57 protein-coding genes (2 of these 57 running past the window's edge) are annotated in these 57,671 nt (G+C 39.3%); 27 read left to right on the top strand and 30 right to left on the bottom strand.

The features are described from left to right. The 9 genes from porV to RM549_RS05460 all read left to right on the top strand — a co-directional run. Positions 1-493, top strand: the 3' end of a protein-coding gene (porV, locus tag RM549_RS05500; protein ID WP_311682605.1) for a type IX secretion system outer membrane channel protein PorV. Its footprint begins 659 nt before the window's first position; the window shows 493 of its 1,152 coding nt (coding positions 660-1,152); its start codon lies off the left edge, out of view; its stop codon occupies positions 491-493. Between the two features lie 90 nt (positions 494-583). Further along, on the top strand, positions 584-1,066 hold the full coding sequence (gene cdd / locus RM549_RS05495) for a cytidine deaminase (RefSeq protein ID WP_311682604.1): 483 nt from the start codon (positions 584-586) through the stop codon (positions 1,064-1,066). A gap of 108 nt (positions 1,067-1,174) precedes the next feature. Then, on the top strand, positions 1,175-2,176 hold the full coding sequence (gene pdhA, locus RM549_RS05490; protein WP_311682602.1) for a pyruvate dehydrogenase (acetyl-transferring) E1 component subunit alpha: 1,002 nt from the start codon (positions 1,175-1,177) through the stop codon (positions 2,174-2,176). 3 nt (positions 2,177-2,179) lie between these two features. Further along, positions 2,180-3,859: a pyruvate dehydrogenase complex dihydrolipoamide acetyltransferase gene (locus RM549_RS05485; protein ID WP_311682600.1), complete on the top strand. Its 1,680-nt coding sequence runs from the start codon at positions 2,180-2,182 to the stop codon at positions 3,857-3,859. A gap of 147 nt (positions 3,860-4,006) precedes the next feature. Further along, positions 4,007-4,963: a M20/M25/M40 family metallo-hydrolase gene (locus RM549_RS05480; RefSeq protein WP_311682599.1), complete on the top strand. Its 957-nt coding sequence runs from the start codon at positions 4,007-4,009 to the stop codon at positions 4,961-4,963. A gap of 1 nt (position 4,964) precedes the next feature. After that, complete coding sequence (locus tag RM549_RS05475; protein WP_311682597.1) at positions 4,965-5,645, top strand: SDR family NAD(P)-dependent oxidoreductase; 681 nt, start codon at positions 4,965-4,967, stop codon at positions 5,643-5,645. Positions 5,646-5,650: 5 nt separating this feature from the next. Beyond that, a complete protein-coding gene (locus RM549_RS05470) occupies positions 5,651-6,250 on the top strand; it encodes a SprT-like domain-containing protein (protein ID WP_311682595.1) in 600 nt (199 codons plus the stop codon). A 12-nt stretch (positions 6,251-6,262) separates the two neighbouring features. After that, positions 6,263-7,342: a mannose-1-phosphate guanylyltransferase gene (locus RM549_RS05465; RefSeq protein WP_311682592.1), complete on the top strand. Its 1,080-nt coding sequence runs from the start codon at positions 6,263-6,265 to the stop codon at positions 7,340-7,342. A gap of 3 nt (positions 7,343-7,345) precedes the next feature. Continuing rightward, entirely contained in the window at positions 7,346-8,785 is a 1,440-nt protein-coding gene (locus RM549_RS05460) for a DUF389 domain-containing protein (RefSeq protein ID WP_311682590.1), read from the top strand. A gap of 1 nt (position 8,786) precedes the next feature. On the opposite strand, the gene RM549_RS05455 is transcribed toward RM549_RS05460, so the two are convergent. Continuing rightward, positions 8,787-9,551 (bottom strand): ABC transporter ATP-binding protein, encoded by a 765-nt coding sequence (locus RM549_RS05455; RefSeq protein ID WP_311682588.1) that lies wholly within the window; start codon positions 9,549-9,551, stop codon positions 8,787-8,789. Between the two features lies 1 nt (position 9,552). Then, a complete protein-coding gene (locus RM549_RS05450) occupies positions 9,553-10,290 on the bottom strand; it encodes an MlaE family ABC transporter permease (protein ID WP_311682586.1) in 738 nt (245 codons plus the stop codon). Positions 10,291-10,401: 111 nt separating this feature from the next. On the opposite strand from RM549_RS05450, the gene pafA reads away from it, so the two are divergent. Further along, entirely contained in the window at positions 10,402-12,051 is a 1,650-nt protein-coding gene (gene pafA, locus RM549_RS05445; protein ID WP_311682584.1) for an alkaline phosphatase PafA, read from the top strand. Here the strand turns inward: pafA and RM549_RS05440 are convergent. Then, complete coding sequence (locus RM549_RS05440) at positions 12,043-12,894, bottom strand: glycosyltransferase family 2 protein (protein WP_311682582.1); 852 nt, start codon at positions 12,892-12,894, stop codon at positions 12,043-12,045. The two genes, pafA and RM549_RS05440, sit on opposite strands and share 9 nt — an antisense overlap. Positions 12,895-12,924: 30 nt before the next feature. Here RM549_RS05440 and RM549_RS05435 point away from each other — a divergent pair, with 30 nt between their 5' ends. Further along, entirely contained in the window at positions 12,925-15,582 is a 2,658-nt protein-coding gene (locus RM549_RS05435; RefSeq protein WP_311682580.1) for a T9SS type B sorting domain-containing protein, read from the top strand. Position 15,583: 1 nt separating this feature from the next. Here RM549_RS05435 and RM549_RS05430 read toward each other — a convergent pair whose 3' ends face one another. The 3 genes from RM549_RS05430 to gcvP form a co-directional block, all read right to left on the bottom strand. Next, positions 15,584-16,105 (bottom strand): class I SAM-dependent methyltransferase, encoded by a 522-nt coding sequence (locus RM549_RS05430; RefSeq protein WP_311682578.1) that lies wholly within the window; start codon positions 16,103-16,105, stop codon positions 15,584-15,586. Positions 16,106-16,110: 5 nt separating this feature from the next. Beyond that, complete coding sequence (locus RM549_RS05425) at positions 16,111-17,169, bottom strand: 3-oxoacyl-ACP synthase III family protein (protein WP_311682648.1); 1,059 nt, start codon at positions 17,167-17,169, stop codon at positions 16,111-16,113. 250 nt (positions 17,170-17,419) lie between these two features. After that, positions 17,420-20,263 carry an aminomethyl-transferring glycine dehydrogenase gene (gcvP, locus tag RM549_RS05420; RefSeq protein ID WP_311682576.1) on the bottom strand — a complete coding sequence of 948 codons (2,844 nt, stop codon included), beginning with the start codon at positions 20,261-20,263 and terminating at the stop codon, positions 17,420-17,422. A gap of 126 nt (positions 20,264-20,389) precedes the next feature. Here gcvP and RM549_RS05415 point away from each other — a divergent pair, with 126 nt between their 5' ends. After that, a complete protein-coding gene (locus RM549_RS05415) occupies positions 20,390-21,214 on the top strand; it encodes a UbiA prenyltransferase family protein (RefSeq protein WP_311682575.1) in 825 nt (274 codons plus the stop codon). 247 nt (positions 21,215-21,461) lie between these two features. On the opposite strand, the gene RM549_RS05410 is transcribed toward RM549_RS05415, so the two are convergent. The 4 genes from RM549_RS05410 to RM549_RS05395 form a co-directional block, all read right to left on the bottom strand. After that, positions 21,462-22,013 carry a sigma-70 family RNA polymerase sigma factor gene (locus RM549_RS05410; RefSeq protein ID WP_311682574.1) on the bottom strand — a complete coding sequence of 184 codons (552 nt, stop codon included), beginning with the start codon at positions 22,011-22,013 and terminating at the stop codon, positions 21,462-21,464. A gap of 123 nt (positions 22,014-22,136) precedes the next feature. After that, a complete protein-coding gene (locus RM549_RS05405) occupies positions 22,137-24,170 on the bottom strand; it encodes a M3 family metallopeptidase (RefSeq protein WP_311682573.1) in 2,034 nt (677 codons plus the stop codon). A 212-nt stretch (positions 24,171-24,382) separates the two neighbouring features. After that, entirely contained in the window at positions 24,383-24,868 is a 486-nt protein-coding gene (gene purE / locus RM549_RS05400; RefSeq protein ID WP_311682572.1) for a 5-(carboxyamino)imidazole ribonucleotide mutase, read from the bottom strand. 43 nt (positions 24,869-24,911) lie between these two features. Continuing rightward, entirely contained in the window at positions 24,912-26,072 is a 1,161-nt protein-coding gene (locus RM549_RS05395) for a 5-(carboxyamino)imidazole ribonucleotide synthase (protein ID WP_311682570.1), read from the bottom strand. Between the two features lie 120 nt (positions 26,073-26,192). On the opposite strand from RM549_RS05395, the gene hpt reads away from it, so the two are divergent. From hpt to RM549_RS05375, 4 genes are all read left to right on the top strand, one after another. Beyond that, complete coding sequence (gene hpt, locus RM549_RS05390) at positions 26,193-26,723, top strand: hypoxanthine phosphoribosyltransferase (protein WP_311682569.1); 531 nt, start codon at positions 26,193-26,195, stop codon at positions 26,721-26,723. A gap of 3 nt (positions 26,724-26,726) precedes the next feature. Then, positions 26,727-27,302, top strand: a complete 576-nt coding sequence (locus RM549_RS05385; protein ID WP_311682568.1) for an adenylate kinase — start codon at positions 26,727-26,729, stop codon at positions 27,300-27,302. Between the two features lie 101 nt (positions 27,303-27,403). After that, positions 27,404-28,411, top strand: coding sequence for a GTPase ObgE (gene obgE, locus RM549_RS05380; RefSeq protein ID WP_311682566.1), 1,008 nt, complete (start codon positions 27,404-27,406; stop codon positions 28,409-28,411). A gap of 105 nt (positions 28,412-28,516) precedes the next feature. Next, on the top strand, positions 28,517-29,038 hold the full coding sequence (locus tag RM549_RS05375; protein ID WP_311682565.1) for a DUF4136 domain-containing protein: 522 nt from the start codon (positions 28,517-28,519) through the stop codon (positions 29,036-29,038). Positions 29,039-29,152: 114 nt separating this feature from the next. On the opposite strand, the gene RM549_RS05370 is transcribed toward RM549_RS05375, so the two are convergent. The 3 genes from RM549_RS05370 to RM549_RS05360 form a co-directional block, all read right to left on the bottom strand. Beyond that, positions 29,153-29,305, bottom strand: coding sequence for a hypothetical protein (locus RM549_RS05370; protein WP_311682563.1), 153 nt, complete (start codon positions 29,303-29,305; stop codon positions 29,153-29,155). Between the two features lie 111 nt (positions 29,306-29,416). Then, the gene (locus tag RM549_RS05365; RefSeq protein WP_311682561.1) at positions 29,417-29,656 is read right to left on the bottom strand and encodes a hypothetical protein; all 240 of its coding nucleotides are present in this window, start codon (positions 29,654-29,656) and stop codon (positions 29,417-29,419) included. Positions 29,657-29,783: 127 nt separating this feature from the next. Continuing rightward, positions 29,784-31,022, bottom strand: a complete 1,239-nt coding sequence (locus RM549_RS05360; protein ID WP_311682559.1) for a 3-deoxy-D-manno-octulosonic acid transferase — start codon at positions 31,020-31,022, stop codon at positions 29,784-29,786. Between the two features lie 97 nt (positions 31,023-31,119). Here RM549_RS05360 and RM549_RS05355 point away from each other — a divergent pair, with 97 nt between their 5' ends. After that, on the top strand, positions 31,120-32,256 hold the full coding sequence (locus tag RM549_RS05355; protein WP_311682647.1) for a DegT/DnrJ/EryC1/StrS family aminotransferase: 1,137 nt from the start codon (positions 31,120-31,122) through the stop codon (positions 32,254-32,256). A 444-nt stretch (positions 32,257-32,700) separates the two neighbouring features. On the opposite strand, the gene fabD is transcribed toward RM549_RS05355, so the two are convergent. The 5 genes from fabD to RM549_RS05330 form a co-directional block, all read right to left on the bottom strand. After that, entirely contained in the window at positions 32,701-33,582 is an 882-nt protein-coding gene (gene fabD, locus RM549_RS05350; protein ID WP_311682557.1) for an ACP S-malonyltransferase, read from the bottom strand. A 101-nt stretch (positions 33,583-33,683) separates the two neighbouring features. Beyond that, complete coding sequence (locus RM549_RS05345; RefSeq protein ID WP_311682556.1) at positions 33,684-34,184, bottom strand: pyridoxamine 5'-phosphate oxidase family protein; 501 nt, start codon at positions 34,182-34,184, stop codon at positions 33,684-33,686. Positions 34,185-34,285: 101 nt separating this feature from the next. Further along, the gene (locus RM549_RS05340) at positions 34,286-35,152 is read right to left on the bottom strand and encodes a fructosamine kinase family protein (protein ID WP_311682554.1); all 867 of its coding nucleotides are present in this window, start codon (positions 35,150-35,152) and stop codon (positions 34,286-34,288) included. Next, positions 35,136-35,621 carry a dihydrofolate reductase gene (locus tag RM549_RS05335; RefSeq protein WP_311682552.1) on the bottom strand — a complete coding sequence of 162 codons (486 nt, stop codon included), beginning with the start codon at positions 35,619-35,621 and terminating at the stop codon, positions 35,136-35,138. Before RM549_RS05335 ends, RM549_RS05340 begins: the two co-directional genes overlap by 17 nt. Before the next feature lie 5 nt (positions 35,622-35,626). Then, positions 35,627-36,097, bottom strand: a complete 471-nt coding sequence (locus RM549_RS05330) for a 2TM domain-containing protein (protein WP_311682551.1) — start codon at positions 36,095-36,097, stop codon at positions 35,627-35,629. A 35-nt stretch (positions 36,098-36,132) separates the two neighbouring features. Here RM549_RS05330 and RM549_RS05325 point away from each other — a divergent pair, with 35 nt between their 5' ends. Continuing rightward, complete coding sequence (locus tag RM549_RS05325; RefSeq protein WP_311682549.1) at positions 36,133-37,215, top strand: aminotransferase class V-fold PLP-dependent enzyme; 1,083 nt, start codon at positions 36,133-36,135, stop codon at positions 37,213-37,215. A 169-nt stretch (positions 37,216-37,384) separates the two neighbouring features. Then, the gene (locus tag RM549_RS05320) at positions 37,385-37,675 is read left to right on the top strand and encodes an isoamylase early set domain-containing protein (RefSeq protein WP_311682547.1); all 291 of its coding nucleotides are present in this window, start codon (positions 37,385-37,387) and stop codon (positions 37,673-37,675) included. Positions 37,676-37,728: 53 nt separating this feature from the next. Here RM549_RS05320 and RM549_RS05315 read toward each other — a convergent pair whose 3' ends face one another. From RM549_RS05315 to RM549_RS05285, 7 genes are all read right to left on the bottom strand, one after another. Further along, entirely contained in the window at positions 37,729-38,010 is a 282-nt protein-coding gene (locus tag RM549_RS05315; RefSeq protein ID WP_311682546.1) for a DUF427 domain-containing protein, read from the bottom strand. Next, entirely contained in the window at positions 38,007-38,465 is a 459-nt protein-coding gene (locus tag RM549_RS05310; protein WP_311682544.1) for a membrane lipoprotein lipid attachment site-containing protein, read from the bottom strand. Before RM549_RS05310 ends, RM549_RS05315 begins: the two co-directional genes overlap by 4 nt. A 77-nt stretch (positions 38,466-38,542) precedes the next feature. Further along, entirely contained in the window at positions 38,543-39,505 is a 963-nt protein-coding gene (locus tag RM549_RS05305) for an L-histidine N(alpha)-methyltransferase (RefSeq protein WP_311682543.1), read from the bottom strand. Between the two features lie 12 nt (positions 39,506-39,517). Next, on the bottom strand, positions 39,518-40,681 hold the full coding sequence (egtB, locus tag RM549_RS05300) for an ergothioneine biosynthesis protein EgtB (RefSeq protein WP_311682541.1): 1,164 nt from the start codon (positions 40,679-40,681) through the stop codon (positions 39,518-39,520). A gap of 177 nt (positions 40,682-40,858) precedes the next feature. Further along, on the bottom strand, positions 40,859-41,269 hold the full coding sequence (locus RM549_RS05295) for an energy transducer TonB (RefSeq protein ID WP_311682539.1): 411 nt from the start codon (positions 41,267-41,269) through the stop codon (positions 40,859-40,861). Between the two features lie 35 nt (positions 41,270-41,304). Beyond that, positions 41,305-41,682, bottom strand: coding sequence for a TonB family protein (locus RM549_RS05290; protein WP_311682537.1), 378 nt, complete (start codon positions 41,680-41,682; stop codon positions 41,305-41,307). A gap of 28 nt (positions 41,683-41,710) precedes the next feature. Further along, complete coding sequence (locus RM549_RS05285; protein ID WP_311682535.1) at positions 41,711-42,535, bottom strand: thymidylate synthase; 825 nt, start codon at positions 42,533-42,535, stop codon at positions 41,711-41,713. Between the two features lie 214 nt (positions 42,536-42,749). Between RM549_RS05285 and RM549_RS05280 the strand changes: the two genes are divergently transcribed. Further along, the gene (locus RM549_RS05280; RefSeq protein WP_311682533.1) at positions 42,750-44,513 is read left to right on the top strand and encodes a hypothetical protein; all 1,764 of its coding nucleotides are present in this window, start codon (positions 42,750-42,752) and stop codon (positions 44,511-44,513) included. A gap of 361 nt (positions 44,514-44,874) precedes the next feature. On the opposite strand, the gene RM549_RS05275 is transcribed toward RM549_RS05280, so the two are convergent. The 4 genes from RM549_RS05275 to RM549_RS05260 all read right to left on the bottom strand — a co-directional run bounded on the left by RM549_RS05275 (position 44,875) and on the right by RM549_RS05260 (position 49,171). After that, positions 44,875-46,584 carry a NupC/NupG family nucleoside CNT transporter gene (locus RM549_RS05275; RefSeq protein ID WP_311682531.1) on the bottom strand — a complete coding sequence of 570 codons (1,710 nt, stop codon included), beginning with the start codon at positions 46,582-46,584 and terminating at the stop codon, positions 44,875-44,877. 79 nt (positions 46,585-46,663) lie between these two features. Next, a complete protein-coding gene (locus RM549_RS05270) occupies positions 46,664-47,290 on the bottom strand; it encodes a bifunctional nuclease family protein (RefSeq protein ID WP_311682529.1) in 627 nt (208 codons plus the stop codon). A gap of 85 nt (positions 47,291-47,375) precedes the next feature. Next, complete coding sequence (locus tag RM549_RS05265; protein ID WP_311682527.1) at positions 47,376-48,344, bottom strand: electron transfer flavoprotein subunit alpha/FixB family protein; 969 nt, start codon at positions 48,342-48,344, stop codon at positions 47,376-47,378. An 80-nt stretch (positions 48,345-48,424) separates the two neighbouring features. Continuing rightward, positions 48,425-49,171: an electron transfer flavoprotein subunit beta/FixA family protein gene (locus RM549_RS05260; protein ID WP_311682525.1), complete on the bottom strand. Its 747-nt coding sequence runs from the start codon at positions 49,169-49,171 to the stop codon at positions 48,425-48,427. A 315-nt stretch (positions 49,172-49,486) separates the two neighbouring features. Here RM549_RS05260 and RM549_RS05255 point away from each other — a divergent pair, with 315 nt between their 5' ends. The 4 genes from RM549_RS05255 to RM549_RS05240 all read left to right on the top strand — a co-directional run bounded on the left by RM549_RS05255 (position 49,487) and on the right by RM549_RS05240 (position 54,729). Next, positions 49,487-50,464, top strand: a complete 978-nt coding sequence (locus RM549_RS05255) for a pyruvate dehydrogenase complex E1 component subunit beta (protein ID WP_311682524.1) — start codon at positions 49,487-49,489, stop codon at positions 50,462-50,464. A gap of 245 nt (positions 50,465-50,709) precedes the next feature. Further along, entirely contained in the window at positions 50,710-51,222 is a 513-nt protein-coding gene (locus RM549_RS05250) for an inorganic diphosphatase (RefSeq protein WP_311483104.1), read from the top strand. 116 nt (positions 51,223-51,338) lie between these two features. Continuing rightward, positions 51,339-53,645: a sodium-translocating pyrophosphatase gene (locus RM549_RS05245; RefSeq protein ID WP_311682646.1), complete on the top strand. Its 2,307-nt coding sequence runs from the start codon at positions 51,339-51,341 to the stop codon at positions 53,643-53,645. Positions 53,646-53,874: 229 nt separating this feature from the next. After that, positions 53,875-54,729 carry an SDR family NAD(P)-dependent oxidoreductase gene (locus RM549_RS05240; protein WP_311682522.1) on the top strand — a complete coding sequence of 285 codons (855 nt, stop codon included), beginning with the start codon at positions 53,875-53,877 and terminating at the stop codon, positions 54,727-54,729. Between the two features lie 87 nt (positions 54,730-54,816). On the opposite strand, the gene RM549_RS05235 is transcribed toward RM549_RS05240, so the two are convergent. After that, the gene (locus tag RM549_RS05235) at positions 54,817-55,290 is read right to left on the bottom strand and encodes a hypothetical protein (protein ID WP_311682521.1); all 474 of its coding nucleotides are present in this window, start codon (positions 55,288-55,290) and stop codon (positions 54,817-54,819) included. A 239-nt stretch (positions 55,291-55,529) separates the two neighbouring features. Here RM549_RS05235 and RM549_RS05230 point away from each other — a divergent pair, with 239 nt between their 5' ends. The 3 genes from RM549_RS05230 to ligD all read left to right on the top strand — a co-directional run. Next, positions 55,530-55,778: a DUF7218 family protein gene (locus tag RM549_RS05230; protein WP_311682519.1), complete on the top strand. Its 249-nt coding sequence runs from the start codon at positions 55,530-55,532 to the stop codon at positions 55,776-55,778. A 159-nt stretch (positions 55,779-55,937) separates the two neighbouring features. Beyond that, entirely contained in the window at positions 55,938-56,711 is a 774-nt protein-coding gene (gene ku / locus RM549_RS05225) for a non-homologous end joining protein Ku (protein ID WP_311682518.1), read from the top strand. Next, on the top strand, positions 56,711-57,671 hold the 5' portion of the coding sequence (gene ligD / locus RM549_RS05220; protein WP_311682517.1) for a DNA ligase D. It continues 1,499 nt past the right edge of the window; the window shows 961 of its 2,460 coding nt (coding positions 1-961); its start codon is at positions 56,711-56,713; its stop codon lies off the right edge, out of view. Before ku ends, ligD begins: the two co-directional genes overlap by 1 nt.

Raw genomic sequence — 57,671 nt, 5'->3', positions numbered from 1 at the left:
GGGACAGGAAAACTTTATTCCTACTAATTTTAAAGGAGGGGCAGGATTTGATTTTATTCTTGATCCGCAAAACCGGATAGGGACATATCTTGAATTTAATAAATTATTGGTGCCAACTCCGCGGGATTTTAATGACGATGGGGATATTGATGCTGAAGATGAAATAGAATATAATGAAATAGGTGCTATAGAAGGTATATTTACTTCCTTTGGAGATGCGCCGGGTGGCTTTGGCGAAGAATTGAGGGAAGTGACCTGGGCTCTGGGTGCAGAATATAATTATCAGGATGTGTTTGCTTTTCGGGCGGGTTATTTTTCTGAAAGTGAAACTAAAGGTTCAAGAAGATTTGTTTCTTTTGGAGCAGGTTTCGTTTATGAAATAGTAGATATCGATATCTCCTACCTGTTCTCAACTTCTGATATACCAAGTCCGCTAGAGGGGACTTTACGATTCGGTCTTACTTTTAATTTTGGACAGGAATTCGTCAATTAATTCTGAATAAAATTTTATTTCCTTAAAAGTATCTTATTTCGATTTGATACTTTTTTTGTTTGATTTAACTTGTGTTTCCAATAAATCTGTATGAAATCATTAAAAATTACTTCTGAACTTGAAGTTTACGACTCTTTGGACGAACTGCCACGGGAAGTTTCAGTTTTAATGCAAAAAGCTTTTGATGCGCGGGATAATGCTTATGCTCCCTATTCTCAATTTAATGTTGGTGCGGCAATTCTGCTGGAAAATGATGAGGTGGTAACAGGGAGTAATCAGGAAAATGCGTCTTATCCTTCCGGGCTTTGTGCAGAGCGTACGGCATTTTTTTATGCCGGGGCAAAATATCCGGGGGTTAAAATGAAAAGAGTAGCGATTTCAGCAAAATCCCTGAAGCATGTAGTTGTTGCACCTGTCTCTCCTTGTGGCTCCTGCCGGCAGGTAATGGCAGAGTATGAGGTGAATCAGGAGGAAAATATAGAGCTCTATTTTATGGGCGAAACAGGTAAGGTTTTAAAGGCTAAATCGGTTAAGGATTTATTACCTTTAATATTCGACAGAAGTATCTTGTAAGGTTTTCGTTATTTTTGCAGCCAAACTGTTTTTCATTCTTGTTGAAAATAGTATTTTTGTTATCCGCTTGGCAAAATCCATGTGTCCGGCCTAAATTTATACTTTGATATGAAGAAAATCACAAAAGCCACCTATTTAAAGTGGTACGAGGATATGTTATTTTGGCGCAAATTTGAAGATAAGCTTGCGCAGGTTTATATTCAGCAGAAGGTTAGAGGCTTCTTACACCTTTACAATGGGCAGGAAGCGATCCTTGCGGGAGCTCTTCATGCTATGGATTTGGAAAAGGATAAGATGATCACCGCTTACCGTAACCACGTTCAGCCTATCGGGATGGGAGTAGATCCCAAGCGTGTAATGGCAGAACTTTATGGTAAGGGTACCGGTACTTCTCAAGGTCTTGGTGGATCTATGCACATTTTCTCCAAAGAACACAGGTTTTACGGAGGTCACGGTATTGTAGGCGGGCAAATTCCTTTGGGTGCAGGTCTTGCTTTTGCAGATAAGTATTTCAAAAGAGATGCTGTTACCTTAACTTTTATGGGTGATGGTGCAACGCGTCAGGGAGCACTTCATGAAACGCTGAATATGGCGGTAAAAATGGACCTTCCGGTTGTGTTTTGTGTAGAAAATAATGGTTATGCTATGGGAACTTCTGTGGCACGTACCGCAAAAGGAACAGATATCTGGAAACTTGGTTTAGGTTACGAAATGCCTTGCGGTCCTGTAGATGCGATGAATCCGGTTAAAGTTGCTGAAGCTTTGGATGAAGCAATCGACAGAGCCAGAAAAGGAAACGGACCAACTTTCCTTGAATTAAAAACATACAGGTATCGTGGTCACTCTATGAGTGATGCTCAAAAATATCGTACCAAAGATGAAGTGGCCGAGTATCAGAAACTCGATCCTATCACTCAGGTGCTGGAAGTTATTAAGGATAAAAAATACGCTTCTGATAAGGAGATTAAAGAAATAGATAAACGCGTTAAAGATAAAGTTTCAGAATGTGAGAAATTTGCTGAAGAGTCAGATTTCCCTGAGAAAAATGTAATGTACGACGTGGTTTACGAACAGGAAGACTACCCGTTTTTATCACATAAAGTAAACTAAATTATGGCTGAAGTAATTAATATGCCGCGATTGAGCGACACCATGGAAGAAGGTGTTGTAGCACAGTGGCTAAAGAAAAAAGGTGATAAGGTTGAAGAAGGAGATATTCTTGCCGAAATAGAAACCGATAAGGCGACTATGGAGTTTGAATCTTTTTATGAAGGAACTTTACTCCATATAGGTATTGAAGAAGGTGAAACTGCTCCGGTTGATACATTACTTGCTATAATTGGTGAAGAAGGAGAGGATATTTCTGATCTTATTAAAGGCGGCGGTGGTTCGTCTGATAAGAAAGAAGAAAAATCTTCTGATGACAAAAAGGATGAATCTGATGATGACTCTTCGGAAGAAGATGCTTCTGAAGAAGAAAGTGGTGATGGTGAAATTCCGGAAGGAGTAGAAATCATTACAATGCCACGCCTTAGTGATACCATGGAAGAAGGTACTGTTGCCACGTGGATCAAAAAAGAAGGAGATAAAGTTGAAGAAGGGGATATTCTTGCTGAAATCGAAACCGATAAGGCAACAATGGAATTCGAATCTTTCTATGAAGGTACGCTGCTTAAAATCGGAATCCAGGAAGGTGAGACTGCAAAAGTAGACAGCCTTTTAGCAATTATCGGTCCGGAAGGCACAGATGTTTCTGGAATCAGTAAAGATGGGGCGAAGAAATCTTCAGGAAAGTCTGATAAGAAATCAGATAAAAAAGACGACAAAGCTGCAGAAAAGCAGAAAGAAGTAGCTGCTACAGAAGAAAAACCTGGAACTACTTCAGAATCTAAAGACGGTGGAAGAATTTTTGCTTCTCCGTTAGCCAAGAAAATGGCTGAAGAAAAAGGAATCGATCTTTCCAAAGTAGAAGGTTCCGGAGAAAACGGAAGAATTGTAAAGAAAGATATAGAATCTTACAAACCTTCAGAAAAACCAGCAGAGCAATCTAAAGGTACTGCAGGTAGCGAAGAACAACGAGCTTCTGTACAGCCTTACGTTCCTGCCGGCGAAGAAAGCTTTGAGGAGGTTAAGAATTCTCAAATGCGTAAGGTTATCGCTAAAAGACTCGGTGAATCCAAATTTAAAGCTCCGCATTATTACCTTACTATAGAGGTGGATATGCAAAATGCAATGGCTTCCCGTAAGCAGATCAATGAGATGCCAGATGTGAAGGTTTCCTTTAACGATATGGTGATCAAGGCGAGTGCAATGGCGTTAAGAAAACATCCGCAGGTAAACAGCCAGTGGAGTGATGAATCTATGAAAATGGCCAAACATATCCATATGGGTGTGGCCGTTGCTGTAGACGAAGGACTTGTGGTGCCTGTACTTAAATTTGCAGACCAGATGTCTATGACGCAAATTGGTGGTAATGTGAAAAACCTTGCCGGTAAGGCCAAGAACAAAAAGTTGCAGCCTCAGGAAATGGAAGGCAGTACTTTTACAGTTTCTAACCTTGGAATGTTCGGGATTGTAGAATTTACAAGTATTATTAATCAGCCGAATTCCGCTATTCTTTCTGTTGGAACGATTGTAGAGAAGCCGGTTGTTAAAAACGGACAAATTGTTGTTGGAAATACAATGAAACTTACGTTAGCCTGTGACCACAGAACTGTGGATGGAGCTACCGGAGCGGCTTTCCTTCAAACATTAAAAACATATATGGAGAACCCGGTAACTATGTTGGCATAGAAACCTGTTTGTTCAATAATAAACATTAAAATCCCACACTACGTGGGATTTTTTTATCTTTAGCGCCAACAGGTTTTAAACAGCCGCACCATTAACTATAGGTCGATAATTGCCATTTTAGAGGCACCTTTAAAAATGTTCAAAAACATGAAAAACAACTTCTTTAAACTAGCTGCGGTACTTTCTGCAGCCTTTTTCTTTGCCTGTAATTCTGGTCAGGAGGCTGTGGATACTGAAATTGAAGTCTCAGAAGTCGAAATTGAGGAAAATTTGCGCTTTTTAGCTTCAGATGAGCTGCAGGGAAGAGCAACAGGGACGGAAGGAATAGAAAAAGCAGCTACTTTTATTGAAGAGTATTTTAAGGAGTATGATGTAGCGCCATATTTTGAAAATTACAGGGATCGCTTTGAAGTTGAAGGGAAAGAGGCATTTAACGTGGTAGGCTTTTTAGAGGGTAATGATCAGGAATTGAAGGATGAATTTATAATTATAGGCGCTCATTACGACCATATTGGCTTTGGTGAAGCCGTGGAGAACGATTCTATTGCTAACGGAGCTAATGATAACGCCGCTGGCACTGTCGCGGTGATGGAACTGGCCAGAAGGTTTGCTGAAAAGGAAAATAATGCCCGTAGTCTGTTATTTATCCTGTTTTCTGGCGAAGAATTAGGATTAACAGGTGCCAAACATATCGCGCAGAAGTTAAAAGCCAAAAATCTTGATCTTTACGCTGTTGTCAATCTCGAAATGATAGGTGTTCCAATGGAAGAAAAGGATCATTTGGCATATTTAACCGGCTATGAGAATTCCAATTACGCTGAAAAATTTAATGAATATGTAGGGGAGAAGGTGCTGGGCTTTTTACCACAAGCTAAGGAGTACAACCTCTTTCAGCGGAGCGACAATTATCCGTTTTTTGAAGAATTCAATATTCCGTCACAAACCATCAGTACTTTCGATTTCACCAATTACGATTATTACCACCACGTTTCTGATGAGGCCGATAATATGGATTTTCAGCACATGGCTAATTTAATAGAGGCCATTTTTCCCGCAATATCAAAAATGGCTAATACGGAAGAAAAAGAAATAAAACTGAATTAAAATGAAGCATGTAATTATTACCGGAACAAGCAGGGGAATTGGTTTTGAACTCACTAAAAAATTTGCTGAAGCGGGGCACAAAGTCCTTGCCCTCTCAAGAAATCCAGAGCCTGTTTCCAATCTTCGTCTTAAGCATGTAGAAGTGCTGGCCTGCGATATTACCAAGAAAGAAGATCTTGAAAAAGTAAGCAGTTTTGTTTCTTCAGAATGGAAAAACGTTGATATTCTCATTAATAATGCAGGAATGCTTATTAATAAGCCTTTCCAGGAATTAAGTCTGGAAAACTTCAACAGCGTTTATCAAACAAATGTGATGGGTGTGGTTGGGCTTATTCAGGAAGTGTTGCCTTTTATGAAAAATGATGCCCATGTGTTAAATATTAGCACAATGGGCGGAGTGCAGGGAAGTGTAAAATTTCCGGGACTGTCGGCATATAGTTCCAGTAAAGCGGCCGTAATTACTTTAACCGAATTGCTTGCTGAAGAATATAAGGAAACCGGCCCGTCTTTTAATGTTTTAGCCCTTGGTGCAGTACAAACCGAAATGCTGGAAGAGGCCTTTCCCGGATACGAAGCTCCACTTTCTGCAGAAGAAATGGCAGATTATATTTTCTATTTCAGTTTGACAGGAAATAAATTTTACAACGGCAAGTTATTACAGGTCTCCAATAGTACTCCGTAGTTTTAATGAAGCATATTCTTGAAAAATATTTGCCAGATCATGCGCTGGAACCGGCTTTTGCCCTTATTCAGTCAAATAATGTGCATCTTAAAATTGTAAATGAGCGCAGGACGAGACACGGCGATTACAGGAAAATGCCAGATGGAGTGCAGCAAATTACTATTAATGCAAATTTAAACAAGTATCGGTTTTTGATTACCCTGGTACACGAAATTGCGCACCTGGTGGCCTTCAATAAATTCGGAAGAAACATTAAACCTCATGGAGCCGAATGGAAACTAACTTTTCGAAATCTGATGCTTCCGTTTATTCGTCCTGAAATTTTTCCAATGAAAATATTACCCGTAATTGCAAATCATTTCCGTAATCCAAAAGCGAGTAGCGATACCGATGCCAGACTTTCTGTAGCTTTAAAAAGTTATGATCCCGAGAATGATAAAAATTATATCTTCGAGGTGCCTTTCGGAGCTATTTTCAGGATTTACAACGGAAAAACTTTTAAGCGTGGGCCAAAAAGGATTAAGAGGTATGAATGTTTGGAAATCTCGACAGGAAAGGTTTACTTATTTCAGCCAAATGCTGAAGTAGAACTGTTAAAAAATTAATTTCAAAGTTAGATGAATAGTAACTATTACGCAATATTAATGGCCGGTGGGGTCGGTTCCAGGTTTTGGCCTGTGAGTACAGCAGAGTGTCCTAAACAATTTCAGGATATCCTTGGATCCGGTGAAACGCTTATTCAAACAACTTTTGCCCGTCTAAAAAAAATAGTACCACCAGAAAATATTTATATCCTTACTAATGCACGTTATGAGGAAACGGTAAAAGAACAAATTTCCGGCATTAAGCGGGAGCAAATTGTTTTAGAGCCGGTAATGCGTGATACCGCTCCCAGTATTTTACTTGCAGCTTTAAAAATACAGGAAAAGAATAAAGATGCTGTGATGATGGTGGCGCCCAGCGATCATTGGATCCAGGGAGTAGACAGTTTTATTAACGACCTTAATTTTGCTTTTGAAGCCGTTGATAATAATGAGAAACTGATCACATTAGGTATTAAACCCACCTTTCCAAACACTGGTTACGGATATATTAAATTTGAACATTCTGAAGATAGAAGGCTTATACCTGTAGCACAGTTTACAGAAAAACCCACCTTCAAAAAAGCTGAAAAGTTTGTAGAAGATGGAAATTATGCCTGGAATGCAGGAATTTTTATATGGAATGCCTCTTCTATAATAGAGAACTTTAAAAAGTATCTGCCAGAAATGTATAATCTTTTTCAGAAAGGGAAAGAGTATTGGAACACAGAAGAAGAGCAGGCTTTTATAAATGACAATTATCACCTCGCAAACAAAATATCAATAGATTACGGAATTATTGAAAAAGCTGAAAATGTATTTATGATTCCGGCTAATTTTGGATGGAATGATCTTGGGACCTGGGGGTCTCTTCAGGAGGAACTTCCTCAGGATGATTTTGGAAATACGGTAATTAATGCCCGGTTACTTCCGTTTGGAGCAGAAGGTAATATCGTAAGGGCAGCCGAGAATAAGATTGTTGTACTGGAAGGTCTTAAAGATTATATTGTTCTGGAAAACGAACAGGTGCTGCTTATAGTTCCGAAGAAAAATGAACAGGGGATAAAGGAAATTCGGCAAAAAGCAATTGATAAGTTTGGGGATAAACTTGGTTAGTAGATGGAAAATAAAGAGAATTCTTCGGCTGGTTCGGGGACTGAAAAAGGCAACGTAAAACTTTCGTCAGACGCGAAACATCTTTATAAGCACTCAAGGTCGTTCTTTGCAGAATTACTGGATATCCTTACCGATACAGATAGGGATAGTACTATAGAAATGGTGAAGAAGGATATTTCCTTTAAAGGCCATAATGCCTGGATCCTTATTTTCTCAATTTTTGTGGCCTCTATTGGTCTTAATGTAAGTAGCCCTGCTGTGGTAATTGGAGCGATGCTTATCTCCCCTTTAATGGGTCCTATTGTAGGTGTTGGGTTATCTGTTGCCATTAACGACATCGATACCTTAAAGCGTTCCCTGGTAAATCTGGCGGTTATGGTGGTGCTAAGTGTGTTAACCGCTTATCTCTACTTTTTAATTTCTCCTATTGAGCAGGAAACACCAGAGCTTGTCGCCCGAACGTATCCTACAATTCTGGATGTGTTGGTGGCGATTTTCGGTGGTTTGGCTTTAATCGTGGCAAAAACAAAAAAAGGAACGATTGCCAGCGTAATTATGGGTGTTGCTATTGCCACAGCCCTTATGCCGCCGCTCTGTACTGTGGGTTATGGCCTTGCTATCGCCAATTGGGAATATGCCGGTGGTGCTCTTTACCTCTTTGCAATTAATTCTGTTTTTATAGCACTTTCCACTTTTGTAGTAGCAAAGATTCTTGGATTTCCGTTGGTAAGATATGCTAACAGTAAACGCAGAAGAAATACCGCTAGGCTTGCTTCTTTAATTGCAATTCTCGTGATGATCCCGAGTATTTTCCTATTCGTAAACCTTCTTAGGGAGCAGGTGTTTGTAACCAGAACAAAAGAATTTGTAGAAGAAAAGATTGATTACCCTGGAGCTGAAGTGGTGAAATTTGCTCAGGATTATAAAAGGAAATTTGTGGATGTTTATCTTATTGGCCGTCCAGTACCGCAAGCTCAAATTCAGGATTGGGTAGAACAAATAAGAGCTATGGAGGAGTTGCAGGATGTTACTTTAAGAATACACCAGGGAACCGACCAAAGTTCTGAGATGGCAGCACGTCTTACTTCTGAGGTTAGATCTGGAATACTGGAGGATTTATACGTAAGAAACCAGCAAGTTGTGGAGGATAAAGATGATCGTATCCGACTTTTGGAAAATGAATTACTAAGGTATAGGTCTGGGGGTATTCCTTTTCAGGCAATAAGCAGGGAAGCCAAAATCAATTACTCCAATATTGAACAGTTAAGTTATTCTAACAACATTGTAACAGACTTTACCCGTGTAGATACTATTCCTACTATTAACGTTAAATGGGATAATTCCCTTACAAGAAATGCTCAACAGCGGGAAATGGCAAAGTTAAAGGAATGGCTTCAGGTGAGGTTATCTTTGGATACTCTCGCCGTACAATCTGTAAATTAGCTTAAAGACCCTGAAGTTGCGCCTGTTTTACTTTTTTAAACAAATCTGAAGAATATACAAAATCGGTCACAGCTTCATTGTCGGTTTTAAAAATCTGACTTTTATCACCTTTCCAGGCAAGTACACCATCTTTAAGAAAAGCGATCTTTTCTCCGATCTCTAAAACAGAATTCATATCGTGGGTAATAACTACAGTAGTAATGTCGTATTCGACTGTTAATTCGTGGATAAGATTATCAATAACAGTGGCTGTCTTTGGATCAAGTCCAGAGTTGGGTTCATCACAAAACAAATATTTTGGCTTGTTTACAATTGCCCGGGCAATTGCCACCCTTTTTTGCATACCTCCACTAATTTCTGCGGGATATTTTTTTCCGTTACCGGTAAGGTTTACTCTTTCCAGAACTTCATTAACGCGTTCCAGATGATCCTTTTTCCGGCCTTTTTTAAACATCCTTAAAGGGAACATCACGTTTTCTTCAACCGTCATAGAATCAAAGAGAGCGCCTCCCTGGAAAAGCATTCCTATTTCTTTCCGAAGCTCCCGTTTTTGCTCCGGACTAAAAGTAGAATAAGGTTTTCCATCGTATTCAATAGTTCCTTTTTCCGGAGTAAACAGACCCAGCATAGACTTTAAGAGCACACTTTTTCCAGAGCCAGATTGTCCTATAATAAGATTTGTCTTTCCGGTTTCAAAAACAAAATTTATTCCTCTAAGGACATCTTGTTCATCAAAACTTTTATGTATATCCTTTATTTCTATCATTTTAGCTAAGTAATAATTGGGTTACTATATAGTTAGTAATAATAATTACCACGCTGGTCCATACAAACGAGGTAGTACTTGCCTTACCTACTTCCAATGAGCCGCCGGTCATGTAATAACCGTGATAAGAGGGAACAGTTGCCAGAATCATGGCAAATAAAAATGTTTTAAAGAATGCATAAAACAACTGAAAGCCTACAAAATCATCCTGCAGCCCGCTAATAAACTCATCTGGCACCACAAAGCCACCCAATACTGCCGACATATAAGCACCTACTATTCCCAAAAACATGGAAATGGCAATGACAAACGGATAGGTAAGCATTGCAATGATCTTAGGGAAAATAAGATAATTTAGGGAGTTTATCCCCATTACTTCCAGGGCATCAATTTGTTCAGTTACCCTCATGGATCCTATGCTGGAAGTAATAAAAGAACCTACTTTTCCCGCCATAATAATAGATATAAATGTAGGGGAGAATTCCAGAATTATAGATTGCCTGGCAGCATAAGCAATTAATGCCTTCGGTATTAAAGGATTATTTAAATTTAAGGCTGTTTGAAGAGCAACTACACCTCCAATGAAAAAAGACAGAAAAGCCACAATTCCTAAGGAACCAATTATAAGCTCGTTTATTTCCTTAAAAATTAATTCTTTTAGTACAGAGCGTTTGGTCATTCTTCCAAACACCCCCTTTATCATTAAAAAGTATTCACCAATAGAATGCAGATAACCCATCCAATAATTTTTGTAAAGCTAAAATACAAAAAAGAAGCACGAAAGTATTTAACGTAGAATTAAAGTTTATGGCACTGAGTTTATTATTTTTGGTTTCTTCAATTTAAAATTATGAGACAATTATTTATTTTACTAGTAACGGTTTTATGTGTTCTTCCGTTAAATGCACAGGAAAATGATAAGCAGAAAACGAAGCTTGTGGTTGGTATAGTAGTAGATCAAATGAGGTATGATTATCTCACGCGCTTCTGGGAACGGTATGGGGATGATGGATTTAAAAGAATGATTAATGAGGGATATAATTTTAAAAACAACCATTTTAATTATGTTCCCACTTACACAGGACCCGGTCATGCTTCTGTTCACACAGGCACCGGTCCGGCAAATCATGGAATCATTGGAAATAACTGGTATAATAAATTCGAAAATATATCTGTTTATTGCGCAGGGGACGAGTCTGTGGAGCCGGTAGGTACAGATTCTGATGCGGGAAAAATGTCACCGCACAGGATGAAAGTCACAACAATTGCAGATCAAAATCGTTTGCACACTCAAATGAGGGGTAAGACAATTGGGGTTTCCATAAAAGACCGGGGTTCTATATTGCCTGCGGGACATACTGCAAATGCAGCTTATTGGTTTCATGGAAAAGACGAAGGTAAATTTATTACCAGTTCATTTTATATGGAAGATTTACCACAATGGGTAAAAGATTTTAATAATTCCAATATTGCAGAATCTTATTTTAAGACCTGGAATACGTTATATCCTATTAAAAGTTATGTAGCCAGTGGTGTAGACGTAAACGAATTTGAAGCTGGATTTAAAGGAAAGACAGACACTTCTTTCCCTTATGATCTTGCTGCATTAAAAGAGGAGAATAACCAGTTTGATCTTATTACCGTGAGCCCTTATGGAAATGATCTCACCCTTGATTTCGCGCTGGCTGCCATAAAAGCTGAAGAATTGGGACAGGATGAGGATACAGATTTTCTTGCCCTTAGTTTTTCCAGTCCAGATAAAATTGGTCACAATTTTGGAGTAAATTCAAAAGAAATTGAAGATACTTATCTTCGCCTGGATAAAAATATTGCGACATTATTAAAATATCTGGATGAGAACGTTGGCGAGGGAGCCTACACCGTTTTTCTAACTGCAGACCATGGCGGAGGGGATGTTTCAGCTTATCTCCAGTCTTTGAGAATACCTGCAGGATATTTTGATTCTAAAGATTTTACTGAAAGTTTACGCAACTTTGTGAGTGAAGAGTATGGAAAGGATAATCTTATTGCTGAAATTTATAATGATCAGGTATTCTTTGATTACAAAGCCTTGTATAATGCCGGAATCGATGCTGATGAACTTGAAGATAAAGTTGCACATTATATTCTTCAGCAGGATCAGATAGATAAAGTCTATACCCGTTCACAACTGGAGGGAGGGAATTATACAAGCGGGATGGGAGCTGCCATCCAGCAGGGTTTTAACCAAAAGCGCAGTGGAGATGTGATTTTTATCCTGGATCCAGCCGTGGTTTCCTATTCCAAAACAGGCTCAATGCACGGTAGCGGATTTACCTACGATACGCATGCACCGCTGATTTTCTTCGGAAATGGCATTGAACAAGGCAGTACTACAGAGCGTTCTGAAATTGTGGATATAGCACCAACAGTTTCGGCGTTGCTCGGAATTTCCTTTCCTAATGCAGCCACCGGTAAACCTTTGTATATGATGTTGGATCGTAAGAAATTATCAGAATAGTTTCTTTCTGATATTCTTCCAACGGAATTTTCTTATAAAGCGGCCTTCTTCTTCTGAAACGAGGAAAGGCTGTTTTTGTTTTTCAGCTTTAAAATAACCGGACATATACTCCTGAAGAATCTTCGGGTCCTTATAATTTACGCTCATCTTTAAAGCACTTAAAAAAGCCAGTTTAAAGCCATACCTCATTCTATAGAGCGCCTCCCCCTGAATCTTTCTGGATTTGGAATTATAAGATTTTCCTGTTGGCCGCAGGTGCTTTACTTTTAATGAGGGAATAGTCAGCGTGCGGAAACCGTAATATTTAGCAAGTAGTTCATCTACCGTATCCCAGCCAATAGAAGCTTTTAAGCCACCTATTTTCTTAAAGCATTCTGCAGAATATAATTTCACCGGCCCGCGAATATGTTCTTTATCTGAAATCTTCTCATGTACCCATTCCAAATTCTCATTTTGGACGTAAACATTTCCGGCGCACATTCCCAGGTTTGGAAATTTCTGAAAGTAATTTTTAATTTCATCAAAGTAATTGGGTGGAAGCAAAAGATCAGCGTCAAATTTTCCAAGAAGATCATAATTTCCTTCGCTGTGGGAAAGGCCAAAATAGAAATTATTAATTACTTTAGAGCCCGGCATGTGTAGTGACTCCGTGTTATTTTTGTAAACCTTTATCCAACTGTATTTTTCACTAAATTCTTGTGCAATCAAAAAGGTATCATCTGTAGAATTATCATCGGCAATAATTAATTCGTCCGGCAGTAAAGTCTGGCTCACAAAAGAGGAAAGGCAGTCTGCCAGATGTTCTTCTTCATTATATGCCGGAATAATAATGCTGAGTTTCATGCAGGAATTAATGTCAATTTTTAACCAAATATGACGAAAAACTTCCAGTTCTTAATAGGCTTCTGCTTTCTTTTTATCAATTCTATTTTTTGTCAGGAGTATGAGGTTGGCTGTTATACCAAAATCGATAATTCTTCAGAAAATTTTGCGGGAGCACTAAAAGCAGGAGATCAGTTTGGATATTCCGTAGATAATATTGGAGATATCAATAATGATGGTGTTGAAGACATTATGGTAGGTGCCTTTACAGATGATGATGGAGGGCAAAACCGGGGAGCCGTTTATGTCTTATTTTTAAATGAAGACGACACGGTAAAAGATTATCAAAAGATAAGTGATACACAAGGAGGTTTTACCGGCAACCTAGATAACGAAGATGTTTTTGGCGCTTCTGTCGCTTACCTGGGAGATCTCAACGGCGACGGTAAGCCGGAAGTGGCTGTAGGAGCCGAATATGATGGGGATGGTGGCTACTGGCACGGTGCGGTGTATATTCTAAGCCTCAATAGCAACGGGACTGTCGCAGCACATACAAAAATCAGTGATTATGAAGGTGGCTTTACAGGGGTTCTTTCAGGAGAAGTTGTTTTTGGAACAGATATTGAAAATATTGGGGATTTAGATAACGATGGTATTCAGGAGATCGCCGTAGGTTCCCGTAGAGACCCAGATGGAGGTATAGAAACGGGTGCGGTGTGGATTCTTTTTTTAAACAACGACTTTACAGTTAGGGAGCATAAGAAGATAAGCGCAACCCGTGGTAACTTTTCGGCTAATTTACAATCTGGTGATTACTTTGGGGGTTCTGTTGCGTCTCTGGGAGATTTGGATGGCAATGGCGTTGTGGATATTGCTGTGGGAAGTTACAGGGACGACGATGGAGGCTCAGATTTTGGAGCATTTTATGTGCTTTTTCTAAATGCTGATGGATCTGTAATTAAGAGTGAAAAAGTTTCTGCCACTACCGGCGGTGGTAATTTTTCCCTAAATTCGAATGCCATTTTTGCAAGATCTATCGATAGCATGTCAGATATAGATGGTGACGGGCTGGTAGAAATTCTGTTGGGCTGTGCGAGGTGCAATAATCCCGAAACCGGGGCACAGTCCGGTGCTTTCTTTGTAGTGGAATTGAATAGTGATGGTACGGTGAGTGAAAGTTATCAATATGCTGAGAATATTGGTGGCTTTACGGGAGATCTTGCCACCGGGGATTCTTTCGGAATTTCTGTTGCTTTTGTCTCCAATTCAGATCCGCTAAAAGTTGTGGCGGGTGCTCAGAAAGATGGCGAAGGAGCTGTATGGATTATGAATTTCTCTGAAAATCTTTCTGATGTGGAAATTGAAGCCAGCACTCCCGATTGCGGAAGTGAAAACGGCGCACTTATTTTTTCCAATTTGGGTGCTAATCATGAATATGGCATAAACTACACGCGTAATGGTAGTTTACAATCAACAGGAAATATTTCCAGTAATTCAGTTGGCGAATTAATTATTCCAGATCTTCCCGAAGGAGAATATTCAGAGTTTTTTATCACTAAAGGTGCATGTACATTTAATTATGATGAACTTTTCGACCTGAGAAGTACCGAAACGCTTGAGGTGGATTTTGAATCTTTCGATACTTCGGGGTGTAGTATGGAGGATGGAAGTATCGTGATTTTCGGATTAGCTGAAGATTCTTCTTATGAATTCGAATACAGTTTTAACGGAAACTCACAAACTGCTGGTATTGTTAACAGCGATTCTAATGGGAAAATAATTTTGAATTCCCTTCCTGCAGGGAACTATTCAGAATTTGCAATTATCAGCAATGGATGCATCCATAGTTATGATAATGAAGTTCAGATCAATTCTCCTCAATCTCCAGAGGCGGAAATAACAACCTCTAATCCCGATTCCTGTTCTGCTACAAACGGCTCTGTTTCTATCACACAACTCGAACCAGATGTTACTTACAATCTTATGTATGACTACAATTCAGAAGTGATTGTAGTGGAGGATTTAGTTGCCGATGCTTCCGGTACTATTACTATTGAAGGTCTTGCTTCCGGTAATTATAATAATTTAGAATTGCTTTATGACGGTTGTGAAATCTTTTTAGAAGAGACCATTACTCTTGGTGCTGCAGAAGGTGCTATTGTTCTTCTCCAGATAATTGATCCTAATGACTGTGGTAATGCAAATGGCAGCGTTTCTTTTGAAGGGCTTGATCCTGACACAGCTTATTCGGTTGAAACGTTGTTCAATGGTGGCAACCTGCAGTTAAATTCACTTACTTCTAATGAAGACGGAGTGCTTGCAATAGATGGTTTAGAAACCGGAGAATACACGCAGGTGAAAATCCTTAATGGACCGTGTTCTTATACTGCCCCCGATTTCCTTCTGAATTGTGAAACGCCTGAAGAAGAAGTTTGCTATACTTATCCGTTATTTTTTACACCTAATGGCGATGGAGTGCATGACAATTGGAAAATTGAACTTTCCAATGTCACCTGCAATTCGAATTTTGAATGTTATATCTTCGACAGGTATGGTAAACTGCTGAAGGTATTAAAAGGTCCTAATGAATCCTGGGATGGCACTTTTAATAACAGGGCCATGCCTTCAGACGATTACTGGATAAGAATTGAATTTCCGGAGGATTTAGGTGAGGAGGTAAAAAAGGCAAATATCAGCCTTATCCGGTAATTTATCTCCGTTCAGCATAAACTGCGTAATAACGCGGAGTGAATTTCCGCAATAGAGGTCGTATTCCGATCTTTTTGACGGGATTCGTCCATTTCGTAGTGTTCTTTATCTCCCAGCCGGCTTTTTCCAGTAACCAATCGAACTGCCAGTCCTCAAATTCATGATAATGACGGTCCCATTTGTCGGTTTTGCTCCTGTAGGCGCTGGAAAACCACAATTTCAACGGAATAGTAGCTACAAGCTTCTCTGCCTGTATGTCTTTTAGTACATTATATGGAGCGACAAGGTGCTCAAAAATTTCAAAAGCTGTCACCACATCAAAATTGCCATTTTTGACTGCAGACGTATCTGTATCAAGATCTTCACCCGTAGTATTCTCCACAGAATAATTATGCTCCCGCATTATTTTTACAAATGGATTTTCTACGCCCAAATCCAAAATTTTAGCCGGGGCCGGAACGTTTTCCTGCAGGAAATCTATCGTTTTTTGGTACCTCTTATGCGGAAAATTGTTCTCGTACATCTTATTTAATATTCGTAAACAATAGCGTTAATGTTCATTCCCGCACCAACACTTGCAAAAATAACCACATCTCCTTTTTCCAGTTTTTGACCTTCCATTTTTCCATTTATTACCAGGTCCAGAAGGGTCGGAACAGTCGCTACGCTACTGTTTCCGAGCTCATGAATTGTCATGGGCGTAACGTTTACAGGGGCTTTTTTCCTGTATAACTTGTAAAAACGTTCTATAATGGCATCATCCATTTTCTCGTTTGCCTGATGAATAAAAATCTTTTTAAGTTCATCTATGGATTTCCCGCTGTTGTCCAGGCAGGATTTCATCGCCTGTGGGACGTGTTTTAAAGCAAATTCGTAGATTTTACGTCCGTTCATTTTGATATATCGCACATCTTCCGGAGATTCTGCTTTATTTGATTTGCCAAAGTAGATATAATTCGCTTCTTCATAAGAATGTGTCGCGCTGCTGTGGCAAAGGATCCCTCCCGCTTCTTCTGTAGCTTCCACAACAACTGCTCCGGCACCATCAGAAAAAATCATTGCATCCCGGTCGTGTTTATCGACTACACGTGATAGAGCTTCGGCGCCAATAACAAGGCATTTTTTTGCCATTCCGCAGCGAATAAAAGCCTGTGCCTGGATCATTCCCTCAATCCAGCCGGGACATCCAAAAAGGACATCATAACCTACGCAGGAAGGGTTCTTTATTTGCAATTCATACTTCACACGGGTGGCCATACTCGGCACCGTATCGCTTTGCAGGCTCTGGTGTTTTACGTCGCCGTAATTATGAGCTACTATAATATAATCTAAGGTTTCAGGGTCTGTTCTGGAAGCTTTAATGGCTTTTTGTGCGGCGATAATTGCCATTTGGGAGGTAGTAAGGTCTTCATCAAGATATCGCCTTTCTTTAATTCCTGTAATAGCTTTAAATTTCTTTATTGTCGTTTCATTATCATGCGGAAAGGTGGAGCCGTCTGTATTATAGAACTCATGTTGATGAAAGTCTGCATTCTTCGTGATCACATTTGGGATATAACTTCCCGTACCGGTAATTTTAATATTCATCATGCAATATTCTGATTATTGGCCTCTAATTTAACGAAATATTAGGAATTGTCCCTGTTTAAGCTATGTTTAATTCCGATGTCTGAAAAAGATTTCTTTATTAAAAAATAAAGAGGCTGCTTCAAAATAGCAGTTTTCGACAAACTGTTTTTGAAGCAGCCTTTTCTATGCTAAGATTTAAACGTTTGAAACTCTGAAATTTATTCCCCGCCGGAAATCTTCTTCTCAGAAATTCCTCTGCTTTTAATGTTTATGCATAATCTTCAGTAGGAGGGCAGGTGCACATCAGGTTACGATCCCCAAAAGCTTCATCTACGCGCCTAACACTTGGCCAGAATTTGTTTTCAGCGATATAATCTAACGGATATGCAGCTTTTTCTCTGCTGTAAGGGAAACTCCACTCGTCTGAGGTTAACATCTTCAAAGTATGTGGTGCATTTTTTACGACGTTATTCTCCTCTTCAGCTGAAGTTTCGCTAATTTCTTTTCTTATGGAAATAAGAGCGTCACAAAACCGGTCAAGTTCGGCTTTGCTTTCACTTTCTGTAGGCTCGATCATTACAGTTCCCGCTACCGGAAATGATACAGTAGGAGCGTGGAAGCCGTAATCTATCAAACGCTTGGCGATATCACTTACTTCTATTCCGTTGGCTTTAAAAGGTCGGCAATCTACGATCATCTCATGGGCAGCGCGTCCTCTTTCTCCGGAATATAAAGTTTTATAATGTTCGCTTAAACGCTCTTTTACATAATTGGCATTTAAAATAGCGTGCTCTGTAGCTTGCTGAAGTCCTTTACTGCCCAGCATTTTTATGTATCCGTAGGAAATAAGGCATACAAGCGCAGATCCCCATGGAGCCGAAGAAATAGCACCAATGGCATTTTCTCCACCGGTTTTAATCACAGGGTTCCCGGGTAAAAACGGAGCAAGTTGTTTTGCTACACAAATTGGTCCTACTCCCGGGCCACCGCCGCCATGCGGAATAGCAAAAGTTTTATGAAGGTTAAGATGGCAAACGTCGGCGCCAATGGCACCCGGATTTGTCAATCCAACCTGGGCATTCATATTTGCGCCGTCCATATAAACCTGTCCGCCGTTGTTGTGAATAATCTGCGTAACTTCTTTAATAGCCGACTCAAATACGCCGTGGGTGGAAGGATAAGTTACCATTAATGCGGCCAGGTTATCCTTGTGTTTTATCGCTTTTTCACGAAGATCGTCCACATCAATATTTCCATTTTCACCGGCTTTTGTCACGACCACTTTCATCCCGGCCATTACTGCGGAAGCCGGATTTGTGCCGTGAGCAGATGAAGGGATCAGACAAATATTACGATGTCCTTCCCCTATAGATTCCTGATATGCCCTTATCACCATTAATCCGGCATACTCTCCCTGCGCACCGGAATTCGGCTGAAGTGAGGTAGCCGAAAAACCTGTGATTTCGGTTAATTGATCTTCCAGGCGCTTAAGCACGATCTGGTAACCTTCTGCTTGTTCTATGGGCGCAAATGGATGGATATTTCCCCATTGCGGATTACTTAACGGGAGCATTTCTGAAGCGGCATTAAGTTTCATGGTACACGATCCAAGGGAGATCATGGAATGGGTAAGGGATAAATCCTTTCGCTCCAGCTTTTTGATGTAGCGCATCAATTCTGTTTCAGAACGATAAGAATTAAAAACCTCATGCGTTAAAAATTCGGTTTTCCTGCTTAATTCTTTTGGAATAGCTTCATTTTCTAAAATTTCTACCAGCGAATCACATTCTTTGTCGGCTACTTCAGCAAAAACAGCAACTATTGCATTAAGATCTTCAAGTGTAGTGGTTTCATTTATAGAAATAGAGACAGTTTCTGAATCTGGATAGTAGAAATTGATTTCGTTTTCTTCAGCTACAGCTTTAACCGCTGCAGCATCTGCTTTAAGTCTTATCGTATCGAAATATGAAGTATTTATTTGCTCAAATCCTAGCTTTACAAGTTGAGCGGAAAGATTTGTTGCAGAGTAATGTACGGTGTCGGCAATGTACTTAAGACCTTGAGGGCCATGATAAACTGCATACATTCCTGCCATTACTGCAAGTAAAACCTGTGCAGTACAAATATTAGAAGTCGCTTTGTCCCTTTTGATATGTTGTTCCCGGGTTTGCAGCGCCATTCGTAAAGCGTGGTTGCCATCTAAATCTTTGGTCACGCCAATAATCCTTCCCGGTAAATTTCTTTTATATTCTTCTTTTGTCGCAAAATAAGCGGCATGTGGCCCGCCGTAACCAAGAGGAATCCCAAAACGCTGAGTAGTTCCAACCACAACATCTACTCCCAGTTCTCCAGGAGCCTGTAATTTTACGAGGCTTAGAATATCTGCTGCCACGGCGATTTTAATTTCGGCTTCTTTACAACGGGAAACAAATTCTGTATAATTATGAACCTGTCCATATTTCCCGGGATATTGAAGGAGCACTCCAAAGTATTCCGAAGAAAATTCAAATTCTTCGTGGTTTCCAATATCCAGATCAATACCAAGAAAATCTGCCCTGGTGCTTAAAAGAGAAATAGTTTGAGGTAAGGCTTCTTCAGAAACGAAGAATTTATTTACGTCATCTTTTTTCTGCTTTCGGTCACGCAGTGCATGCAACAAAGCCATCGCTTCTGCCGCTGCGGTAGATTCGTCCAGAAGAGAGGCATTCGCAATCTCCATTCCGGTTAGATCACTTACCATTGTCTGGAAATTAAGCAGCGCTTCCAACCTTCCCTGGGCAATTTCTGCCTGGTAAGGGGTGTAAGCAGTGTACCAGCCCGGATTTTCCAAAACATTACGCTGAATAACAGCCGGTAAAATCGACTGGTGGTACCCTAAACCAATGTAAGTTTTAAAAATTTTATTCTTGGCAGCCAGTTTTCCAATATGCTCGGCATATTGGTTTTCACTTAGCGCAGCCGGTAAATTTAATGGAGATTTCAAACGGATATCGTCTGGAATAGTTTCATAAATTAACTGTTCCAGAGAATCAACTCCAATAGTGTCCAACATTTCTTTTAGTTCGCTTTCCCTGGGGCCAATGTGGCGCAGTGCAAAAGAATCTGTTCTCATAAAATCGTCGTGGTTTTGAGCCGCGAAAATACGGATTTTAAATCTAAAAATTTGCAATTTGGCCTTTTACAGATGTTAAGATTTGGGTTATGCTGACGGTGCTTTTTTTATGCTTAATTTTGAGTAATGAGTTTCCTGAAGAATTCTATAGATTTATATATAAGCAGCAGTATCCATGTGTCTTTGGCGGTAGTCTCGCTTAGTGTAATTACTTTCTTGGAATTTGGGATGGCACCAGATTACGACCTGCTCTTTTTTATTTTCTTCGGAACGATTACCGGTTACAATTTTGTGAAGTACGCGGGGATTGCTAAACTGAAGCATTTAAGTCTAACCAGGAACCTCAGAATTATCCAGGTGTTTTCACTGTTTTGCTTTTTAGCCGAAATTTATTTTTTTCTTATTCAGAGTATTGAAGTAATTGTTTTGGCCATAGTCCTGGGACTTTTTACGCTTTTTTATGCAGTGCCTTTTCTTGGACGTAAAAGGAATTTGAGAAGCCTTAGCGGAATCAAGATTTTTGTGATTGCACTTTCCTGGGCGGGGGCGACTGTTTTACTTCCAGCGATGACTTCGATGGATTTTCTACTCTGGGATGTTGTTGTAGAATTTCTTCAGCGTCTCCTGCTTGTGGTGGTTTTGATGTTGCCTTTCGAAATCAGGGATCTAAAATACGATCTTGCGGCACTTTCTACACTTCCGCAGCAAATAGGAGTAAAACGAACAAAAATTTTGGGATATGCACTCCTGTCGATCATTCTTGTTCTGGAGTTTTTTCAGGAAAACTTTATGTGGATTAATTTCCTGACGCTGGGGCTTACTTTATTTATTTTGGGAGGATTTCTGCTAAAATCGAAAATAGACCAGCATCCTTATTTCGCCTCATTATGGGTGGAGAGTGTTCCTGTAATTTGGTTGGTAGTTTTACTGCTTCTCAGGAATTTTGTTTAGAAAGTTCTTCCCGTATCCTTTCTTTCCACACCTTTTTATCTACTTTGCTACAGGTTTTTATATCAGATTTTTTGATAAGTTTTGTGAGATGGGAATTGCGGTGGGTATATTCTTTACAACGTGGGCAAATCGCAATGTGCATTAGCAATTTTAACTTGTTAAATCTGCTAAGCTCCTTGTATTGAGCTTTGTCACAGCAGTTTTCTGCTTTAGAGCAGTTAATAAGGAAGAATTTTTTAAACATAATCTAAAACCAGTTTTTTTCAAGACATGCGGCAAGGGATACCCTGGCCCTGTGTATAATTACCCATAGGTTAGACGGGGTGATATTAAACTCATTACAAATTACTTCGGTATCTGCTCCATCTATTGTTTTCATTTTAAAAATGGCAGCCTGCTTTTCGTTAATTTGATCCAGGCAGTCCAGGATGGCCATTCCCAATTCGGTATTTTCCATTTCATCTTCTGCATTACGGTCAGAGTGGTCTGCAACCTGCTCTTCCAGCCATTCACCATCGCTGTAATCGTCAGAATAATTAATGTGTACTTCAGCTTTTCCTTTCCGCGAATTTATCTTTCGGTAATGATCAATTATTTTTCGTTTTAATATTGAAATCAGCCAGGTACGCTCACTTGCTTCCCCTTTAAAATTTTTCATTGATTTTAATCCGGCCAAAAATGTTTCGGAAATAAGATCATTAGCTAGCTCCCGGTCGTTAACCCGAACGATTGTATAATTAAATAGATAATCTGAATATTTATCCACCCACTTGTTAGGGTCGAGGCTGTGAGCTGGCATAAGAAAGTTTCTTACTCAAAAATATAAAAACAAAAGCTCAATTTAGTTATAAAAACGATAAGATTTAAGCTGGAAAGAGCAGCCAATTTACTTACTAACTGTTAATTGGCTGCGTAATTCTAATTATTTCTTCGGAAGTAATCCTGCTCTTTTTAAAAGTGCTTCAGGTTGAGGTTCTTTTCCGCGGAACCTTTTGTAAAGCGTCATTGGATGATCGGTACCACCCTGGGATAAAATATTTTCCCTGAATTTATTGGCGACTTCCCTGCTGAAGATTCCCTGCTCCTGGAAATATTCAAATGTGTCCGCATCCAACACTTCTGCCCATTTATAGGAATAATATCCGGCAGAATAGCCGCCCTGGAAGATGTGGGAAAATGAGGTGCTCATACAATTTTCGGCAACATCGGGATATAATTTTGTTGGCTCAAAAGCTTTATCTTCATGTGCTTTTACATCGCTAATATCTGTTGGATCTATCCCGTGCCAGCTAAGATCGAGCATCCCAAAGCTTAGTTGTCTTACAGTAGCCATGCCTTCGTGAAAATTAGCCGATTCTTTTATCTTTTCAACCAGTTCCATTGGGATTGCCTCTCCAGTTTTATAGTGTTTTGCAAAAAGCTGAAGCGCTTCCTTTTCATAACACCAATTTTCAAGCACCTGGCTCGGTAATTCCACAAAATCCCAATAGACATTCGCTCCCGAAATGCTGGGGTAAGTGGTGTTGGCCAACATCCCATGTAGGGCATGCCCAAATTCGTGGAACAACGTAGTGACCTCGTTAAAAGTCAGTAGAGATGGCTCCGTTTTTGAAGGTTTAGTGAAGTTGCACACAATAGAAATATGCGGACGCTCATTTTTGCCATTTTTGATGTATTGCGGCTTATAGCCGGTCATCCAGGCACCGCCGCGTTTCCCTTCCCTGGGGTGAAAATCTGCGTACAGTAAAGCGACGTCTTTATTTTGCTCATCAGTGACCTGATATGTCTTTACATCGGGATGATATTTGTCAATATCAGCTACTTCTTTAAAATTTAGTCCGTAAAGTTTATTGGAAACAAGAAAAACACCTTTTATAACATTTTCAAGCTCAAAATAAGGCTTTAGTTTTTCATCATTAAGATTAAAAAGTTCCTGTTTTAGCTTTTCTCCGTAAAAAGCAGCATCCCATTTCTGTAATTGATCAATTCCGTCAAGTTTTTTGGCGAAATTTTCAAGTTCTGAAAATTCCCGTTCGGCAGCAGGCTTGGCTTTTTCCAAAATCTCTTCTAAAAAGCTGTTTACCTTGTCTGGAGTTTCTGCCATGCGTTGTTCCAGGACAAAATGGGCATGAGTTTCAAAACCCAGCAGGTTTGCACGCCGATGCCTTAATTTGGCAATTTTCAGTACATATTCCTGGTTGTCCAGTTCATCATTATGAAAACCCTTTGAACCAAAAGCCAAAGCCATTTTTTTCCGCTGTTCCCTGTTTTCAGCATATTTCATAAACGGAATATAACTGGGATACTGCAGGGTAAAGATCCAGCCTTCTTTATCTTTGGATTCGGCTACAGATTTTGCTTCTTCTTTAAAACTGTCCGGGAGTCCTTTTAAATCTTCTTCGTTGGTAAGATGAAGTTCGAATTTATTGGTTTCCTCGAGCACATTTTCTCCAAAATTAAGGCTCAGCGAAGAAAGCTGCTTATCAATTTCCCTAAGTTCTTTTTGCTTCTCTTCAGAAAGGTTAGCGCCATTTCTGGAAAAGGCTTTGTACTTTTTATCCAGTAGCGTTTTTTGTTCTATGCTAAGTTCCAGTTGATCCTGAATCTCATAAACCTCTTTTACTTTTTCAAAAAGAGCTTTATTTAGAATGGTGTCATTTTTGAATTCGGTCAACAGCGGAGAAACTTCCTGTGCGATTGTCTGAATTTCCTTATTGGTTTCTGCAGAATTTAAATTGAAGAAAATACTGGTTACCCGATCCAGTTGTTTACCTGAAAATTCCAGGGCAGCTATAGTATTTTCAAAATTTGGTTCTTCTTTAGAATTTGCAATTGCATCAATCTCTGAACGGGCTGCATCTATTGCAGCCAGTATAGCAGGCTTAAAATGCTCATTCTTAATTTCAGAAAAAGGTGCGTAAGTAAATTCTTTAAGCAATGGATTATTTGTAGTCATAGGAGATTTCTTGACGTTTTTAGTTTATTATATGGCCGAAACCATTATTTATGTTTTTTTTAACTATCTTTACGCCTTCTTTAGAAAACATTTAAGATGTAGTTTACTTTGAAGTTGTGGATTAATATATTTAGAATGGTTAATAAATAGATTTTACACGTTTACAAAAAAGAAGTAACTACTACGCAAGCCGCACGAAAGTGTGGCTTGTCTTATTTTTGCACCTTTTTAGCGCCTTCAATTACCTTCTGCTTTAAACCTTCTTTGTAGACCAAAATTTTATCCAGGGTACATTTATCTGATGCGCCAATAATTTGCGCAGCCAGTATTCCCGCATTCTTCGCCCCGTTTAAAGCCACAGTAGCTACAGGAACTCCGCCCGGCATTTGCAGGATAGAGAGCACAGAATCCCATCCATCTATGGAATTGCTGGATTTAACTGGGACGCCTATAACAGGAAGCGGGGAAAGGGAAGCGATCATTCCCGGTAAATGCGCAGCACCACCGGCACCGGCCACAATAACCTGTATCCCGCGTTCGTGGGCGTTTTTTCCGTAATCGAATAATTTTTCGGGAGTGCGATGGGCTGAGACAATGTCTACTTCAACTTCAATATCAAAACCTTTCAGTATATCTATTGCATCCTGCATTACCGGTAAATCGCTGGTACTTCCCATGATTACTGCTACTTTTCCCATAGTTTGTTTTCTGGTACCCACATTTATAGATGTGAGATAATTGTTATTTTTTAGCTATTACTTTAATCGAATTTTTTACTTCTTCAGCAATTTTTCTCGCTTCAGAAATCTGTTCGTTTACAATCGTCACGTGTCCCATTTTTCGAAAAGGGCGGGTGATTTTTTTTCCGTAGATGTGTGGTGTTACTCCATCCATCTGCATAATTTTCTCAATATTCTTATACACAACTTCGCCGGTATGATTTTCGTCCCCAACCAGGTTTACCATAATTCCGCCGACTTTACTATCCGTATTTCCCAACGGAAGATCGAGAATCGCCCTTATATGCTGCTCAAATTGATTGGTGTAACTTGCTTCTATACTATAATGTCCGCTATTGTGAGGTCTTGGAGCAACTTCGTTTACCAGGATTTCATCATCTCTTGTTTGGAACATTTCCACAGCCAAAAGTCCCACATGTTTAAATGCTTCGGATACTTTTTCAGCCGTTTTTCTTGCCTTCTCGGCTACTTCAGGATCAATCCGCGCAGGACATATTACGTATTCTACCTGATTGGCAACTGGATGAAATTCCATTTCCACCACCGGATAAGTTTTTACTTCCCCTGATGGATTTCTCGCCACGATCACGGCAAGTTCGTTTTTAAACGGAATCATTTCTTCTGCAATACATTCTGCGTCAGGAATTGTATTCAAATCATTTTCAGATTTAATGACCGCAACTCCTTTGCCGTCGTATCCGCCGGTTGTGCTTTTCCAGACAAAAGGAAATTTTCGCTTTCCTTGCTCAATGTCCTTAAGCAATTCTTCTTTGTTCTTGTAAAGTTGAAAGGCTGCTGTGGAAATTTTATTTTTTAAATAAAACTTCTTCTGAATTCCTTTATTTTGAATTTTCTCCAGAGTAGCGGCAGAAGGGTAGGTTTTTATGCCTTCTTCTTCTAATTTCCGAAGTGCTTCAACATTCACGCCTTCAATTTCAAAAGTAACCACATCTGCTTTTCTGCCAAAATTGAGTACGGTCTCATAATCCATCAAATCTCCCTGCTCAAAATAATTACAAGCAATCCTGCACGGAGCCTCTGCATTTGGATCTAAAACGTTGGTCTGAATATCAAATTTTCGGGTTTCATAAAGCATCATTTTTCCCAGCTGACCGCCGCCGAGGATTCCTAATTTAAAGTCTGAAGAAAAATAGTTGAGCATATAGGTTTCAGTTTATACAAAAATAATTTTTTAAGGTGGAATGCGCTACTTATTCTTATAGAAATCTGATAGTTTGGATGATTGAGAATCCTTATCTTTGCCTCTTTAAAATTTGATGCTTTGATTCAACTTCATGATTTACAATTTGAACCTTACATTTCCGAAGAAGAAATAGAAGGTGCTGTAGCAAAGATTGCAAACCGGCTTAATGAGGATTATAAAAACCAAAATCCGATATTTATAGGTGTTTTAAACGGTTCTTTTATGTTTGCTTCAGAAGTAATAAAACGTTTTGAAGGAGATTGTGAGGTGAGTTTTGTAAAAATGGGCTCCTACGAAGGTACTTCTACCACGGGGACAGTGAAAACTTTGGTGGGACTAAACCAAAAAGTGGAAGTAAGAAAAGTGGTAATCCTTGAAGATATTGTGGATACAGGAAATACGCTGGAGGAAATCAATAAGATCCTGGAAGCAGAAGATGTAGCCGATTATAAAGTAGCTACGCTTTTTTTTAAACCTGAAGCTTACAAGAAATCATTGCATATCGAATATATAGGAATTGAAATACCTGATAAATTTATTGTTGGGTACGGCCTGGATTACGACGGTTTGGGCAGGAATCTTAGGCAAGTATATAAACGCAAAGAATAAAAAATGACAAATCTGGTACTTTTTGGCCCTCCCGGCGCCGGCAAAGGAACACAAGCTTCAATTTTAAAGGAGAAATATCAACTGGTACACATCTCAACCGGAGATGTTTTTCGGTACAACATCAAAAACGAAACTGAACTAGGGCTAAGCGCAAAATCCTATATGGATAAAGGGCAACTCGTTCCGGATCAGGTGACCATTGATATGCTGAAAGCAGAAGTTGAAGCGAATGAGGATGTTAAAGGTTTTATTTTTGATGGTTTTCCTAGAACCCGCGCGCAGGCAGAAGCATTGGGCGAATTTCTTGCTTCCAAAGGAGAAGAGGTAGATGCGATGATCGCTCTGGAAGTGGAAGACGAGGTTTTGGTACAGCGTTTACTGGAGCGCGGTAAAACTTCGGGAAGACCAGATGATGCAGATGAATCTGTAATCAGAAAAAGAATTAAAGTTTACTACGAAGAGACGGCAATTCTTAAAGAATACTACAAAAAAGACGATAAATATTACGGTGTAGATGGTGTGGGCTCTGTACAGGAAATCACCCAACGCTTAAGTGAGGTTATAGACAAGCTTATCTAATAACTGAAGGAAAAAGAGGCTGCCTTAAAATGCCAATTTTCGACATGCTATATTAAGAGCAAAGAGAATAAATTACTTGAAAGCCTCAAACAGGAACGAATATGACTGAAGGGAATTTTGTTGATTATGTAAAGATTCACATTTCTTCCGGAAATGGAGGAAGTGGCTCTGCACATTTACACAGGGAAAAATATATAACAAAAGGCGGTCCCGATGGTGGAGATGGTGGCCGCGGAGGTCATGTAGTTATTCGTGGTGATAAAAACCTGTGGACACTTTTCCATCTGAAATTTAAACGGCACGTAAGAGCCGAGCACGGTGGCAACGGATCAAAATCCAGAAGCTCAGGTTCTGATGGGTCAGATGAATATATCGATGTTCCTTTGGGAACAGTAATCCGCGATACCGAAACAGAAGAAATAATTCATGAGATTACTGAAGACGGAAAGGAATATGTTGTAGCAGAAGGCGGAAAGGGAGGCCTTGGAAACTGGCATTTTAAAAGTTCCACCAATCAGACTCCGCGTTATGCGCAGCCGGGAATTGAAGGACAGGAAGTAGATGTTACACTGGAATTAAAAGTTCTTGCAGATGTTGGACTTGTTGGATTTCCAAATGCTGGAAAATCTACGCTGCTTTCGGTTATTACCGCCGCTAAGCCTAAAATTGCAGATTACGAATTTACTACTCTCAAGCCTAACCTTGGAATTGTACAGTACCGGGATTTTAAAACCTTTGTAGTTGCCGATATTCCGGGAATTATTGAAGGAGCTGCGGAAGGAAAAGGTCTTGGTTACCGGTTTTTACGGCATATCGAAAGGAATTCAACGTTACTGTTTTTAATTCCGGCCGATGCTCCAAATATAGCCAAGCAGTACGAAATACTTGTGGACGAGTTAAGAAGGTATAATCCTGAGATGCTAGACAAGGATCGGCTAATTGCAATTTCCAAAAGCGATATGCTGGATACTGAACTTAAAGCAGAATTAAAGACTGAGCTAGATCAAAATTTGAATGCAGATTATGTTTTTATTTCTTCAGTGGCACAACAAGGACTTACTGAATTAAAAGACCGACTGTGGGAAATGCTCAATAAAAAGCCTGAATAAAACCATTTTCTTATCTGTTTATTTTCGGGATAGTTTTTGATTAACTTTAATTAATTTCTGCCCGGCGGGAATTTTTAATTGAAGTTTCTCTTAAAAATACATGATATGAAAATAATAAAAATTCTGTTTATCTGCGTTCTTTTTGCTGGTTGTAACGCTCCAAAGATTGCCTACGATTACGATGAAACTGCAAGTTTCAGTAATTATTCTACTTACGCACTTTTCCCCGACTTCCGTTCCGGACTCAGTCAGTTAGATGAAGCAAGGTTGATAAGAGCTTTGGATAATGCGATGCAGCAAAAAGGTTTTTCCATAGCAGAGGATCCGGATATTTTTGTCAATATCTATACTGAAGAATTCCAACAACAGAATGGTAACAGTATTGGTCTAGGAGTTGGAGGCGGTGGAGGTAATATGGGAGTTGGCGTTTCTGGAGGAATACCTATTGGAGGGCCAGAGAACTTCCTTCAAATGACTATAGATTTTATAGACAAAGAAAAAGATAACCTTGTATGGCAGGCTGTTATAGATGTAAAATTTAATCCTAATGCCAAACCGGAGGAAAGGCAGGCTCTGTTTGATAAAGTGCTGAAAAAAGCTTTGGAAGGTTATCCGCCAAAAAAATAATCCCGAGAATACCGGGATTAAAATTTTAAGAGACTGCCTGAAAATAGAAATTATCATCTTTACAGGAAAAAATCCTAAAAGAAGTAGTAGCACAATTTTCAGGCAGCTTTCTTGTTAGTCTGTAGCATCTTCTACAGCGTCGCCTACATCATCGGCAGCATCTTCAATATCGTCAGCAGCTCTTTCTACGCCAGATTTCTCCTCTCTGCAGGAAGTAAAGACACTGGTAGAACATACAAGTACAAGTATTAGCAATAATTTCTTCATATTTATAAATAGTTTAAGGATTAATTATCGTCTGTTGGATCACTATCCAGTTCATTTTCAACCTGGTTAGTACCCTCTTATTATAGTATTTCTGGCTTCCCAGGCAACTTCTTATTCTGTTTCTTCAGCGGTATCTTCAATTTCCTGCCCTACGCGATCCAGCTCATTTACATCTTCATTTCTTTCCTCCATTTCTTCATGTGTTTCGCCATCCATCTCCTGTTCCATTTCTTCTTCCATCTCTTCGGCTTCCATTTCTATTTCATTTTCTTCCTCATTAACCTCCCGGCAGGAAGTGAAAACGGTACTAAGGGTAAAAAACATGGCAAGCATTAAAATCGATCTCTTCATAATAAAATTTTTTGTAAAATTATATTTGTCAAAACTAGTTATGAAAAGCGTTCGAAGTTAAAATTTGTTCCTAATTTATTACATATTAAATGTTAAAGTCCTTAATATTTTAAAAAGGAAGCAGGTTTTAATGATTTTTATTGAAGAGATAGTTGCGGATGGCGGCTGTGGCACCGGTATTACTGTTAACGAAATGTCCCGAAATCATTCCGGTTTTTCTTCGGAAAGCATTATCGCTAGTTAATTTTTGTAATACAGAAGATGCTTCCGCTGCAGTTGCCACAGAAAAAAGTCCGGCTAATTGTTGAAGTTTTATTGCTTCCGGAAATTTTGAAAAGTTTGAGCCAATCACGATTGGTACTCCAAAAGTGGCGGGTTCCAGGATGTTATGAAGTCCGGAATTTCCTGCGGCACCGCCTACATAAGCGACATCGGCATAGCTGTAAATTTTGCCCAGCAGACCAATAGTGTCAATTATCAGAACATCAAAACCGGATAAATCCTGATGATTTTCAGTATATCTTGCAGAAGGTTTTATTAGCTTTTTCTGAAATGCCAGGATCTTTTCTTCCTTTATTTCGTGCGGGGCAATTATAAACTTTATTTCTTCTGAAGCAGAATTGATGTAGTCCAACAACAATTCTTCATCTTCGGGCCAGGTGCTACCGGCGACCAGGCAAAGTTTTTCCTGAAGGAATTCCTCTACAAAAGATAATGTGTTATCGTACTCTATCTGCCGGGAAACACGATCAAACCTGGTGTCTCCACTAATACTTACGTTGTCGAAATTGTGCTTTTTAAGCAGTGCTTCCGAAGCTTCATTTTGCACAAAAAAGTGCTCGAAAGTTTCTAAAGATTTCCGCATCCAGCCGCCATAATTTTTAAAATAAACCTGATTTTCCCTGAAAACTCCTGAAATAAGGAAGGTACGGATCTTTCGTTTGCGGAGTTCCTTCAAATAATTCGGCCAGATTTCATATTTCACAAAGAAAACAAGCTCTGGAGAGACAATATTTAGAAAATTCTTTACTTTTTCAGATGAATCCATCGGTAAATACGTGATAACATCAGCTAAAGGATGGTTTTTCTTGTTTTCGTAACCTGACGGAGAGAAAAAAGTTACTAAAATCTTGCTGTACGGTGCTTCGGCCTTTATCATTTCAATAACCGGAACTGCCTGTTCAAATTCTCCCAAAGAAGCAGCATGAAACCATACCACACGGTCATTTTGCCCAATTTCGGCCTTCAGTTTGTTAAACACTTTTTTGCGACCTTCAACAAATAATTTAAGGCGGGGCTTAAAAATGGCAATTTTCGGCAGAGAGAATTCAGCTAAACCAATAAGAATATTATAGAGGGTATTCAAAACATGTTTCTTTAATACTGCTAAAATAGGCCTTTCCTAAAAATTGCATTGGCTGTAGGGCCGATATTTCGTATTTTCGTAAGACAACAAAAAGATGATGAAAAAGATACAAATGGTAGACCTTAATGGTCAATATGAAGCTATAAAGGATAATGTGAACGATTCTTTCAAGGAGATTTTGGAATCTTCGGCGTTTATAAATGGCCCTGAAGTTCAAAAATTTCAGAAGGAAATGGAAGAATACCTGGATGTAAAACACGTGATTCCCTGCGCGAACGGGACAGATGCTTTGCAAATTGCCATGATGGGACTTGATCTTAAGCCCGGTGATGAGGTGATAACTGCAGATTTCACATTTGCCGCGACCGTAGAGGTAATCGCGCTGCTTCAGTTAACTCCGGTGCTGGTAGATGTAGAGCCCGATACTTTTAATATCGATCCTGAAGCTGTTAGGAAAGCTATTACTCCCAAAACAAAAGCTATTGTACCTGTGCACCTTTTTGGCCAAACGGCAAATATGGATGCCATTATGGAGATTGCCAGGGAACATAATCTTTATGTAATTGAAGATAATGCGCAGGCGATTGGAGGAAATTATCACTCTAAAGATGGTAAAAAGGCTAAAGCCGGAACAATTGGAGATGTTGCTGCAACTTCTTTTTTTCCTTCTAAAAATTTAGGTGCTTATGGGGATGGCGGTGCTATTTTTACCAATAATGATGATCTGGCGCATACGATAAGGGGGATTGTAAACCACGGAATGTATGAGCGATATCATCACGATGTTGTGGGTGTAAATTCCAGGCTTGATAGTCTGCAGGCTGCGGTTTTAAGAGCGAAACTGCCTAAACTTGATCAATATAATAAAGCGCGGCAGGAAGCTGCAGCAAAATATGATAAAGCTTTAAAAGGACAGGAGCATATTGAAATTCCGGTTAGGGATGGTGAGACTGATACCCATGTTTTTCATCAATACACTTTAAAAATCACCAACGGAAAAAGGGATGCGTTAGTAAAACATCTGCAGGAAAAGGAAATTCCGTGCGGAGTATATTATCCAATACCGCTACATAAACAGAAAGCCTATGCTGATGAACGGTATAATGAGGCTGATTTTCCGGTTACCAATCAACTGGTAAAAGAAGTGATTTCGTTACCGATGCATACTGAACTGGAGGATGATCAGATAAAATATATCACTAGTACAATTATCGAGTTCCTAAAAAAGGGATGAATGGAAAAAGGCACGAACGGTTTTGGTTCGTGCCTTTAGTTTTTTCAATCAAAAAGACCATACTTCAAAATGGCCATTATCGGCATTCTTCACAATTGGGAGCTTAATTCTAAAGCTTCTCTTTCTTTTTCCTTAGATGAAAAAGAAACAAAAAATCAAGGCTTACGAAACTTTATCTAAATTTTTCATTCGACACCTAAATTTTATGAACTCGCTGTCGTGTCTTTCTTAAGTACAAATTTCTGAACAGCTCAAACAGCATAAAATTTTACGGTGCCTTCATTTCAAATTTTACGATAAATTTTCGATAGGCCGGATCAAAACTGATAATTTCGATCTTAAACTGAAGACTTTTCACTCTCCACTTTCCTCTTATTCATTTTCTTAAATTCAGATTATATTGAAGCCCGTTCCGAATGTATGGACATGGTTGACATGACAATTTTAAATCTCTCCCGATTTAACTTCTGCGCTGCGGTCGATTTTCTTTACAAGTCCCTGTAGTACTTTTCCAGGGCCAACTTCAGTAAAAGTCTTTGCTCCGTCTTTGATCATATTCTGTACCGACTGTGTCCATTTTACAGGTGCAGTTAATTGAAATACGAGGTTCTTTTTAATTTCCGCAGGATCTGTAACTGCAAAAGTGCTTACGTTTTGATAAATCGGGCAGGTTGGTTTATTAAATGTAGATTTCTCAATTGCATCAGCAAGCTCCTTTCTCGCTGGTTCCATTAAGGGAGAGTGAAATGCTCCGCCTACAGGCAAAACCATTGCCCTGCGTGCACCTTTATCTTTTAACTCTTCACAAGCTTTTTCCACAGCTTCCACTTCTCCGGAAATCACAAGTTGACCCGGGCAGTTATAATTGGCAGCGACCACTACTCCTTCTACATCTGCACAAATCGCTTCCACAATTTCGTCTTCCAGACCCAATACTGCAGCCATTGTAGATGGCTGCAATTCGCAAGCTTTTTGCATGGCCATTGCACGCTTTTGCACCAGTTTTAAACCTTCTTCAAAGCTTAAAACGCCGTTAGCCACTAATGCAGAAAATTCCCCAAGGGAATGTCCTGCAACCATATCTGGTTTAAAGCTTTCCCCTAAAGCTTTACTTAGTATAACGGAATGTAGAAAAACAGCGGGCTGGGTAACCTTTGTTTGCTTTAGTTCTTCCGGAGTTCCTTCAAACATTATATCGGTTATAGAAAATCCCAGAATTTTGTTTGCCCTGTTAAACAATCGCTGCGCCTCCGGGGATTTTTCATAAAGGTCTAATCCCATTCCCGAAAATTGTGCTCCCTGACCAGGAAAAATATATGCGTTCATGCTTTTTGTTTTAAGGCGCTAAAATATGCATAATAAAAAAGACCTCATAATAATTGAATTATTACGAGGTCTTGAAATTAATTAATTCACCAAAAAAGTCTTTATATATTCAATTTTCCTTTTTCACCTATATCTTCCTGATCCCCACCAAGGGCTGCAAGTCCCATTTTAAAAAGGGTGATGTATTTATTTTGTTTCGTGTCCCAGTAATAAGCTTCCTTTGGTACAATTTTAATTGCCGAAAGGCTTGGATCATCTGGCCCCGAGAACCATGCATCATCTATTTTAGAATAGAAATCCTTAAGGATATTGTCATCAGTAACTATAGAGGCTGTTCCAAAAATGCTTATAAACTCCATATCGCTGTTGTCGCTGTAGAGCATTTGTACATCGGAGTCCTTTGTAATATCGGCATTATGATCACTGTTCATACTACTTAAAAACCAAAGATTTCCTTCATCATCAACTTTTTTGGTAGACATGGGAATGGCGCTTACCGGTTTTTTGGTCAATCCGGTGGCCAGAAATCCGGCTTTAATATCATTTACCAGGTTAATAAGTTTCTCTTTTGCTTCTTTATGATTTAAATTCTTCGTGCTCATATTCAATTTTTTATTGTGAGAATTGAAGATAAGAAGCAGGTCGCAAGTTCCTAGCTAAGAAACTGCTAAAAGATAATTTTCTACTGTTAAGAAGTGTGAAATCAAGAATAGCGGCGGATGATCTTTTCCACCGAATTTTTGTAGCTGGATCCAAAGATGTTAAGGTGAACGAGGAGGTAATACAGTTGCCACAATGGGACTCTCTCTTCAAAACCGGGTTCAAGTGGAAAATGAGAATTATAGCTTTTGAAAAGCTGAGTATCGAAACCTCCAAAAAGTTTCATCATAGCAAGATCCATCTCGCGGGGCGCGTAAGCTACAGCAGGATCTATAAGACAGGGAAGCCCCTTGGAATTAACAATAAAGTTTCCACCCCAGAGATCTCCGTGGACTAGGGTAGGAGGTTCATTTGGAATTAATTCTGAAGCGTTTTTCAGGAAATTTTTGATGTTCCCCAGATTGTAACCCGCATTCTTTGCCATTTCCAGCTGAGGTTCCAACCGTTGGGAAATATAAAATTCTGATGCAGAATCACAGCTTTTGTTGTACTGCGGAAGGCTGCCAATATAATTGTCTGTTTCAAAACCGAAATCTTTGGAGGTTGTTCTATGCAGAGCAGCCATTTGTTCTCCAAAAACTTCCCAAAAGTCTGAAACTTTATTGGATGTATCTATATACTGCAAAATAAGATATGACTGATCCTGCACTTCTCCTGTAAAAAGTCCTTTAGGAACATCAATAACTTCAGCTTTTCGAAGTTCGTCAAGCCCTGCTCTTTCTGCCTCGAACATACCAGGATATTTATTGCTGTCGTTTATTTTAATGACCAGCTTTTCTGAAGTAGTGGTTTCTATGAGAAAAACATCATTAATGTCCCCACCCGTAAGGGACTGGAAGTTATTTGTTGAAAAGCCATTTTCTTCCGCCGCCTGTTTTATGACTTCAGAAAATCTACTTCCGGCGTTCATAAGTGATGTAGGTAAAGGAATAGTCGTGTTTATCGTCCTTTGGATGAAATTCTTCAGATGATATTTGCCATTTTTCAGGGTCAATCTCGGGGAAAAATGTATCTGCTTCAAAAGTGCCGTGGACCCTTGTAAGCTCAATTTTGTCTGCTTTTTCTATGGCAAGTTTATAAATTTCGCCACCGCCAATAACAAAAACCTTGTCGTCATTTCCGGTAGATTTCAGAGCATCTTCAAGAGAATGTACCACGATAGTATCTTCTGGCTGATAATCTTTTTTTCGGGTAATGATTACGTGTGTGCGATTGGGCAGGAGTTTTGGGAAAGATTCAAAAGTTTTGCGGCCCATGATAATGTGATGTCCGGAGGTGATCTTTTTAAAACGCTTAAAATCATCGGGCAAATGCCATACAAGGTCATTTTCTTTTCCTAATGCATTGTTTTCGGCCGCCGCCGCTACCATTGTAATCATGAGTTTTAGGAATTAAGAGGTTTATGAGGTGTTTCAGGATCAATTTTTTTGTTAGTGGTTTCCTTAGTTTCTGGTGCAGGATAATCTTTTTCTACTTGTCCCTGCATTTTGGCTATTTTTTCCTTTTGCTTTTTAACCAGCAGTTCCATTTGTCTGTCCTGCCATTCCTTGCCCATAAAAGTGTGAATTACAAAAACATTAAAGAAATGTACAAGAAAAATCAATGTCCATAGCAGCACCGCCCATACAAACCAGTAATAGCCAAGAGGCTGGAAATCTTCCTGATATCCAATTACTGTATTTAAAACGATCAAAAACACCGCTCCTATAAGAAATACCACAAAATGCTGAAACAGCCTTTTCTTCTGAAGGGTTCTTTTGCGTGCATATTCATAGAGTTCCCTGTTTTCTGCATCCAGTTTGGAGTTGTTTTTCTTTTTAGAGAGCATAATTAAAAGTACTTTAGTGTATATCAAATTTACATTTTTTAAAAAAGAATAGCCCGTCACCTATGGATAAATTAAGAAAAGGCTTCCCGGTTTTGAAGAACTACACTTATTTAAATACAGCAGCTTCAGGTCTTTTACCTGAAAAAGTTTTCGAATTCCGTCAGGATCACGACCTGGATTTTCTTGTCTCTGCCAGTGTTTTAAAGGAAAAGCAGGGCGAGGTACTTACCGAAGTCCGGGAAACTGTAGGGAAATTTTTCAATTGTGCGCCGGAAAGGGTAGCACTGGTACCTAATTTCTCCTACGGATTCAATACTCTTTTGGAGGGACTGGAGAAACCGAAGAAGGCATTGCTTATCAAAAATGACTATCCTTCTATTAACTGGCCTGTAGAATCGAGGAACTTTAAATGCTTTTATGCAGAGATCGACGCTCATCTGGAGGATAATATTCGCGTGGCACTGAGAAAGCATCAACCTGATTTTTTTGCCTTCAGTATTGTGCAATATATAAACGGTGTTAAGTTGAGTATTGAGTTCCTGAAAGAAATTAAAAAGGAATTTCCGGAAACAATTTTTATTGCTGATGGCACCCAGTTTCTGGGAACTGAGATATTTGAATTTGATTCCACTGGCTTAGATGTGGTGATAAGCAGTAGCTATAAATGGCTGAATGGTGGTTATGGTAATGGTTTTATTCTTTTCAATGAAAATGTGACAGGTAAGATTCAGCCGAAGCATCTTGGATTTGGTTCACTGCAGGGAAAATATAAGGCACACGAGGGGAATTTTATAGGTAAGTTTGAGCCGGGACATCAGGATACTTTAAACTACGGAAGCCTGAGTGTTGCTTTAAAGCTACTCCAGACTACGGGGATGGATAAAATTGAAGCACAGGTTCAGAAGCTGAAAGATTTTTCTAAAGAAAAGTTTTCAGAACTGGGGCTGTTGGAAGATTTTGTGGTGGAGCGCAAGGAACATTCATCGATCTTTAATATAAAGGGAGATGATAAACTATTTAAGTTTCTAAGAAGTGAGAACATCATTGCCTCCCAAAGAGGAGCTGGTATTCGTGTTAGTATGCATTATTTTAACACGGTAGAAGAGGTAGAAAAATTACTTCAGGTGCTTAAAAGCAGGCGGTAGGGTTAAAAAAAATTATAGATTCTTAAAACTGGAGTGTTGAGAATGAATTTTCAGTAGAATATAAAAGCCATTTTTCGCAATTCCATAAAAGTTGCGCAACAGATACATTTCCATTAGTTTAGATCAATTCAATTCTTATTTTTACCGAATAAATTGAAAAATTTAAATCATGGCTATCACCAAACAATATTTAAAATCTAAACCAGAGTGTAAGGTGACTTTTAACGTACCTGCTAAAGAAGCTTCTTCTGTTGCAGTTTCAGGGGATTTTAATGACTGGAAAAAAACAGAATTAAAGAAGCTGAAGAATGGTACTTTTAAGGGGCAGTTGAATCTTCCTGTCGAAAGGGCTTACGAATTCCGTTATCTTGTTGATGGGGAATGGATAAATGAAACTGAAGCCGATCGTTTTAACTGGAATGATTTTGCAGCTGCAGAAAACAGCGTACTGGAAGTATAAAGCTACTGCAATATAAAAATACTACTCAATTCTTGCCGGAGTAACCCTGAAGATTATTCTGTAACTTTTACTCCTTTCCAGAAGGCAACATAGTTCTCTATTGGTTTTGCTGCCTTACTTGCAGAAGGATAGAACCAAGCGGCATCTTCATTTTTTTCTTTATCTACTTCTATGGTAAAATAAGAAGCTTTTCCTTTCCAGGGGCAGCGCGTGTGGGTATCACTTGATTTAAAATATTGCTCTTTAATATCGCTCATAGGAAAATAATGGTTATTCTCCACAATTTTTGTGTCGGTACTTTCAGCGATAACCGTGTTGTTCCAGATAGCTTTCATAATAATTCTTCATTAGGTACTTCCACTAAAATACGAATTAAGTCGGAGTTTTCAGCATGTTCAAATTCGCTATCCTGAATTTCTGTACTGTTAATTCGGGTAAAGGAGCAGCAATCTTCATTTCTTCTTTCAGCGTCTACCAACAGCGAAAATGAAATCCTCTCACCTACTTCTATAAGGTAATTCACAGATTCTGTTTCCCAGCCAATATCCCCAATGTTCAGCACATTATAATCATCCTCCGAGATAAATCTCTCAGAATTATCAGCTTGATTTGTAACTGAAATATCATCTTCTTCTAAAGTGCCGCTAGTGAAAAGATTTTCGCCAGTATCAGCATCTATAAATTCAAAGTTAAAAGGTGGTGGCGGAGTAAAGCATGCAGTGTCGTCACAGTTTTCGTTACATCCTGAAAGTATAAATAGGACTCCGATGCAGAATATTAATTTTTTCATTGAGATTGTTTTAGAACTACAATTAAGATGCATCCATCCGTAAATGGTTGCGTTACATCAAGAGTTATTTAAAGGACCTAATCTTTCCTGAACACGTAGTTTCTATAAAACTCCTTTTTATCGGTAAAAGAAGTCTCCACCTTTAAACCAGATTCGGCTGCCAGCCAGTGCACCACTTCATCATCATATTTCTGTGAAATTTCTGTGTGTATAGTTTCCCAGGCCTTAAAATGTGCAGTAAATTCCAGCTTCGGTATTTTTACTTGCTGTTCTGTTTTACTTACAAGAAAGCTTTTTGCTGTTCCTGTTTCGGGGTCGTAAGTTTCCCAATGCAAAAAAGAATCCAGGTCAAAATCGGCATCTAAATCTCTGTTTATCCTGGAAAGTAGGTTTTTGTTAAAAGCTTCGGTTATGCCGGCAGGATCATTATAAGCATCCAGTATTTTTTGTGGATCTTTCTTTTGATCAAAGCCCATAAAGAGCATGTCCTCTTGACTCATAGAAGACTTTATGTTTTTAAGAAAGTCTATCGCATCTTTGTGTAGCAGGTTTCCAATATTAGATCCCAACACAAGAATGACTTTTTTTCTCGTATTGTAATCAGAAAGACGCTCCAGGGTTTTAAAATAAGTTCCCTGCTGAGGTTTTATCTGAATGTCGGGCAGTTCTTCCAGAAGGGAAGACTGCAGTTCATCCAATACATTCTGACTAATGTCCACGGGCTGATAGGTAAATTCATAATTTTTCTCAGTGAGGTGCCGTAAAAGAATTTTTGTTTTTTTACCGTCGCCAGCGCCTAATTCTATTAAATCAAAACCATCAGGGCCATTGAACGAATCTGCGATTGCCGGGGTATTACCTTTAAAAATTTCAGTTTCACACTTAGTTAAATAATATTCCGGCATTTCCATAATCTTCTGGAAAAGTTTATCTCCTTTTTGATCATAGATGTATTTGGAAAGTAAATATTTAGGGTAACTGTTAAGGCCTTTATAGGTATCTTCCTCGAATGCAGATTTAAATCCGGTTGTGGGCTTCATGTATTGTTTTGATTATTTTGCCAGTCTCAGGCCTGTAAATTGCCACCGAAGTTCTGGTTGGAAAAAGTTTCTGTAAGTATAACGGGCGTGTTTTTCTGAAGTGGCTACAGAACTTCCTCTTAATACTTTCTGGTTTACCATAAACTTTCCATTGTATTCCCCTAAAGCCCCTTCGGCAGTCTTAAAACCCGGGTAGGGTGAATAAGCACTTTCTGTCCATTCCCAGCGAGTTCCCCAGTTGAACTGCTTCTGTGCAATCTCCCATTCGGCTTCTGTAGGCAGGCGCATTTCTCTCCATTGTGCATATGCAAAGGCTTCAAAATAAGATATATGGTTAACCGGAGCATCGGGAATTAAACGGATTAATCCGCTAAGGGTGTATTGATGCCAGTCTCCGTCAATTTTATGCCAGTAAAGTGGAGCATTAATATTATTCGTATTTTTCCAGTCCCAGCCTTCGGCGTGCCATAGCAAAACATCTTTATAACCTCCATCTTCTATAAATTCGAGATATTCCCTGTTAGTTACCAGTTTTGTTGAAATCTCAAAATTTTGAAGGTAAGTCTTATGAACACCTAACTCATTATCGTAGCAAAAGTCGTTGGATTTATGCCCGATCTCGTACACGCCTTCTTCAATTTTAATCCATTCGACTTCAAAATCTTCGATTGGATTTTCTTCAAACTGTTTGTTGTAGATGGGAAGTAACGGATTGTTGCCCAGGATAAATTTAATGTCTGTTAAAAGTAGTTCCTGATGTTGTTTTTCGTGATGACAACCTATTTCAAGTACACCGCACAGTTCCTTGGAGATTTTTGTTTCTTCCAAAAAGTGGATTATCGCTTTTGTAACATAATTTCTATAAGCATAAACCCAGGCTACGGTTGGACGTGAAAGATTTCCGCGGTCGGTTCTTACTACTTTTTCTCCAACACTTTCGTAATAGCTGTTGAATACGTATGCAGAATTTTTGTCGTAAAGTTCATAATTTTCAGCGTACTCTTTGAGTACAAATTCTTCAAAAAACCAAGTGGTATGGCCTAAATGCCATTTTGGAGGAGATACATTTTCCCTCGGTTGTACCACGTAATCTTCGGTTTCCAGAAAAGAACATATCAATTCTGAATGTGCCCTGGTTTCAGTAAATAATGACGATAAATCTTGTTGTGAAAGCATAAAGGATGCACTTTAATAGGTGCTATTCAAATTTACACTTTTTTGTTAATGCCCTGAAATGAACGTGAGTTAATCCGAAGTTAAAGTGCGCTCCAATAGGCTTATCCGCAGAAAGAATTGAAACCTTCAGTAAAAGAGACAGGATCAAAGAACCTGAAAATAAGAAATAAATAATATTTACAGCGTAAGTGGAATGGTATATTTTATTGAAGTTGGTTTACCGCCCCTCATGCCCGGTTTCATTTTTGGTATCTTTTTGATCATCGTCTCAGCCGCTGCGTTAATTTGACTATTTTCGCCTTTAACAGATCTTACTACCACACTTCCTTTTTCATTAATGGCGAGGGCTATAGTAGCTTTTCCTCTCAGGAAATCCCCTGCCTCATTTCTTGGATATTTGTAGTTCTCCTTTATATGCTGCATAAGCTTTTGATTAAAACATTGTTTCTGATCTTCGCTATTTTCGCAGCCCGGCCATACAGGTGCCGTTTCTTTAACTGTAACTTTGCTGCCATCAACTTTAACACCTTCCTGGGCTAAGCTAATAGAGCCAGTAAACAGCAGGAGAACTACTAATATCTTCTTCATAATAAATTTGTTATGGTAGCGTTTGGGGTACTACATTAAAAATTAAATGGAATAGTGAATTTTCTGTCATCAGGCTCCCCTTCTAAAGTTCCAGGTTCCATATCCGGGATCTTGTCAAGCATTTCCCTGGCAGCTTCGTTTACCTGTGGCTCCGGTCCTTCAACAGAGTTTATTACCACTTTTCCTTCTTCATCTACAGTAAAGGATACGGTAACCTTCCCGCGAACGTATTCTCCAGCATCATTTTGAGGATATTCATAATGTTCCCTTACGTGCTGTGAGAGTTTTTTGTTAAAACATGCTGATACGTCTTCACTGTCTTCACAGCCGGGCCACACTGGAGAAGTTTGTTGGGCCTGAGCAGCGCCAATTCCTCCCATTAATAAGCATGCGATAACCAGTAACTTTTTCATGATAAATAAATTTTAGATTAATTATAATTTAGACTGCAACTTTGCCTTTAATGGCAGGATGCGGATTATAATCCTCTAATATAAAGTCTTCAAATTTAAAATCAAAAATATCTTTGATTTCCGGGTTAAGCTTCATTTTTGGCAATTTTCGAGTTTCCCGGCTTAACTGTAATTTTACCTGCTCCATATGATTGCTGTAAATATGGGCATCGCCAAAGGTGTGTATAAATTCTCCCGGTTGTAAATCACAAACCTGTGCCACCATCATCGTGAAAAGGGCATAAGAGGCGATATTAAACGGAACTCCAAGAAAAATATCTGCACTTCTTTGATAAAGCTGACAGGAAAGTTTACCATCTGCTACATAGAACTGAAAAAAGGCGTGACAAGGTGGAAGTGCAGCCTTGCCGTTTGCAACATTTTCAGAAAAAGATTTTGAAGTATCCGGAAGCACAGAAGGATTCCAGGCAGTAACCAGCATTCTCCTGCTGTTGGGGTTATATTTTAAACTATGAATAACTTCTTTAATCTGATCAATTTCCTCATTATTCCAATTGCGCCACTGGTGACCATAAACCGGCCCCAAATCACCATTTTCATCTGCCCATTCATTCCAGATCCTTACTCCGTTTTCCTGAAGGTATTGTACGTTGGTATCTCCTTTTAGGAACCACAGCAATTCGTAGATAATAGACTTTAAGTGGAGCTTTTTGGTGGTGACCATAGGAAAACCATCGTTAAGATCAAATCGCATCTGGTAACCAAAGACGCTTTTTGTACCTGTGCCTGTACGATCCCCTTTTTCAGCTCCATTTTCCAGTACATGCTTTAGTAAATCGTGATATTGTTCCATAAATTTTTCTTCTAAATAACAGGTTCTAAAAATATACAATTTCATCTGTTTCTCCGACTTCCTTGCGATTTTGTTCTTAAGGATTTATTAACTAAAAAGCTTATTTCTGTGTGCTCCTGCCCATAAATCATTGTTAATTAACGCTATTTAAAGATATTTTGGCTCAAATTACTTCTAAACTAGCGAAGATTAACCAAAGAAAATTTATTATATCATGAAACAACTACACTTAGCAATCTTGTTAATTTTGGGCTCAGTCACAGGACTACGGGCTCAGGATCGGGAGGTAGAATTACTTGCAGAATCTGTGATTACCCCACAATTTTTTATTGCGGTAATTGCAGGAGTGCTTTTAGCACTTGGTTTTCAATTTATTCTTACAGCACTTTCGGTAGCTCTTGGAATTACCGCGATAGGTGATCTAAAAAAGTCTTACGTCGAGAGTAAAAATCATTCCTCTGGAAAAGATACCTTCAAAGATGATGATGAGGACGATGCTGACGGTATGTCTACCGGAACTATGATTACCACCGGATTTGGAATTTGGAGTGTAATTACTGTGGGGCTGTCTCTTTTTGGAGCAACCGCACTGGCGATTAACCTTAGCCTTATTACCAGTGGGATAATAAGTGTTACCCTTGGTCTTGTAATATGGGCCACCTTCTTTATTCTAATGTTTTACCTGGAAAGCAAAGCAGTAAATTCTCTTATAGGCGGATTAATTCATACAGCAACTGCCGGTTTACGTGCATCTGGTGAGGCGGTAAAGAAAATGTTCTCTACTTCCTCTGAAACGCAAATGAAACATGTAGCCGAAGATACTGTAGATAAAATTACGCATGATCTTCAGGCCAGTTTTGACCCTCATGCGGTGAATGATACGCTGGATGAATTTTTTAAACGCTTCGATAATAAAGTGCCTGATTATGGGCAGTTGAAAAAGGATATTGAAGATATTGTAGAAAAATCCAATCAGGATATTACTATTAATGAAGATAGCGGTGGAGGCCAGGGAAAATGGATGGCTGCTCAAAGTGTAATAAATAATGCTATTTCTGAATCTGGTGATTCTAATGATGAGGGCAAAAAAGGTAAAGTGGAGCAACTAAAGAAGCTACAGAAAGAATTCAAAAGTGCCTATAAGGAAGGAAATACAGATGAAGAGAAAATTGAAAAAGTAGTTTCGAAATTCACTTCTGCAGAAGAAGAGGAAGTGCAGGGATATATTAAAAAGATCAAGGAAGTTTTGTCTAAGGTGAAATCTGATGACACTAAGGGCGCGAACCTTAAGGAACAGATAATGCCAATTATCCAGAACCCGAAGGTTGAAGGAAATAAACTGGCTCAAAGAATTAGTGAGTTGGATCGTGAAACTATTATTTCCCTGCTGTCAGAGAATACTCAGCTTAAAAAAGAACAGATTGAAAACTATACAGATAAAGCTGAAGAGGCTATCCAAAGCGTTCAGAAGAAATTAAGTCAGTCAGGCGACGGTAATTACCGAGGTGAACATCCTCACGGGCAAATGTCTGATCTTAAGGAGAAACTTGAAATAGCCGTTTTTCAATTTATGAACCACACAGGAAAGCCCGATATTAATTTATCCATGCTTACCAGCTTTGTTCAGGGAAAATTGAACAGCAGTAGTGGTGGCGGTAATCTTTCACAAATGAAGAAACGTCTTAAAAATTTTGATAAAGATTCCCTTAGGGCCGTAGTGACCAACAATACAAATATCGACCAGAAAGATATTGATAAGGTTGTACAGTCTATAGAAGACGCCAGGGACAATGTTCTGAATAAGATAGATGAGTTGGAAGATGAAGCCAGAAAACGAGTTGAAAATACCAAGCGTAAAGCAGTGATTCAGGCTGAGCATACCAGAAAAACTGCTGCATCTGCAGCCTGGTGGCTTGTAATAAGTGCAATTCTTTCTGCCGGTGCGGCAATTGGAGGAAGTCTTTTAGCAATGGCTTAGAGATTCACTTTCTAATAAAGCTAAAGAACCCTTTCTGAGAAATCAGGAAGGGTTTTTTAATTTCCGCGATTAACTGAACCGAGTGCAGTCTCGGGTTGATAATTGCCATTTTGAGAGGTGCTTCTAAATTTTCTGAAGCAAGAAAAAAGAGAAAAGACCGCTTAGCTGGAAGACATTCTGCGGGAGCATTTAAGGAGTATTCGTAAATTTTTGGTGTCAAGGTCAATAATTGCCATTTTGAAAGCCAACCCAAATTATAGAAGAAGAAATGAAATTCGAAATTCAGAATCCAAAATATTTGATTCAGATAAGTCTCTCCTCTTTCCTCTTTTTTAAGGATGGGTAAACAATAATTTCCGGCTTATCCCAATATCATCCCCGCGATAGTTGCCGAAAGCAAAGAAGCCAGCGTTCCACCAATGAGTGCTTTCATACCAAATTCTGAAAGTGTTTTTCGTTGTCCGGGAGCAAGGGAGCCTATTCCACCAATTTGAATTCCTATAGAAGCAAAATTTGCGAATCCGCATAACATATAAGTGGCCATAATCACCGACTTTTCATAAGTTAGGCTAAGTGCATTTGCTGGATTTTTTAGATCTGCGAGTTGTACATAGCCTACAAATTCACTTGCGGCAAGTTTTATTCCCAATAGCTGTCCCATTAACATCATATCTTCCTTGGCTACTCCAATTACCCACATAAGTGGCGCGAAAATTAATCCCATTATCGACTCCAGGGAGAATTGCGCATATGGAGTATGCGCTGCCATTAAAGAGTTCAGCTGAGTCCATCCTCCAATCCAACCGAGAACGTAATTTATCATGGCTATAAACGCGATAAAAACAAGGAGCATTGCTGCAACATTGGCTGCCAGTTTGAGTCCTTCGGTAGTGCCGTTAGCGATCGCATCCAATATATTGGATCCTATTTTTTCTGAAGAAACCTCTACATCAGAATTTACAGGTTCCTGCTGCGGATACAGTATTTTGGAAATTACTATAGCTCCTGGAGCGGCCATTACAGAAGCCGCAAGTAAATGTTTAGCAAACTGAAGTCTTAGTACAGGATCATCCCCTCCCAAAAAGCCTATATACGCGGCGAGCACTCCGCCGGCCACCGTTGCCATTCCGCCAATCATTACTAGGAGCATTTCAGACCGAGTCATTCTTTCCAGGTAAGCCTTAATCATAAGCGGGGCTTCTGTCTGTCCCAGGAAAATATTTCCGGCGACGCTAAGACTTTCAGGACCGGAAATACCCATTAATTTTGTTAGCACCCATGCCATTCCTTTAACGACAAACTGAATAATACCCAGATAAAAAAGCACAGAGGTAAGTGCCGAAAAGAAAATAATTGTTGGCAATACCTGAAACAGAAATATAAATCCGAAACTATCCACATCCATCATTCCTCCCAGGAGAAATTCACTTCCTGCGGCAGTAAAATCTAAGATTAAAACAAAGATATTTCCAACGAATTCAAATACCCGCTGTACAAAAGCAATCCGTAATACACCCACAGCCAGTAGGAGCTGAGCTCCAAGGCCAATAAAAATGGTTCTCCAGTTTATTGCTTTTCGGTTACTGCTAAAAAGAAAGGCTATTATTAAAAGTACAAGCATTCCCAGGGCTCCGCGGGTAACACTTCCAAAAGAAGGCCCTTCGCTGGGGATCATTTCTTTGGCCAATGGTGCAGGGACAGCCTCTTTAACTGTCTCCGGTTTTTCCTGAAAGGTATATTGGGTATCGCCTTCAGAAATTTTCATTTCAGATTCAGATAAAGCTGTAACCCGATAGTTTCTAATGGTGTCAAGAGGTTTGCTGTAGAAGAATACCAGAATGTTATTCTGATAAATAAAGTCACCGGAAGCGAGCGTGTCTGCTGTTTCCTCTCCCGTTATACTAAATCTTCCTTCTGATAAATTTAAAATGTTTTCCGAAGAAAAAGCTGCGTCAGGGGAGTGCAGGGTATCTCTAGTTTGCTGGAATTCCCAGCTTTTGGTAATACTTTGCGAGGAGGCGGTGGTTAAACCAAATATCATTAAAAACAGACAGCACCAGAGCTTATTCATCTAGAAAAAAGTTTAAAGCAAAAAATGGCAATTTTCGAAAATCTGAAAAGTAAACGGCTAATCAGATTAGAATTCACGTTTACTTACGTTTGGAAATTTCATCCCTTATACGTGCTGCCTTTTCATAATCTTCGCTATTTACGGCCTGGGATAAAAGATCTTTAAGTTCTGAAAGGGATAGCTTCTTGTAATTTGTATCGTCAGATTTTATTTCAATATCATCAGAAAGTAATTCTTCAGAAATGATTTCCTCTTCTTCCTTACGGGTCGATGGGCTTCGCTGCGGCTCCTCACCTTTTAGAAAAATACCTGCTTTATCGAGGATGTTCTTGTAAGTAAAAATTGGGGCTTCAAATCGCAGCGCCAAAGCTATGGCATCGCTGGTCCTGGCGTCTATGATTTCTTCAATCTTATCGCGTTCGCAGATTAGACTGGAATAAAAAACACCGTCTACCAGTTTGTGAATAATAACCTGTTTTACCACAATCTCAAACCTTTCCGCAAAATTCCGGAAAAGGTCATGGGTTAAAGGTCGGGGAGGTCTTATCTCTTTTTCAAGGGCAATGGCAATAGATTGGGCCTCAAAAGCCCCGATAACAATAGGAAGTTTTCTTTCTCCATCTACTTCGCTTAAAATTAAAGCGTAAGCTCCATTTTGTGTTTGACTGTAAGAAATTCCTTTAATGTTAAGGCGCACTAAACTCATAATCCAGAAATTGAAAAAAGGCTGTCTAAATGAGGACTTTTTACCAGATTTAGACAGCCCTTTTAAGGGGCGCAAGTTATAAAAATTATGCGTTTTTAGCTTTAAATTCTTTCAATTTTTCGTTGAGCCTTGGAACAATTTCAAATGCATCCCCAACAATTCCATAGTCTGCAGCCTTAAAAAACGGGGCTTCAGCATCGTTGTTGATCACAACTTTGGTTTTGGCGGCATTAATACCTGCCAGGTGCTGGATCGCTCCAGAAATTCCCACGGCAATGTAAAGGTTAGAGGCCACTGGTTTTCCAGTTTGCCCAACGTGTTCGCTGTGCGGTCTCCATCCCATATCACTTACTGGTTTAGAGCAGGCAGTAGCCGCTCCAAGGATTTCGGCCATTTCTTCAATCATTCCCCAGTTTTCCGGACCTTTTAACCCGCGTCCTCCCGAAACTACAATCTCAGCGTCTGCGATGGTCACTTTGTCTGTTGCTTTATCTACAGATTCAACATTTACTGTGAAATCCTGATCGGAAAGACTTGGAGAAAATGCTTCTTCCTGGGCATCTGCCTGTGTTTCTTTAACTCCGAAGGCATTTTTTGAAAGTCCGATTATTTTTACATCGGTATTTATCTTGGTGAAGGTAAAAGCCTTATTTGTAAAAGCTGTTCTTTTAACGGTAAAAGGATCTGTGCTTTCCGGAAGAGCAACAACGTTAGAAGCATAACCCGCTTCCATTTGTACAGAGAGAATTGGCGCTAAATATTTGCTGTTGGAGCTTTGTGAAAGTACGATAATTTTAGACCCTTCCTTTTCTGCAGCTTGTTTTAACGCATCGGCATAAGGTTCAGCATTAAATTTGGATAATGTATCGTTAGAAATAGCTAGTACTTTATCGACACCGTATTTTCCCAATTCTGAAGTGTCCTGCGCATTAAAAGTCACCGCAGTTACAGATGTTCCTGATTTATCGGCAACTTCTTTCGCGTAAGAAGCTACTTCGAAGGACGCTTTTTTGAATTTTCCCTGTTCTGATTCTATGTATACTAAAACTGACATGTTTTTTATTATTTTTATCCTTCCGCCTAAGCGGAAATCATTTATTTTTTATTTCCTGCTTTAAATACAATACTGAAAAATTAAATCACTTTCGCTTCATTATGAAGCAGATTGATTAGTTCATCAAGATTTTCAGGATCAATCATTTTTACAGCTCCTTTAGGTTCCGGTTTCTCGAACTTAACAGTTTCTGTTTTAGTTTCGGGCTGGGTAGGTTCAACTACATTCAAAGGTTTTTTTCGCGCCTGCATAATCCCTCTCATATTTGGGATTTTAAGGTCACTTTCTTCCACAAGCCCTTTTTGGCCACCAATTACGAGGGGTAGAGAAGCCGTTAAAGTTTCCTTACCACCTTCAATTTCACGAATAGCTTTAGCTTTTTCACCTTCAACCTCCAGGCCAATGCAATTATTTACAAAATTGGCTTTTAGAATGGTGGCAAGCATTCCCGGTACCATTCCACCATTATAATCTATCGATTCACGACCGGCAATTATAAGGTCATAAGCTCCGTCTTTGGCTACGTTTGCCAGCTCTTTAGCAACCTGGAAACCGTCCAGCGCAGCGGTATTCACTCTTATAGCAGAGTCGGCACCAATAGCAAGTGCTTTTCTCAAGGTAGGTTCTGTTTCCTCTCCTCCCACATTAACTACATCTACCGTGGCACCTTGTTTTTCTTTAAACCACATGGCGCGGGTCAGCCCAAATTCGTCATTAGGATTTATTACAAACTGAACTCCGTTAGTATCAAATTTGCTGTCACCTTCAGTAAAGTTAATTTTTGAGGTAGTATCAGGTACATGGCTAATACATACTAAGATTTTCATATATATTGAATTTTTTAATAATAATTGTGCTTTCCCACGAAGGTACATAATTAAATCCAAAATTGCTATGCATGCATAATAAATTTTCAGAAATATCTGTTTCAATTTATTTTGAGGTTCTCCAGGAGATGTTTTTCCGTTAAGACCTAGAAATGAGGTGGAAAGAAAAAATGACTAAGTCGAAAATTGCCATTTTCAGCATTGCATTTAATAATTATGGGAATCTCCGAAATTTTTGTACTGGTATTATGGTAAAAACTTTATTGAATTACTATTTTTGTTCTTTCAAGTTATACAATAATATAATACACTATAATGAAGACAATTCAATTTAGGGAAGCCGTTCAGCAGGCAATGAGCGAAGAGATGCGCAAAGATGACACCATTTACCTGATGGGGGAGGAAGTAGCAGAATATAACGGAGCCTATAAAGCTTCTAAAGGTATGCTGGATGAATTTGGTCCTGAACGTATTATTGATACACCAATTTCTGAACTTGGTTTCTCCGGAATTGGAGTGGGTAGTGCGATGAATGGGAACCGCCCGATAATTGAATTCATGACCTTCAATTTCTCTTTAGTGGGAATTGATCAGATTATAAACAACGCTGCCAAAATGCGCCAGATGAGTGGTGGGCAGTTTAATATTCCTATCGTTTTTCGTGGCCCAACAGGTTCTGCAGGACAATTAGGGGCAACACACTCCCAGGCGTTCGAAAGCTGGTATGCAAACTGTCCGGGGTTAAAAGTGATAGTTCCTTCTAATCCTTACGATGCTAAAGGCCTTCTTAAATCTGCTATACGCGATAACGATCCTGTAATTTTCATGGAAAGTGAGCAAATGTATGGAGACAAAGGGGAAGTTCCTGAAGAGGAATATGTAATTGAGATCGGAAAAGCAGATATTAAGCGTGAGGGAACAGATGTTACTATCGTTTCCTTCGGAAAAATTATTAAAGAAGCTTACAAAGCTGCTGAAGAATTGGAGAAAGAAGACATTTCGTGCGAAATTATTGATTTAAGGACTATTCGTCCAATGGATCATGAAACTATCCTGGAGTCTGTAAAGAAAACCAACCGTCTTGTAATTCTTGAAGAATCATGGCCGTTTGGAAATATCTCTACAGAAATTACTTACCAGGTTCAGGAAAAAGCATTCGATTATTTAGATGCACCTATTATAAAAATAAACACTGCAGATACTCCTGCTCCTTATTCCCCGGTTCTTTTAAAAGAATGGTTACCAGATAGCGACGATGTGATTAAAGCTGTTAAAAAGGTTCTTTACAAATAACAAGAAGCAGATTAATAAATACTTACAAGAACTTCACCTTATACGGTGGAGTTTTTGTTTTTATACATAAAAATCCTTTAGTTCAATTTCAATTCACTTCTCATCAACCCATTGCCTAAATCTAAAATCAATAGATCCTGAAGGTGATTTTCATCAAGCTTCTGCGGCTTTACCTTTTTAATAACATTATTTAAAGTCAGGATTACTTATATTTACCGCCTTTAAAATTTGAAAACAATAAAATAATGTCTGAAACTTTTGATGTACTAATAGAGATCCCGAAGGGGAGTAGAAACAAATACGAGTACGATTTTAAACTGAAAAAAGTACGTTACGACAGGATGATTTTCTCATCGATGATGTATCCTGCAGATTACGGATTTATTCCAAACACCCTGGCGCTGGACAGTGACCCTTTGGATGTATTGGTTTTGGTATCTGAGCCCACTTTCCCGGGTATTGTAATGGAAGTTAAGCCGATTGGTGTTTTTCATATGGCCGATGAAAAAGGACCTGATGAAAAAATAATCTGTGTACCGGTTTCTGATCCTATCTGGAACAGGCTTAGTGATCTTAATGAATTAAACGGGCATATGCTTAAGGAAATTGAGCATTTCTTTAAAGTTTATAAGGATCTTGAAAAGAAAAAAGTGGATACAGGCGATTTTGGAGATGCCAGTGAGGCACGGGAAATTATAAGACAGTGCGTTCAACGTTTTGAAGAATATGATGGTGATAAAAGCAGGTTTGGTATATAATCCGCAATTATAGTCTTTAAAAATTATGTATTTAAAAGCAATAACCTTAAAAAGTTATTGCTTTTTTAATTATCATTGATTTCATACATTAGCTAGATTAACTAATGTTTAACAATATGGAAGCAATGATGATTTACGTGCCAGCAGTATTGGCCATTTTAGGACTATTGTACATGTGGTTTAAAAGATCCTGGGTAATGAAACAGGACGCCGGAGACGGAAAAATGCTGGACATTTCCTCACACATTTACGAAGGTGCTCTGGCATTTTTAAAAGCAGAGTACAGATTACTTACCTTTTTTGTTATTGGAGCCAGTATAGCTCTCGCCGCTATTGCTTATGTGGTTCCTACAACCCATTGGCTCATCATTGTGGCCTTTATTTTTGGCGCTTTCTTTTCTGCCCTTGCAGGAAATATGGGGATGAAAATCGCCACCCAAACCAATGTAAGAACAACACAGGCAGCACGTACCAGCCTTCCGCAGGCTTTAAAAGTTTCCTTTGGAGGCGGTACAGTAATGGGGCTTGGGGTTGCAGGATTAGCCGTTCTTGGACTTAGCGCATTTTTTATTTTCTTCTTTCACTACTTTATGGGCGGCGAATGGACCAATACCGCACAAATGACGGTGGTACTTGAAACCCTTGCCGGATTCTCCCTGGGAGCCGAATCAATAGCACTTTTTGCGCGCGTGGGTGGCGGAATTTATACTAAAGCGGCCGATGTTGGTGCCGACCTTGTAGGAAAGGTTGAAGCGGGGATTCCTGAAGACGATCCACGAAACCCTGCGACTATTGCAGATAATGTTGGTGACAACGTAGGAGATGTTGCCGGAATGGGTGCCGATTTATTTGGAAGTTATGTGGCTACCGTACTTGCTGCCATGGTGCTGGGAAATTATATTATTGAAGATATGGGCGGCGATATTAGGACAGAAGGTTTTGGAGGAATCGGACCGATTTTGCTTCCGGTTGCCATTGCCGGTGCAGGGATTATTATTTCCATTATTGGAACTTTACTCGTGAAAATAAAAGATAATTCTGCTAAAGAAGATGAAGTACAAAAAGCGCTGAATATCGGTAACTGGGTTTCCATTGCACTTGTGGCGGTGACCAGTTTTTTTCTGGTAAGATGGATGCTTCCCGAAACCACTATGAAGATGGGATTTTTTGTGGGAGGAAGCGAAGGGTTTAATTATGTAACAATTCCGGCAATACGCGTTTTCTATGCCACTTTAGTGGGAATTGGAGTAGGTGGGATAATTTCTGCCTTTACAGAATATTACACCGGACTGGGAAAAAAACCGGTACTCTCTATTGTTCAGAACTCCAGCACGGGAGCAGCTACTAACATCATTGCCGGGCTTTCTACCGGAATGATTTCTACTTTTTCTTCAGTATTACTTTTTGCTGCTGCGATTTGGGCTTCTTATGGTCTGGCAGGATTTTATGGCGTCGCAATGGCAGCTTCGGCGATGATGGCGACCACTGCAATGCAACTTGCCATTGATGCTTTTGGGCCAATTGCCGATAATGCAGGTGGTATTGCCGAAATGAGCGATTTGCCCGCAGAGGTAAGGGAAAGAACAGATATTCTGGATTCTGTGGGAAATACCACGGCTGCCAGTGGCAAAGGTTTTGCAATTGCTTCTGCAGCTTTAACTTCCCTTGCGCTTTTTGCAGCTTATGTAACCTTTACCCGGATTGACGGAATTAATATTTTTAAAGCTCCGGTACTCGCGATGCTTTTTGTTGGCGGAATGGTACCAGTGGTATTTTCGGCATTAGCTATAAGTTCTGTCGGAAAAGCAGCGATGGAAATGGTCAACGAGGTAAGAAGGCAGTTTAGGGAAATTCCGGGTATCCTGGAAGGAACAGCAAAACCTCAATACGATAAGTGTGTCGAAATCTCTACCAATGCAGCTTTAAAGGAAATGTTATTACCCGGAGTCCTAACCATTGGATTTCCTATTGCCATTGCTTTTATTCCGATGATTTTTGGATATGACAATTTGCTGATTGCTGAAATGCTTGGCGGTTACATGGCGGGAGTTACGGTAAGCGGCGTGCTTTGGGCAATTTTTCAGAACAATGCCGGCGGTGCCTGGGACAACGCTAAAAAATCTTTTGAAGCCGGGGTAATGATCAATGGCGAAATGACCTACAAAGGTTCCGATGCTCATAAAGCTGCGGTAACCGGGGATACTGTTGGCGATCCATTTAAGGACACTTCTGGCCCATCTATGAATATTCTTATTAAGCTTACCTGTCTTATAGGGCTCGTTCTGGCGCCTATCCTGGGAGGACATACTGTAGATGCTCAGGAAGTACGGGAAGAATCAAACGAGGTTTCTGTAAATCTATCTCAAACTGAAGAGAATCAGGAGGGATCTATAGCTTTCTTTACTTCTGAAGAAAATGATTAAATGATGGTTTCACTGAAATAGTAGAAGAGATTCTTACAATAAGATTAGCATATACTTTAAGTCGGTAATTGCCATTTTTAGCACCTCTCTTATTTTCCTGTTTCCGAATAATAACAATCGACGGCAAATTTCTTAAACTTATTATAATCAGCTGTATTTATTCAAAATTTTCCATCTGAAGTAGTAATTTAAGTCTGAATATTTATTAACCAGACTAAAAAAGAATAAAATGGGAAGATTAAGTGAGAAAACAGCAATTGTGACCGGCGGAGCTACAGGAATTGGAGAGGCTATAGCAAAACGTTTTTGTGCCGAAGGGGCCAAAGTGCTTATTATTGGCCTTCCGGATAATCCGGTTGACGCTGTGGTGAAGGAAATTGAAGAAAATGGAGGTGAAGCTCTGGCTTTTCATAAAGATATTTCTTCCGAAGAAAATGTAAAGGAAGCCATTAAGCTCGTTATCGATAAATGGCAAAAACTGGACATCCTTATTAACAATGCGGGTGTTTTTCCGGAAAGTAATACTGCAGATAAATTTTCTGTGGAAGCATTTGATAATCTTATAAAGAACAACGTCCGCACCACGTTTATGTTCACAAAGTATGCTTTACCGGAATTGCAAAAAACAAAGGGTAATATTGTTACTGCAGGTTCAGAATCTGCAATTCTTGGTATTCCCGAAGTAGCAGTTTACGGTGGTACCAAAGGTTTTAACCACTCTTTTACCAAGGGTGTTGCCGGGGAACAGGCGAAGAACGGAGTGAGGGCAAATATTGTGGCTCCGGGTGCTATAGATACTGCCTGGACGCACAAGGAAACAGGACCAATGAACGAAGAAATGGAAAATACGATGGTAAATGCTACTCCTATGGGTAGACGTGGTACTGTAGAAGAGGTTGCGAATATTTATTTGTTCCTGGCTTCAGATGAGGCGTCTTATGTTACAGGTTCTGTTTATTGTGTAGATGGTGGAATTACTATTGGAAAAGGCGCAGTTGGACAACAGGTTCCTGATGAAATGAAAAAGAAGAGAGTAGATATGGACGTGAAGCATTCTAAGGAGGGAGCTACTGAATTGAAATAGATTCTTTAGGCTTGTAATCCCTTTAATTTAATTAGATTACCTTCAGGATTTCCTATAGGAAAATTATGGGGAGTTTTGGAGGTTTTTTTATAGTGAACCAATAGGATATTTTTTAATTCCCATTATGTTCATTTCGCTAAGGGTGAGATGGATTTTATGACGGTGGGACATTAATTTCTCTCTTATTTTTCCGTCATTAGCTTTTGCCAGACATTCCAGATACTTTGCATAGCTTTTGCTCTCACGCTTAAACGTTTCATAAAAGTTGCGCTTGCTGTGCATTCGGAACCCAGGGGAAGTATTCTTTATTTTTTTAGGACTGGTAAAATTGGGAACATTGTTGTTTTGGAGTGCGTAAACTTCCTGTTGCAGCTCTTTTATCAGGGTTTCAAGTTCTTCACAAAAATTTTCTTTCTGTTTGCAAAGGCGCAAAAAGATATTTTTTATGTAGATTTTATCGCAAGATAAATAGGCATTCTGGTAAAACTGGCAATTTACAAGATTGTCAGATCTTAGCTCCTCTAGCTTCTCGATTAATAATATTTTCTTTTTTAATTTCATTATTTTTAAAAATTTGTACTATAAATTTAGGATATGTCAAAACTTGTTATTAACGCATTTGCTTTTTTAACTTATTTTTAGGTTTGTTTAATGAATTTCTTAGGAGGCACCTGAATCACAAAATCTTTTGCTTCTGCTTTCAATTGCCTGAGTTAAAACAGCGTTAATCCACAGCTTTTGTTTAGGTAAAACAGGCTTTTATTGTAGCTTTAGTAGTCTAATTTTTAAATCTTTTTGTTATGGCTAAAGATCATGGACCACAGATTAAGAATGACGAGCAGTACGAAAAATTGCGTGATAAAGGGATGAGCAAAACAAAAGCCGCCCGTATAGCAAACGATCCTGACTCCGGTAAAAAAGGAGGTAAGGCAGATAAGTACGAAGAAAGGAGCAAAGAGGATTTATACGAGGAAGCTAAAAAAGTAGGAGTAGAGGGTAGGAGTAAGATGAGTAAAAAAGAACTAATTAAGGCGCTTCGGAACTCTTAGAATGCCAATCATTTTAACAATGAAGCACGCAGGAATTTTCCTATAGTACATTAATTTTCCCTTTGTTGTAGGAAAACGGACTTTAAGTGATACCGCTTCACGATATTTCCGTAGAAAATATCCGTCAAAACATCCTTTACTAACTTAAATTATTAAAATATGAGGTCCATCTGGAACGGTTCAATAAGCTTTGGTTTAGTTTCTATACCTATTAAAATGTATTCCGGTTCTGAAGATAAGAAGATAGACCTGGACATGCTGGATAAACATGATAATGCGCGTATCCGTTACAAAAGGGTGAATGAAGATACAGGAAAGGAAGTGGAGTGGAAGGACATCGTAAAGGGTTTTAAACAAGGTGAAGAGTACGTAGTGTTGGAAAAAGAAGACTTTGAAAATGCCAACATGAAGAAAAGCAAAACAATAGATATTGAAGAATTTATTGAAGAAAAAGAAGTTGCAGATGTCCTCTTTAAAAAACCTTATTTTCTCGAACCGCAAAAAGAAGGAGGTAAATCCTATAATCTGCTACGCAACGCACTTAAGAAAACAAAAAAACTGGGAGTTGCGACTTTTGTAATGAGGCAAAAGGAGCATCTTAGTCTTGTGGGCGTATATAAAGATGCGCTTGTGCTGCATGTAATTCGTTTTGCAGATGAAATTCGTGATCCAGGTGAACTAAAATTGCCTGATACAAAAGTTGCCAAGAAGGAGGTGGACATGGCGATTTCCCTGATTGAACAGTATACGACCGACTTCAGTTTTGATAAATTTAAAGATGTTTATAACGATCAGTTAATGAAGATCATCAAATCGAAATCCACCGGAAAAATTTCCAAAGCAGAGAAATTTGATGATAAACCAACTCCTGCTAAAGATCTTATGGCGCAGCTTAAAGCAAGTCTGGACAAAAAGAAAGGTAAAGCTTCCTGATGGGCTTAGAAGAATACTTTAAAAAAAGAAATTTTGAAACCACTCCGGAGCCCAAAGGATCAATTTCCAGTAATGACGGGCAGCTAAGGTTCGTGATTCAGCGGCACCAGGCCAGCCGCCTACACTACGATTTAAGACTGGAACTGGAAGGCACCCTCAAAAGTTGGGCTGTTCCTAAAGGTCCTTCAATGAATCCCGGTGACAAACGCCTGGCGATACAGACCGAAGATCACCCTTTACAATACCTCACTTTTCATGGCACCATTCCCAAAGGCAACTATGGAGCAGGGGTAATGGACATCTGGGACGAAGGTATTTACAGGGGCACCGGCGGAATCGATAATAAACAACTTGTCGCACAACTGAAAAAAGGCGATCTGAAGCTGGAATTCTTCGGAAAAAAAATCATGGGCACCTTCGCACTTGTGAGAACAGGCCGGGGAGAAGGAAATCAATGGTTACTGATTAAAAAGAACGACGAGTTTTCTATTGATACTGCTTACGATGCTGAAGATTATACGTCTTCTGTAGCAGTAAAAACACCTCAGGAGCCAAAAGTCAAAACCCTCCAGCCTACCGAGGCTATTAAACCAATGATGGCCACAGCCACCAAAGAAATATTTAACGATCCGGAATGGATTTATGAACTTAAATGGGACGGTTATCGTATGATTGCCAATGTAAAAGATGGCGACGTGGAGCTGCATTCCAGAAACGGAGTTTCGTACAATCAAAAATTTTCCCGGCTGGTACGGGACCTGGAGCAAATCTCACACAATGTGATCCTGGATGGGGAAGTTGTGGTGGTGGATAAAAAAGGAATTCCCGATTTTCAGAAGTTACAGAATTACGACGAGACTACATTGGGGGAATTACGTTTTTACGTCTTTGATATGTTGTTCCTGAATGGACACAGTATGATGGAACTTCCGCTGGTTCAAAGAAAATCCCTTATAGAAG

Source organism: Autumnicola patrickiae, assembly GCF_031846525.1.
GTDB classification, from domain to species: Bacteria; Bacteroidota; Bacteroidia; order Flavobacteriales; family Flavobacteriaceae; genus Autumnicola; species Autumnicola patrickiae.
Note: the sequence above shows the minus strand (reverse complement) of the source record. Positions and strands in the feature narration are given on the sequence as shown.

What these genes read in the sequence shown, in the direction of transcription:
- RM549_RS05260 (WP_311682525.1), bottom strand. Translation starts at nt 49,171, where the DNA reads ATGAAAATCTTAGTATGTATTAGCCATGTACCTGATACTACCTCAAAA.
- RM549_RS05270 (WP_311682529.1), bottom strand. Translation starts at nt 47,290, where the DNA reads ATGAGTTTAGTGCGCCTTAACATTAAAGGAATTTCTTACAGTCAAACA.
- ku (WP_311682518.1), top strand. Translation starts at nt 55,938, where the DNA reads ATGAGGTCCATCTGGAACGGTTCAATAAGCTTTGGTTTAGTTTCTATA.
- RM549_RS05425 (WP_311682648.1), bottom strand. Translation starts at nt 17,169, where the DNA reads ATGAATATTAAAATTACCGGTACGGGAAGTTATATCCCAAATGTGATC.
- RM549_RS05340 (WP_311682554.1), bottom strand. Translation starts at nt 35,152, where the DNA reads ATGAACGCCGGAAGTAGATTTTCTGAAGTCATAAAACAGGCGGCGGAA.
- RM549_RS05460 (WP_311682590.1), top strand. Translation starts at nt 7,346, where the DNA reads ATGGAAAATAAAGAGAATTCTTCGGCTGGTTCGGGGACTGAAAAAGGC.
- RM549_RS05395 (WP_311682570.1), bottom strand. Translation starts at nt 26,072, where the DNA reads ATGCTCAACTATTTTTCTTCAGACTTTAAATTAGGAATCCTCGGCGGC.
- RM549_RS05275 (WP_311682531.1), bottom strand. Translation starts at nt 46,584, where the DNA reads ATGAATAAGCTCTGGTGCTGTCTGTTTTTAATGATATTTGGTTTAACC.
- RM549_RS05485 (WP_311682600.1), top strand. Translation starts at nt 2,180, where the DNA reads ATGGCTGAAGTAATTAATATGCCGCGATTGAGCGACACCATGGAAGAA.
- RM549_RS05325 (WP_311682549.1), top strand. Translation starts at nt 36,133, where the DNA reads ATGGATAAATTAAGAAAAGGCTTCCCGGTTTTGAAGAACTACACTTAT.
- RM549_RS05470 (WP_311682595.1), top strand. Translation starts at nt 5,651, where the DNA reads ATGAAGCATATTCTTGAAAAATATTTGCCAGATCATGCGCTGGAACCG.
- RM549_RS05365 (WP_311682561.1), bottom strand. Translation starts at nt 29,656, where the DNA reads ATGAAGAGATCGATTTTAATGCTTGCCATGTTTTTTACCCTTAGTACC.
- RM549_RS05345 (WP_311682556.1), bottom strand. Translation starts at nt 34,184, where the DNA reads ATGAGCACGAAGAATTTAAATCATAAAGAAGCAAAAGAGAAACTTATT.
- RM549_RS05310 (WP_311682544.1), bottom strand. Translation starts at nt 38,465, where the DNA reads ATGAAAAAATTAATATTCTGCATCGGAGTCCTATTTATACTTTCAGGA.
- RM549_RS05285 (WP_311682535.1), bottom strand. Translation starts at nt 42,535, where the DNA reads ATGGAACAATATCACGATTTACTAAAGCATGTACTGGAAAATGGAGCT.
- RM549_RS05255 (WP_311682524.1), top strand. Translation starts at nt 49,487, where the DNA reads ATGAAGACAATTCAATTTAGGGAAGCCGTTCAGCAGGCAATGAGCGAA.
- RM549_RS05480 (WP_311682599.1), top strand. Translation starts at nt 4,007, where the DNA reads ATGAAAAACAACTTCTTTAAACTAGCTGCGGTACTTTCTGCAGCCTTT.
- RM549_RS05235 (WP_311682521.1), bottom strand. Translation starts at nt 55,290, where the DNA reads ATGAAATTAAAAAAGAAAATATTATTAATCGAGAAGCTAGAGGAGCTA.
- RM549_RS05320 (WP_311682547.1), top strand. Translation starts at nt 37,385, where the DNA reads ATGGCTATCACCAAACAATATTTAAAATCTAAACCAGAGTGTAAGGTG.
- RM549_RS05415 (WP_311682575.1), top strand. Translation starts at nt 20,390, where the DNA reads ATGAGTTTCCTGAAGAATTCTATAGATTTATATATAAGCAGCAGTATC.
- RM549_RS05435 (WP_311682580.1), top strand. Translation starts at nt 12,925, where the DNA reads ATGACGAAAAACTTCCAGTTCTTAATAGGCTTCTGCTTTCTTTTTATC.
- RM549_RS05370 (WP_311682563.1), bottom strand. Translation starts at nt 29,305, where the DNA reads ATGAAGAAATTATTGCTAATACTTGTACTTGTATGTTCTACCAGTGTC.
- RM549_RS05280 (WP_311682533.1), top strand. Translation starts at nt 42,750, where the DNA reads ATGAAACAACTACACTTAGCAATCTTGTTAATTTTGGGCTCAGTCACA.
- RM549_RS05450 (WP_311682586.1), bottom strand. Translation starts at nt 10,290, where the DNA reads ATGGGTTATCTGCATTCTATTGGTGAATACTTTTTAATGATAAAGGGG.
- RM549_RS05405 (WP_311682573.1), bottom strand. Translation starts at nt 24,170, where the DNA reads ATGACTACAAATAATCCATTGCTTAAAGAATTTACTTACGCACCTTTT.
- pafA (WP_311682584.1), top strand. Translation starts at nt 10,402, where the DNA reads ATGAGACAATTATTTATTTTACTAGTAACGGTTTTATGTGTTCTTCCG.
- gcvP (WP_311682576.1), bottom strand. Translation starts at nt 20,263, where the DNA reads ATGAGAACAGATTCTTTTGCACTGCGCCACATTGGCCCCAGGGAAAGC.
- RM549_RS05335 (WP_311682552.1), bottom strand. Translation starts at nt 35,621, where the DNA reads ATGATTACAATGGTAGCGGCGGCGGCCGAAAACAATGCATTAGGAAAA.
- RM549_RS05475 (WP_311682597.1), top strand. Translation starts at nt 4,965, where the DNA reads ATGAAGCATGTAATTATTACCGGAACAAGCAGGGGAATTGGTTTTGAA.
- RM549_RS05455 (WP_311682588.1), bottom strand. Translation starts at nt 9,551, where the DNA reads ATGATAGAAATAAAGGATATACATAAAAGTTTTGATGAACAAGATGTC.
- RM549_RS05410 (WP_311682574.1), bottom strand. Translation starts at nt 22,013, where the DNA reads ATGCCAGCTCACAGCCTCGACCCTAACAAGTGGGTGGATAAATATTCA.
- egtB (WP_311682541.1), bottom strand. Translation starts at nt 40,681, where the DNA reads ATGCTTTCACAACAAGATTTATCGTCATTATTTACTGAAACCAGGGCA.
- purE (WP_311682572.1), bottom strand. Translation starts at nt 24,868, where the DNA reads ATGGGAAAAGTAGCAGTAATCATGGGAAGTACCAGCGATTTACCGGTA.
- RM549_RS05315 (WP_311682546.1), bottom strand. Translation starts at nt 38,010, where the DNA reads ATGAAAGCTATCTGGAACAACACGGTTATCGCTGAAAGTACCGACACA.
- RM549_RS05290 (WP_311682537.1), bottom strand. Translation starts at nt 41,682, where the DNA reads ATGAAAAAGTTACTGGTTATCGCATGCTTATTAATGGGAGGAATTGGC.
- RM549_RS05250 (WP_311483104.1), top strand. Translation starts at nt 50,710, where the DNA reads ATGTCTGAAACTTTTGATGTACTAATAGAGATCCCGAAGGGGAGTAGA.
- RM549_RS05385 (WP_311682568.1), top strand. Translation starts at nt 26,727, where the DNA reads ATGACAAATCTGGTACTTTTTGGCCCTCCCGGCGCCGGCAAAGGAACA.
- RM549_RS05465 (WP_311682592.1), top strand. Translation starts at nt 6,263, where the DNA reads ATGAATAGTAACTATTACGCAATATTAATGGCCGGTGGGGTCGGTTCC.
- RM549_RS05230 (WP_311682519.1), top strand. Translation starts at nt 55,530, where the DNA reads ATGGCTAAAGATCATGGACCACAGATTAAGAATGACGAGCAGTACGAA.
- RM549_RS05295 (WP_311682539.1), bottom strand. Translation starts at nt 41,269, where the DNA reads ATGAAGAAGATATTAGTAGTTCTCCTGCTGTTTACTGGCTCTATTAGC.
- RM549_RS05440 (WP_311682582.1), bottom strand. Translation starts at nt 12,894, where the DNA reads ATGAAACTCAGCATTATTATTCCGGCATATAATGAAGAAGAACATCTG.
- cdd (WP_311682604.1), top strand. Translation starts at nt 584, where the DNA reads ATGAAATCATTAAAAATTACTTCTGAACTTGAAGTTTACGACTCTTTG.
- RM549_RS05245 (WP_311682646.1), top strand. Translation starts at nt 51,339, where the DNA reads ATGGAAGCAATGATGATTTACGTGCCAGCAGTATTGGCCATTTTAGGA.
- RM549_RS05240 (WP_311682522.1), top strand. Translation starts at nt 53,875, where the DNA reads ATGGGAAGATTAAGTGAGAAAACAGCAATTGTGACCGGCGGAGCTACA.
- obgE (WP_311682566.1), top strand. Translation starts at nt 27,404, where the DNA reads ATGACTGAAGGGAATTTTGTTGATTATGTAAAGATTCACATTTCTTCC.
- pdhA (WP_311682602.1), top strand. Translation starts at nt 1,175, where the DNA reads ATGAAGAAAATCACAAAAGCCACCTATTTAAAGTGGTACGAGGATATG.
- RM549_RS05375 (WP_311682565.1), top strand. Translation starts at nt 28,517, where the DNA reads ATGAAAATAATAAAAATTCTGTTTATCTGCGTTCTTTTTGCTGGTTGT.
- fabD (WP_311682557.1), bottom strand. Translation starts at nt 33,582, where the DNA reads ATGAACGCATATATTTTTCCTGGTCAGGGAGCACAATTTTCGGGAATG.
- RM549_RS05265 (WP_311682527.1), bottom strand. Translation starts at nt 48,344, where the DNA reads ATGTCAGTTTTAGTATACATAGAATCAGAACAGGGAAAATTCAAAAAA.
- RM549_RS05430 (WP_311682578.1), bottom strand. Translation starts at nt 16,105, where the DNA reads ATGTACGAGAACAATTTTCCGCATAAGAGGTACCAAAAAACGATAGAT.
- RM549_RS05305 (WP_311682543.1), bottom strand. Translation starts at nt 39,505, where the DNA reads ATGAAGCCCACAACCGGATTTAAATCTGCATTCGAGGAAGATACCTAT.
- RM549_RS05355 (WP_311682647.1), top strand. Translation starts at nt 31,120, where the DNA reads ATGAAAAAGATACAAATGGTAGACCTTAATGGTCAATATGAAGCTATA.